Genomic DNA, 56,919 nt, shown 5'->3' with positions numbered 1-56,919 from the left:
GCGTTCGCCGGAACGGGCAGGACGGCCACGGTCTTCCTCGGGGCGGCGGTACAGGTCCGCCGGGTCTTCGGCCGCGGGCACCCGAGCGCGGCCGCTCGCGGCGGGGTCGGCGTACCGCTCGGGGGCCCGGCCGGGCTGCCCGGTGCGCTGGTCGGCGGGGCGGCCGGTGCGGGGGTCGACCGGACGGCCGGTGCGCGGGTCGGTCGTGGGGCGCCCGGTGCGCGGATCGGCCGCCGGGCGGCCGGAACGGGAGTCGGCAGCCGGGCGGCCGGTACGCGGATCGATGGCGGGGCGGCCGTCGCGTGGGTCGGCGGCCGGACGTCCCGTACGTGGGTCGACAGCGGGTCGGCCGCCGCGTGGGTCGCCGGCCCGTCCCGGCTGCTCGGGCCCGGGGCGCTCGCCGACCCGGTCGCGCTTGCCGCCGCGCCGCCAGCCGGCCTTGCGGTTGCTGCGGTCCTGCTCGTCCTCCTCGGACCATCCGACGCGCTTTGTCTTCTGCGGCCCGTGCCCGTACGCGGCCAGGTCGCGGTGGTCGAACGGCTCGTCGATGTCGTCCGCGTAGTCGCCGAACCGGTCGTCCCGGTTGTGCAGGTCGCCCGTACTGCTCAGCGGGAAGTCCGGTGCGTCGAAGTCGGCGCCGAGCTCGGGCCGGTTGTAGTCGACGTTGTCGTTGCCGGCCAGATTGGGCTGGGACGTGTCGACCGGCGCGAAGTTCGGGTCGTCCAGCCAACTGGGCCGTTCCGAGTCGAAGACCTCCTGCGGGCGGCGCGGGCGCGCGCCGGGCGTGTTACTCGCGGCCCGGCGCTGCCGGCGTTCGGCCAGTTCGTCGACCGGCTCGTCGTCGTAGTCGTCGGACCGCCGGGTGGGAATGACCGGATCCGGCGACGTGCGCTTCGTGTATTGCTTTTCCTGAATTACCGCCGCGCTGGGCATGATTGAATACTCAGAGTATTCATCCTCCCAGTATTCGTCGTCCTCGAAGCTCATGCGGCGGCTCCGTAAGCGGACAGGCGGCAGCCGGGGGACCGCTGTCCACCCCAGTGCCGCATCGTGCCCCCCGCTCTCCCCACAGGTGTCTGGCCGCGTGCCCGGATGACCCCTCGCATCCGGCGGATGTGGAAGGTTAACCACGCTTTTGCGCAGTGCGCCACCACCCTCGTGAGCGCGTCACCCGGCCGCGTGGCGGCCCGGTGACCGAGAGTCGGCGCGGGCGCCGTGCGGGCCGCGCGGGTTTCTTCGGCGGAGAGTACGCAGCCCGGCAGCGAACAGTTCAAACGCGACTCGAGGCAGCACGCTCGGTACGCATCGTCGATGCGCTTTGACGCCCCGTCACCAGCGGCCTTTCCGCCGACTTAAGCAATTCTTAATCCCGTATTGAGGAGCCGCACGGATACCGGGGCGACCCGTTCGGGCGACCCACCGCGCTCAACCGAGTGGCGAAGCACACTCTCGCACGACGCGGATCAAGGTGCTAGGGGATGTCACCGTGGAGAGGCGCCCGGGGGACAACGAGGTCCTAGGGCCTCCGGACCGAACGACACCGATGCGGAGGGAAGCGGATTGCCCCGCCTCTCAACCTCGATGCCGTACGCGCCACGTGGCGGGCGGCTTCACGCCGCCTGGACCACTGGACACTGGAAGCCCCGAATCCCCCGGCCGGCGGCCGCCGCCCCCGTCGATAGAGGCCGCCACCGCGTCACTTCCCAGAGACGCTCACGCCGTTATGCCCCCCATGCCGGCGTGAGCTCATGGCGACGCGGCAGTGCCGGGAAAAGGAACGGCGGCGGGGTGCACACCGCCGCCGTTTCGCCCCGCGCTCCCGGGAGCCGCAGCCCGTCCGGTAAGGATAAAAGCGGCATATGTGTCTATAAGGTCGCCCCGCTGGTGGACCTTGTCGCGTTGCTGTTCGACCGGCTCGGAGTTATGAGCCGTAAAGCTGCTTTTGTCCGAGGGTGGAGCTAGCCCGATCGTCCATTTTGCGGCAACGACCACGGTGCGGGACTGGATCCCGCTGCGTGGCTCGGCGGCAAAAGTCGAGTGCACCGCAAATCGCCAAGATCGAGACGAGGACGCCGACGCCGTGCTGGGTCGCGGTGCGCAGCCGCGGGCGTGCCGCCGAGCAACGCATGCCGCTCAGCGGGGATCAGAGACGGCCGTCCGTGGTGAACGGACCCACCTTGGCGGGCAGCGCCAACCCCGCCGCCGCCAGTTCCGTCAGCAGCGACCGCAATTCGGCGCGCGTCAGCACGTCCGGGATCACCGGCTCTCGATGCGGGATGTCCAAGGCCCGGGCCGCCTCCACCGCCCGCATCCCGATTGCCGCCTCCACCGCCCACAACCGGTGTGCCCGCATCGCCATGTGGGCCGACGCCATCAGCGAGCCGTGCAGGCGCAGCAAGCGGCGCAGGTCGGCGGCCAACTGTTCGATCGGTGGGCCCAGCGGCTCCGGCGGCGCAGGATGGCGGGCCTCCCAGTACCGGGTCAGCGCCGACCACCAGCGCGGGGCGTAGAGGAATGCCGCGCCCAGCAACGTGGGCGTGGCGACGATCAGGATCAGCTTTCCGGCATCGAGGACTGTCACGTCAGGGTCTCCCTGTTAACCCCTGACGATCCGCCCGCTCCGGAACAGCGTCAAGCGGATTGCGTCAGCGGACACGCCCCCGGGGGACCAGCCGGGTGATCGGCATCGGCGGGGCAGGCAGCGGGGGACCGTCGTAGCCGTGGACCGAGCCGAAGCGCGGCGTTGCGTCGGCCCAGTCGGCGCGCATCGCCACGATCTCGTCGTGGTCGCGGGCCACGAAGTTCCACCACATCACCAGGCGTTCCTCGAACGGCTCGCCGCCGAGCAGCAGCAGCCGGGCCGGTGCGTCGGTGCCGAGCCGCAGGGTGTCGCGGCCGGCGCCCAGGTAGAGCAGCGGACCGGGTTTCAGCGTGGCGCCGTCCACCGTGGCCGCTCCGTCCAGCGCCAGCGCGGCGTACTCGAAATCGGGGTTGATCGGCAGTGTCGCCTCGGCCGTCAAGCGGATCTCGGCACCCACCAGCGGAGTGTGGGTCGTCGCGGGGGACGTCGCGCCGGCCAGGGTGCCCATCAGGACGGTCGCCGACAGGCCGGCTTCCGCCACGACCGGAAGATCTGCGTGGTGGGCGAAGGCCGGGGGCATGTCACGCTGGGCGTGTGGCAGGGCAACCCACAGTTGTACGCCGTGCAGCACGCGGGAGTGGCTGCGCGGTGTCTCCTCGGAGTGCGAGATGCCCCGGCCCGCGGTCATCAGGTTGAGCTGCCCGGGCCGGATCTCCTGCCGGTTGCCCAGGCTGTCGCGGTGCAGCACCTCGCCGCCCACCAGCCAGGTGACCGTCTGCAGGCCGGTGTGCGGGTGCGGGCCGACCCGCATGCCGTCCGCATCGGCCAGGTCGTGCGGCCCGTACGCGTCCAGGAAACACCACGCGCCCACCATGCGCCGTTGCCGGTTGGGCAGCGTACGCGTCACGGCGAAGCCGCGCGGACCACCCAGCGCGACCGGCGCACCCTCCAGGAACTCGGCGGTCGAGCCCACCTCGGGATCCGCCTCGAAACTGCTCACGAGGGTGACGCTACCTCCCGGAACCGGTTGGAGCCGAGCACCTTCGTGATGCTGATCTCGATGACCACACGCTGCGGGTTCGGCCGCGGAGTCCGGTAGCGGGCGGCGTACCGGCGTTCCCCCTCGGCCACCGACTCGGGATCGTCGCGGACCACCGCGCGTCCCTCCACGGTGGCCCACCGGGCACCGTCCACCTGGCACACCGCCACCCGGTCCTGACCGTTGCGGATGTGCCGGACGTGCGCCGACGTGGCCGACGAGATCACCCGGGCCACCCCGGTCCCCGGGTCGAGCGTGGCGCCCACCGCCACCACGTGCGGCGAGCCGTCCCGGCGCAGCGTGGTGAGCGTGCACAGGTGCCGCTCGGTCCAGAACTCGCGCAGCCCGGCGTCGCCGAGTGCGACCGGCCCGCTCATGCGGGCCTTCCTTTGGCATGCGCTCCTGGCCCTGCGCCTGCTTCGCGCGCTCCGGTGCAGTCGCTCATGCGCCGGCCGCCGGCAGCACGCCCCGGCGGACCGCGGCCACCAGCGCCGCGTGGTCGCGCTCGACCTGGTCGGCGTAGGCCCGTGCGAATCGGCTCAGCGAGTCGGCCAGCTTGTCGCTGTTGCCGATGTAGCCGGAGATCATCGACGCGCCGCTGGTGCGGGCGTGCGACTTGGCCAGCAGGAAGCCGCAGATGCCGGCGTAGTCGGCGAGCGCGCCGGCGCTGATGTCCTCGATGACGATGGCACCCTTCATGTCGCGGAACTGGCGCACGTAGAACTGCACGTCGCCGACCGTGGTCCAGCCCAGCAGCGGATCGCTCACGGTCTGCAGCGCCTGCTGGTATTCCACCACCCGCTGCCCCTGGTGCCGGTGCCAGGCCGACTCGCCGTGCTGGTGTTTCGCGATCACGGACCGGCGGGCCTGCTTGAGCTGGAGGAACACCACGTCGTCCGGGCTGCTGCCCTCGCAGAGAGCCACGTACGCGAGCAGCCCGACCGACCCGACGCCGACCACCTTGTGCGCGATGTCGACGATCCGGTAGCCGGCCAGGATGCGTGCCCAGTGCGGCGGCAGCGTGTTGAGGTAGCCGTCCAGCGCCTCGGCCAGTTGCTCGCGTTCCACGTCGCTCGGCCGGGTGATCAGCGGCGGCTCCTCGACCAGCTTGAACTCGCCGTTCTGCCGGTCGGTGAAGCGCGGCAGCGCGCGGTCGCTGGTGCGCCGCCGGGCCCGCCGCGCGGCGCGTTCGATCTGGTCCCGGAAGCTGGCCCGGGTGGCCGCCGAACGCAGCCGCTCCACGTCCAGCTGGTCGAACGAGCGGGCCAGCAGCGGCCGCTCGGCCAGCTGCCCGATCTGCTCCTTGTACTCGGTGACGCAGTGCTGCACCGCGTCGGCGCAGGCGCTCTCCCGGAACCGGTTCTGCCGGCCGGCCACGTACACGCTGGTCACCAGGCGGCGCAGGTCCCACTCCCAGGCGCCGGGGTGGGCCTCGTCGAAGTCGTTGAGGTCGAAGACCAGTTCCCGCTCCGGCGAGGCGTAGAAGCCGAAGTTGCCCAGGTGGGCGTCGCCGCAGATGACCGGCGTGATGCCGGTGGCCGGCAGGGCCGCGAAGTCGTCGGCCATCACGTTCGCCGAGCCGCGCAGGAACGCGTACGGCGACGTGATCATCCGAGCCACGCGGATCGGGATGAGCCACGGCTGCCGGCCCGCGTGCTGGTCGATGACCTGGTGCACCGGGTCGCGCCGGCCGTCCGGCGGCTGCCAGTGCGCCATGTCCGAGCGGTGTGCGCGCTCGCGGAGGGACCGGCCCAGCTCGTAGCGCTCGGCGCGCGGCCGGGCCGGTTTGCGCAGCGACGCGAAGCCGTCGTCGCCGCGGCTGGCGAGCACGACGTGCCCGGTGGCCGGTTCCATTACCGGTCAGCCTAAACACGGCGCCGGTTAACCGCGGGCGACGGCCAGACCAAACGTTGATGGCGAAACGCCCGGGAACACCTCCGACAGGGTGCCGACGCCGCACCGCTTCTGCAGGATCTCGCCGATCACCGCGCGGTAGTCGGTGGTGGCCGCCAGGTCGCCTGCCACCAGCGCGCCGGGGGCGAGACCAGGCCATTTCGCGTACACCTTGCCGCCCCGGACCCCGCCGCCGAGCAGTAGCATCGCGTTGCCGTGGCCGTGGTCGGCGCCGCGCGAGCCGTTCTCCTGCACCCGCCGGCCGAACTCGCTGATGGTCAGCAGGGTGACCGATTTCATCGCCTCGGGGCCGAGGTCGGCGGCGAACGCGGCCATCGCGTTCGCCAGATCGGTCAGGTTGTCGAACATCCGCTGGCCCTTGACCGCGGTGCCGAGGCCCTCGTGCATGTCCCAGTCGCCGCAGTCGACGGCGGCGGTGACCAGGCCGGCCTTCGCCTTGATCAGGCGGGCCACGTCGCGCAGCGCCGCGCCCAGGTCGGTGGCCGGGTAGACGGCGCCGTTGGCCGGGGCGTAGGTGGCGGAGCGCTGCGTGGTGGTGGCGATCAGCGCCCGGTCGGCGGCCCGGGCCGCGGCGGCCTGCATCGGCGGCGCGTCCGCGTACATGGTCCGCAGGGCGTCCGCGATCGGGCGCTTCGCCGAGTCGCCGGCCAGCGTGAACGAGTCGATCGAGGCCATCGAGACGTCGGGGGCCGGGCCGGCGAACAGCCGGGCCGGCATGGCGTGGCCGAGCGACACCCCGGCCATCGGGCCGGACGCGCCGGTCACCCCGAGCATCCGGTCCAGCCAGCCGGTGCGGATCGAGTCGCCGGGCGCCGCGTTCTCCATCGCGTCCATGGCGGCGAAGTGCGAGCGGGTCGGCTTGTGCTGGCCGACCGCGTGCACCGCGGCCAGGGTGCCGCCCTGCCACAGCGGCAGCAGCGGGGCCAGCGCCGGGTGCAGGCCGAAGGTGCCGTCCCCGGCGATCACCTGGGACTTGGGCAGCGCGATGGCCGGCCGCGCCTGGTAGTAGTCGGTGTCACCGATCGGCGCGACCGCGGACAGCCCGTCGAAACCGCCGCGCAGCGACAGCACCACGAGCGTGTCCCCGGTGTAGCCCGGGTCGGCGAACGCCATCTGGGTGGACAGGCCGCTGCCGGCCAGGCCGGTCAGCGCGGCGGCGCCCAGCAGGCCACGCCGCGACACGGTGAGCTTCTCGTTCTCTGCGCATCCACGGGTCTTCATGATCACCTCAGCTGGAAGGTCGGCGAGTCGAGCACGAGCGCGATCAGGTACGGCACGCTGCCGGCGAGTGACTTGTCGGAGCTGCTCAGAGAACTGGTCGGCAGCTTGCCCGCGACGCTGAGCACGGCCGCGGTGTGCCCGGCCGGCAGCTTCGCGCCGGTGAGCCGTACGGCGAGCGCGTCGACCAGCGCGCCGTAGCTGCCCGGCAGCACCGGCACCAGCGACTTCAGCAGGTCGGCGGGACGGGTGAGCTGGCTGGGGTACCAGCCGGTGGCCAGGTTGAGGTGGCTGTTGCAGCGCAGCAGGAACGCCGACGGCGACGCCCAGGCCGCGGCCACGTCCGGGAAGCCGTTCGGCGGGTTCCACCGGAACGGCGCGTTGCCGGCGTTGACCAGCCCGTTGTAGAGCGCGTCGAGGGCCTTGATGCCGGACTTCTCCGGCGCCAGCCCGAGTGCCCGGATCGTGGCGATCAGGTCCTCGAACGGGGTCCGCGCCTTCTTCCCGGCCGCCGCGGCGAACTCGGGCGAGGTGAACAGCGCGCGCAGCACCGGCTTGATCGCGGTGTCGTTGTCCAGGTAGACCTTGGCCAACTTGGTCACCAGGGACGCCGGCGCCTCGTCGGCGACGAACCGGACGCAGAGCTTGGTGGCGATCCGCCGCGCCGTGTCCGGGTGCCGGGCCAGGTGGTCGGCGAACGCCAGGGAGGCCGCCTCGCCGCCGGCCGGGGTGGCGTTGGTGTGCCGGAAGCCGAGGATGTTCACGGCGCCGGTGGCGTGCTTGGCGGCGTCGTACGTGTAGAGGCCGTTCTTGTCCACGGTCAGGCCGGTGAGCAGGCGCGCGGCGGCCAGCACGTCGGCCTCGCCGTAGACCAGTCCGACGGTGTGCAGCTCCATCAGCTCGCGGGCGTAGTTCTCGTTCGGGTGCGCCTTGGTGGAGGAGCGGTTGTCCAGGTAGGTGAGCATGGCCGGGTGCTTCATCGAGGCCTTGAGCATGTCGGCGAACTTGCCGAACGCGTGCTTGCGCAGCACCTGGGCGTCGTAGTCGGCGCGGCTGTCCCAGACCCCGCTGGACGGCGCGGTGACGTGCAGGTGGTTGGCCCAGAACTGCACGGTGGCCTCGAACAGCTGCCGGTTGCTCCACGCGGCGCGGGCGATCGCGGCCCGGCCGAGCTGGCCGAACGCGTCGTACGAGTGCTTCTTGAGCTTGGCCCGGACGGCCGGGACGCTCGCGCCGGCCAGCGGCAGCCGGGTCAGCACCTCGTCGCACACCCGGTCGTCGATCTGCGCCGGGTTCAGCTGCCGGTCCAGCCAGCCGGCCACGCCGAACTTGGCGGCCTCGGCCAGGGTGGCCGGGGTCGGGCCGAAGGTGGCGCGGCGCAGCAGGTGCGCGATCGGGTCGGCGGCCACCAGCGCGGCCGGGTCGAGGGCGGCGGCGGGCGCGGCCACGGCGGGCGCGGCCACGGCAAGACCGCCTGCGGTGGCGATGGCAGTGGCGGCACCGGCGGCGAGGAGCGTGCGTCGGGTCGTCATGCCGGACCCTTCGGCCCGCGGGCCGGGTCCCGTCGCGGCTGCAACCGTGACTAACGGACCCGCAATCCGCCCGCACCCGTACCACCGGGGGCCGAACCGGACGTACGCTCAGCCCTGTGGATCAGCTCGAACCAGTACGTACCCCCGCCTCCTGGGTCGTGGTCGGCCTCGACAACGGCGGTACCTGCAACAACGCCACCGTCCTGGACGCCACCGGGCAATACCTCGTCGATCACCTGGTGGAAAACCCCAGCCTCGTGCAGGAGGGACCGGAGTCGGCGGTGGAGGCTCTTGCCGAGGCGTTCCGGAACATCCTGGACCTGACCCGGACCCCGCTCACCCTGGTGCGCGCGGTCGGGCTGGACACACCGGGACCGGCCAGCGCCACCGGGGTGATCTCGTCGAAGGGCGCGACGAACTTCAACCAGGTGTCCTGGCACGGTTTCGACATCCGCAGCGCGCTCGAGACCCGGCTCGGCCTGCCGGTGATCTACAACAACGACGCGAACGCCGCGGCCCTGTACGCCCACCACCGCTATTTCGGCGCCGACGCGGCCAACCGGTCGTCGGTGGCCGCGATCGTCGGCACCGGGATGGGCGGCGGCGTGGTGGAGCGCGGCCGGGTGGTGTGCGGCGCCGCCGGGATGGCCGGCGAGCTGGGCCACGTGCAGATCCCGCTGCACGGCGTGCTGGAGCCGGACCAGCCGGTGCCGGTCTGCAACTGCGGGTTCGAGGGCGACGTGGAGAGCATCGCCTCGCTCACCGGTATCAAGAACAACCTGCTGCCCTACTGGTTCACCCGGTTCCCGGACCACCCGCTCGCCGCCGAGCCGATCAAGAAGGCGGCCAAACTGCTGCGCGGGTACGGCGAGAAGGAGGACCCGCTGGCGCTGGCGGTGTTCGGGCAACAAGCCAAGGCGATCGGGAAACTCTTCACCATCGCGGCCAACTTCACCGACCCGCACGCGTACCTTCTCGGCGGTGGCGTCGTCGAGGCAGCGCCGCGTTTCCGACAGTGGTTCCTCAACACCGTGCGGGAGAACACCCAACTCCGGCAGGAGCAGCAGGCCGCCGCCGGCTTCGCCCTCGTGGCCGACCTGGACATGGCCGGTGCGCGCGGTGCTGCCGTCGCCGCCCTGGAGAAGGTCCAAGCTGGATAATCGGATTGTTACACTGTATCGACTGCACTAGATATTGATGGTTGCTTTCAGTAGCGTCCCCTTTGCCGACCGGACCGGGGGGTCCGGACGGGCTGAAGGGGGACCTGATGCGACGGAGCATCGCAGTAATATCCGCGGCCGTGCTGGGCCTGGCGTTGATCACGCCGGGCGGCGCGACGGCCGCTCCGACCGCGGGTGCACCCACCGGGGGAGATCAGCTCACGCCCGCTGAAAAGCTGTCGCTCGCCGCCGGGATCGGCGTGGCGCCCAAGGCGGCGCTCGGTGCGAAACCCAAGGGTGTGAACCCGTTCCTGGCCCAGGTGGCCGACCCGGCCAAGGTCGACTACTCGGGCTGGGCGAACTACATGAAGGCGCAGGGCGCGGCCAAGGACAAGGCCCGCGAAAAGACCCTGGCCGGCACCAACCCGTCGCTGTCCGCGCTGGCCGCGACCCCGGCCGTGGTGGTCGACGAGGACGAGATCGACGGCACCTACGGCGGCAACGACACGCCGGCCAACGCGCAGCGGGTGGCCGGGTACGGCACCGGGGCCGGCCAGTTCCCCAAGATCCGGGTGCTGGGCAGCCTGGACAACGAGGTGATCACCACGCCGACGGTCACGCCGACGCCCGAGGACGACGGCTCGATCCCGCTGGCCGGCGACACGTTCATCGGCTTCGCCCGCAACGGCGCCGTGGTGAACGCCCAGATCGGTGACGGGCCGCACGGCCGGCAGACCGGTGACGGCAGCAACGACTTCGACTTCTACAAGCTCGAGGCCGAGCCGGGCAAGGTGATCACGGTCAAGACGGCGACGCCGACCGGGCCGCTCGACACCGTGCTGCTGCTGTTCGCCGCGGACGGCACGCTGCTGGCCTCCAACGACGACTTCACCGGCCTGGACAGCCAGATCGTCTACCGGGTGACCACCGCGGGCGAGTACTACGTGGCCGTGGTGGCGTACAGCGGGCTGCCGGGCGACCCGTTCGACTCGGGCAGCGGTGACGGGATCGGCGACACCAGCCCGCCCACCGAGGGCCCGTACACGCTGACCCTCACCTCGGGCGGCGTGGACCAGGACTTCTTCGCGCTGCGGCTGCGGGCCGGCGACGTGCTGGGTGCCTCGGTCAAGGGCAGCCCGACCTACCTGACCGTGTACGACACGGTGCCGCAGGAGGCGCACGGCTCGGAGCAGGACGCGTCGTTCATCTACCCGCTGACCTCGCCGCTGCCGGGTGGCGGCAACGCGGTCACCGACTATGTGGCGACCAAGACCGGCTGGCACTACGTCGGTGTGTCGGCGGGCTCCGGCGCGTACGACATCTCGGTGGAGGACTACCGTCCGCCGTTGCAGGGCACCACCCCGGTGCAGACCCTGTACCTGGACTTCGACGGTGCCCGGGTGAACACCGGCATCTGGGGCGGACCGGGCAACCGGGACCTCAGCCCGCTGGCCGCGTTCCTGGCCAACTGGGGCCTGACCCGCGCCGACGAGGACGCCCTGATCGACGCGATCGTCGCCGGCGTCACCGAGAACCTGAAGCAGGACCTGGTCGCCAGCGGCCTGAACGGCAAGTTCCGGTTGAAGATCCAGAACAGCCGGGACCACGCCGAGGCGTGGGGCAAGGCGAACGCCAGCCGGCTCGTGGTCGGCGGCACCATCGACGAGTCCGGAGTGGAGACGATCGGCATCGCCGAGAGCATCGACCCGGGCAACTTCGAGACCGAGGAAACCGCGATCGTGCTGCTGGACGTGCTCAGCGGCCCGGCCAGTGACTCGGCCGCCTCGCTCAACCGCTACCTCACGCCGGCCAGCGACCGGATCGCGTTCGTCGGCCAGGCGCTGGCCAACGTGATCTCGCACGAGGCCGGGCACTTCTTCGGCAACTTCCACACCGACAACGAGGACGACGCCGCCAACCTGATGGACGCCGGCGGCACCGGCTTCGCGACCCTGTTCGGTGTCGGGCCGGACGGCGTGGGCGGCACCGCCGACGACGCCGACGTCGACTTCGGCTACGGCCCGTTCATCCCGTCCGAGGGCTTCACCGGCACCGAGGACACGCTGGGCCGGATCGTCTTCGGCGTGACCAGCTAGCCGTACCGGCAGCACAGCACCGACCCGCGGCGGCCGTCCTCAGTCCTTGAGGGCGGCCGTCACGTCGGGGAACAGGGCCAGATAATCGGTCAGGCCCAGCGTGTCGAACAGCCGGCGCAGGAAGCCCGACGGCGACGCCAGCCGCACCCAGCCACCCCGGTCGGTGGCCCGGCCGTGCGCCGTGACCAGCACGCCGACCCCCATCGAGTCGCAGAAGTCGAGACCGGACACGTCCACCACGATCCGGGGTGTGGGGCGTTCGACGAGGCGGCTCAGGTTGGCCCGCAGCGCCGGCGCGGTGTCGATGTCGAGCGATCCGCGCAGCACCAGCACGGCCGTGTTCGGCGGGTGGTGTGCGACCGAAACCTGCATGAGTTGTCGCTTTCCGGTGGGGGCGGTTGCCACCAGCCTAGGCGAGCAAGCCAACGTGGCCGAATCGCGTACCGGCCAGTAGCTTTACCTCCATGGCTATCGACAAGGGTGACGTCGCCGCGGATTTCGAACTACCCGACCAGGACGGCGTGCCCCGCCGGCTGACCGATCTGCTGGCCGGCGGCCCGGTGGTGCTGTTCTTCTATCCGGCCGCGATGACCAGCGGCTGCACCGCCGAGGCATGCAGCTTCCGCGACCTGGCCGCCGAGTTCCGCGAGGCCGGCGCGCAGCGGGTCGGCATCAGCCGCGACCAGCCGCACCGGCAGAAGCAGTTCGCCGAACTCAACAGCTTCGACTACCCGCTGCTGAGCGACCCCGACTCGGCCGTGGCCGCCGCCTTCGGGGTGAAGCGCAAACTGCCGCTCGGCCCGCTGAGCACCAAGCGGATGACCTTCGTGATCGACACCGACCGCACCGTCCTCGAGGTGATCCACTCCGAGACCAACATGCAGGAGCACGCGCTGACCGCACTCGAGGTCGTGCGCGCCCGGGTCCGATAAAAAGTTCGCACGGCAACTGCACAGCCGGCGTGCGGGGAGCGTCCTAGTGATTGTGACCTTCGAGCAATTCGCGATGGCCCGGCTCCCCAGCCTGCTGCGGTACGCGGTCGTCCTCACCGGTGACCGGGAACTCGCTCAGGATGTCGTGCAGGAGGTGCTGGCCAGGGCTCAGGTCCGGTGGCGGCGGATCAGCGAGTCGGATTCGCCAGAGGCGTACGTGCGGCGCATGGTGCTCAACGAGTACCTGTCGTGGCGGCGCAGCTGGGCGTTCCGGAACGTGCACGCCGTCGGCGAGCGGCTGACCGATCTCGACGACGCCCGCGGCGGGGCGCACGACCACGCCGACGGCGTGGTCGAGGCGGACGCGCTGTGGAACCGTCTCGCCTCGCTGGGCCGCAAGCAACGGGCCGTGCTCGTGCTGCGCTACTACGAGCAGCTCGAGGACGAGCAGATCGCGGACCTGCTCGGCTGCGCGCCGGCCACGGTGCGCAGCCATGCGTCGAGGGCGCTCAGGACGCTCCGCCTCTCGGAGCGGCAGGAACGGATCCACGCCGAGGAGAAGTCGTGACCGAGCACGCAGACCAGCTGCGCGAGGCCTTCGAGACCCAGGAGAACCAGACTCCCGACCCGGTCGCGGTGTTCGCGCGGGTGCAGGAGCTGTCCCGCAAATACCAGCGCCGCCGCCGCACCGTCGCGGTGGCCGGCTCCGCCTTCCTGGGGGTCGGCCTGATCGCCGGCGCCACCCAGCTGCCGAACATCCTGGCCGGCAACGCCCCGGCCGACTCCACCATCTATGCCGGCGCGCCGGCCGTCGCGCCGTCCTCGGTGGCCCCGTCGGTCTCGTCCGCCGAGGCCGACCTGGAACGGTACTGGGCCGCCTACTTCGGCGCCGGCTACGACTGGGACGACGCCCAGCGGCTGGCCGTCCTGTGGCAGATGAAGGACGAGGAGACCGGCCGGGTCAAGGCGGAGGCGGGCCGGCGTCTGCTGGCCGGCGAGACGCTGCCGTTCCCGGCCACCCCGGACGCGCCGGAGCCGACCGACCAGGGCAGTCCGATCACCGAGGAGCAGTACGCCTGGGCCCGGATCTTCTTCGAGGCCGGATACACGTACGAGGACGCGGTGCGGCTGGCCGAGCTGTGGAAGCTCGACGAGCCGTACGACGCCAAGGTCGCCGCCGGCAGGAAGCTGGACGCCGGCGAGACGCTGCCGATCAAGCCCAAGCCGGAGAACGTCGAGTCGGCCAAGGACGAGCGCGCGGTCGGGAAGTTCTTCGACGAGGGTTACGACTACGACGACGCGGTCGAACTGGCCACGCTGTGGAAGCTCAAGACCCCGTACGACGCCAAGATCGCGGGCGGCAAGAAGCTGCTGGCCGGCGAGACGCTGCCGATCAAGCCGTGACCCCGGAGCTGCACCGGCGCATCGGGTTCGAGATCGAGCTGCTGGCCCCCGCGGGGGCCAGCCGGCTCACCCTGGCCACGCACCTGGCCGCCGGTTGCGGCGGCCGGGTGCGGCCGGTGTGGCACCACGACAGCGAACCGTCCCTGGTCCCCGGCCTGGGACGGTTCCTGCATCTGACCCAGGGCTTCGAGGTGCTGCGCGCCGACGGCACCCCGCTGGTCACCCTGGTCGACGACATCACCCTGGTGGCCGGCCTGGACCCGCGGGCACCGGCCCGGCCGGGCTGGTTCCGGGTGCTCAGCGACGACGCCCGGCTGCTGCACCTGCTGGCCGCCCACGGCGACCCGGGCGGCGGCCTGGACACGGTGCTGGACGCGGCGGCGAAGCTGTGGGGCACCCCGGTGCAGCGCTTCGGCGAGATCCTGCGGCTGGACGACCCGGCCGGCACCACCATCGCGCTGGCCGCACCGCAGGGGGGCGAGCGCGAACGCCCGTGCGAGCTGATCACCCCGCCGCTGGCCACCGGTCACCGCGACGCGCTCGACGAGCTGCTCGGCCCGGCCCGCGAGCTGGGCTTCACGGTGCCCCACGAGGCGGCCGTGCACCTGCACCTGGACGGCGGCCCGTTCCGCGCGCCGCGGGCGCTGGCCAACGTGGTGCGGCTGTTCGCGCACTGGCGGGAGCCGCTGCGCGCGGTGCTGCGCACCAACCCGGCCTGTCGCCGGCTGGCCCCGCTGCCGGCGCAACTGGTGGCCGCGGCCGACGCGGCCGAACCGGACACCGCAACGCTGCGCGCGGCGGCCACCGCGGGCGAGCTGACCAAGTTCTTCGACGTCAACCTCACCCAACTGCTGACCGACGCCCCGCACCGGGACACCGTCGAGGTGCGCATCCTGCCCGGCAGCGCCGACCCGGACGCGATCGTCAGCCAAGCCGCGCTGGTCGAGCTGCTGCTCGACCGCTGCCTGGACCCGGAGCCGTTCCCGGCCGCCCCCGCCAGGGACGGCTCCGCCGTACCCGCGCTGCTGGAGATCGCCGCGGAGAGCCTGGCCGGACGGGACTGAGCCCGCCCGGCCGGACCGCCGGGGTCAGCGGCTGTCGCGCCAGTGCCGGCCGGAGCGGTCGATCAGGCGCTCGGCGTCGGTCGGGCCCCAGGAGGCGGCCTCGTAGGTCGGGATCGGCGACGGGTCGTTCGCCCAGTGTTCGATGATCGGGTCGACGATCCGCCAGCACTGCTCCACCTCGTCGGAGCGGATGAACAGCGTGGGGTCGCCGAGCAGCGCGTCCAGGAGCAGGCGCTCGTACGCCTCCGGTGATTCCTCGGCGAACGTCTGCTCGTACGAGAAATCCATGCTGGCCGTGCGCACCCGGAAGGAGTGGCCGGGGACCTTGGCGCCGAAGCGCAGCGAGATGCCCTCGTTGGGCTGGATCCGCAGGATCAGCGCGTCCGCCTCGAGCCCGGTGAGCTGGTCCTGCGGGATGGGCAGGTGCGGCGGGCGCTGGAACTGCAGGGCCACCTCGGTGACCCGGGCAGGCAAACGCTTACCTGTACGCACGTAAAAAGGAACCCCGGCCCAGCGCCAGTTGTCGACGTTGAGCCGCATGGCCGCGTACGTCTCGGTGCGCGACAGCGGGTCGACGCCCACCTCCTCGCGGTAGCCGGCCATCAGGTCCTGCCGGGTGCCGCCGCGGGTGTACTGGCCGCGGACCGCGAGGTCGGCGATGTCCCGGTTGGTGGGCAGCCGGATGGCCTGGAGCAGTTTCACCTTCTCGTTGCGCAGGCCCTCGGCGTCGAACGAGGCGGGCGGCTCCATGAGGGCCAGCGCGAGCACCTGGAGCACGTGGTTCTGCACGATGTCGCGCATCGCGCCGGCGTGCTCGTAGAAGCCGCCGCGGGTGCCGACGCCCAGCGTCTCGGCCACGGTGATCTGCACGTGGTCGACCCAGGAGCGGTCCCAGATGGGCTGGAAGATCGAGTTGGCGAAGCGCAGGGCCAGGACGTTCTGCACGGTGTCCTTGCCCAGGTAGTGGTCGATCCGGAAGACCTGCGGCTCGTCGAACGCGCTGTGCACCACGGCGTCCAGCTCGCGGGCCGTCTCCAGGTCGCGGCCGTACGGCTTCTCGATCACCAGGCGGGCGAACGAGTCCTCCCGGGCGTGGTTGAGCCCGGCGCCGGCCAGCCCGTTGATCACCGGCTCGAACGCCTCGGCCGGCGTGGACAGATAGAACAGCCGGTTGCCGGAGGTGCCGCGGGTGGCGTCCAGCTCGTCGAGCACCTCGGCGAGCCGCTTGTAGGTGGCCGGGTCGTCGTAGCCGCCGGAAACGTACCTGATTCCGCCCTGGAGCTGAGCTTTGTCCGAGAGGCTGCGGGAGACACCCAGCGCGCTGCTGGCGAACTCCTCGTCGGCCATGGGGGTGCGCGCGACGCCGACGAGCGCGAACTCGGCGGGCAGGCGGTTGTGGCGGGCCAGGCTCTCGACGGCCGGCAGCAGTTTTCGGCGGGTCAGGTCACCCGAGGCACCGAAGATCACCAGTGTGGCTGGTGGGGCGCTGCGCTCCTGAATGAGCTGCGGGGCGTTGTCCATCGTCTGCGAATCCTCCGACCGTTGGAACCATCCGAGGAAACCTTACGCAGTGCGCCAACCCCGTGGTTCAGATCCATCCCTCGATGCGACCAGGCCCTCAGCGACAAAAGTGGCAGACTGGGTCTAATCGGAAAGCACCGAGGGGGGACACGTGAGGTACCGGCTGGTAACCCGGAGCGACTTCGACGGCTTGGTCTGCGCGGTGCTCCTGCGGCACCTGGACATGATCGACGAGATCAAGTTCGTCCACCCCAAGGACGTGCAGGACGGCGAGGTCGAGGTCACCGACAACGACATCCTGACCAATCTGCCGTACGCTCCGGGCGCGCACATGGTGTTCGACCACCACCACTCGGAGACCCTGCGCAACGAGGGCGGCCTGTCGAACCATGTGATCGACGCGGACGCGCCGTCGGCGGCCCGGGTGATCTACGAACACTTCGGCGGCAGGAAGCGCTTCCCCAAGGTGTCCGACGAGCTGATGCGCGCGGTCGACCAGGCCGACTCGGCCGACTACACGCTGGACGACATCCTGCACCCGCAGGGCTGGACGCTGATGAACTTCCTGATGGACAGCCGCACCGGGCTGGGCCGGTTCCGGGAGTTCCGGATCTCCAACTACCAGCTGATGATGCAGCTGATCGACGCCTGCATCGAGCACGACGAGGTGGCGGGGATCCTGGCGCTGCCGGACGTCAAGGAGCGCGCCGACCTGTTCCGCGACCAGTCCGACCTGTTCGTGGACCAGCTCAAGCGGGTGAGCCACGTGGACGGCGACGTGGTGGTGGTCGACCTGCGCGAGGAGGAGGTCATCCACGCCGGCAACCGGTTCATGGTGTACGCGCTGTTCCCCGAGTCCCGGGTGTCGATGCACGTGATCTGGGGCCGGCAGAAGCTGAACACCGTGTTCGCCTGCGGCAAGTCGATCCTCGACCGCACCTCGCCGGTGGACGTCGGCGAGGTCATGCTGCGCTACGGCGGGGGCGGGCACCTCGCGGCCGGCACCTGCCAGGTCCCGCACGCGGACTCGGAACGGGTGGAACGCGAGATCATCGACGCGCTGAAGTCACCGCGGACCGTCTCGGTCTGAGTTTCGGCCGGGAAACGTATTTCGAGCCGGGGCGGGAGAGGCCTTCTCCCACCCCGGCTCGTCCGCGAGTCGCGGGTCATGCCCAATTGACCCCACTCGCAGGTCGTGTTCCGCGCCCCACGCGCATCATCACGACATTCCGCCCGCGTCCACCATCGCGGGAGTCCTCGTCAGCCCTTCAGGCTCCATTTGCCGGCCGCCACCGGCTCCTTGGTTTCCTCGGCGGACTCGGACTGCTTGCGGTCTTCCTCATCCGGCTCGTCGTCCTCCTCGGCGCGGTGCCGGCCGCGCCAGAAGTAGAACAGGGCGCCGATCAGCACCAGACCGCCGAACACCCAGCCGCCCATCGAGGCGATCGACGGGCCCCGGGTGGCGTCGGCGACGACGTCCGCGAACAGTGCGTCCTCGGCTGCGTTGCCGGGATGGTGGCCGGTGCCGTTCGGCCCGGCAACCCCGGGGGCCAGCGCGATCGAGGCAGGCATCGTCGGGCCGGCCTTGCCGTCGGGGTACGTGGTGTAGACCGTGAACTTCATCGAGCTGAGCGTCGGCAGCGGCCCGATCGCGATCGACAGTTTGGCCGACTTGCCCGGCGCCAGTGCCTTGCCGGGCATCGCGAGCCAGGTGATCGACTCGGCAACTTCGGTCACCGGCGTCGCGCCGTGGATCTGCTTGAGCGGGGTCGCCAGCTTCTGTATGTCGATGCGCGGCGCCCAGTTGTCGACCGAGAGCGGATAGACCTCGGCCACCGGGGTGTCCTTGGGCCAGGTCAGTCTGACGGTCTGCAGCGGCTGGGTGCCGTCGTTGGTCACGGTGAAGGTCAGGTTGTCGCCACTGCCCTGCACGGCGGTCTTGGGGGAGACCGTCACGTCGGCAAGGGCCGGGGTGGCGAAGAGCGCGCCGAGGACCGCGGCCATGGTGGGGAGGGCCGCCCGTTGGGCTATCCGGAAGTTCCTCACGACGGGTAGTTCGGATCTCACCGCGGAAAGGTTCAACCGCCAACCACATCTTTTTCCGGCTCGTCGGCGAAGATGGCGGGATGCGTGACGTGCCGATCGACGGCGACATGATCAGACTCGGACAGTTCCTCAAGCTGGCGGATCTCATCGACACCGGCGGCGAGGGAAAGATCCTGATCGCCTCCGGCGACGTGACCGTGAACGGCGAGGTAGATGTGCGTCGCGGGCGCCAGTTGCACCCCGGCGACGTGGTCGAGGTGTTCGGCCGGAAGGCCCGCGTCGTGTCGATTTAGGACGTCCGGTGATGCGTTGACGTCCGTTTATGCAGCGGAGCGTGACGAACGGTTGACATTGTGTCGATCTCAGGCATCTACTGGGGGCCGGTGTGTAACCGGCATCACATTTGCCGGTGACGACGCAAGCCTCGACGGGGAGGCCCCATGTCACGTACGCGTCTTCGGCCGGCACTCGCGGTCGCCGTCATCGCCACCCTCGCCGCGACGCTGACCGGGTGCGCGGGGTGGGGCGGCGGTCCGGGTGGGGGCGGGCCGGACACGATCAACGTCCTCATGGTGAACAACCCGCAGATGATCGACCTCCAGCGGCTCACCGAGGCGAACTTCACCCAGTCGACCGGCATCCGGGTCAACTTCACGGTGCTGCCCGAGAACGACGTCCGCGACAAGATCAGCCAGGAGTTCTCCAGCCAGGCCGGCCAGTACGACGTGGCCTCGCTGAGCAACTTCGAGATCCCGATCTACGCGAAGTCGAAGTGGATCGCCCCGCTGGACGAGTACGTCGCGGCCGACACCCAGTTCGACCAGTCCGACATCCTGCCGCCGATGACCCAGTCGCTGACCGCGGACGACGGCAAGCTGTACGGCCAGCCGTTCTACGGCGAGTCGTCGTTCCTGATGTACCGCAAGGACGTGCTGGCGGCCAACGGCATCCAGATGCCGGCCAACCCGACCTGGCCGCAGGTCGCCGACATCGCCGCCCGGGTGGACAACAAGCAGCCCGGCATGCGCGGCATCTGCCTGCGCGGGCAGCCCGGCTGGGGCCAGATCTTCGCCCCGCTCACCACGGTGGTCAACACGTTCGGCGGCACCTGGTTCGAGCAGGACTGGACCCCCAAGGTCGACGCGCCCGAATTCACCGAGGCGACCAGGTTCTACGTGGACCTGGTGCGCGCGCACGGCGAGAACGGCGCGCCGCAGGCCGGCTTCACCGAGTGCCTCAACAACATGGTCCAGGGCAACACCGCGATGTGGTACGACGCGACCAGCGCGGCCGGTTCGCTCGAGGCCGACGATTCGCCGGTCAAGGGCAAGATGGGGTACGTGGCGGCGCCCGTCCTCAAGACGAAGAGCGCCGGGTGGCTGTACGCCTGGTCGTGGAGCATCCAGCAGGCCAGCGAGAAGAAGGACAACGCCTGGAAGTTCATCTCCTGGGCGTCCAGCCGGCAGTACGAGGAACTGGTCGGCCAGCAGGTCGGCTGGTCCAGCGTCCCGGCCGGCAAGCGCGCGTCGACCTACGAGAACCAGGACTACCTCGGCGTCGCGGCGTCGTTCGCCGAACCGACCCGGGACGCCATCAGCAGCGCCGACCCGCGCAACCCCGGCGTGCAGCCGCGGCCCGCGATCGGCATCCAGTTCGTCGACATCCCCGAGTTCACCGACCTGGGCACCCAGGTGTCGCAGTACGTGAGTTCGGCGATCGCCGGGCAGATGAGCGTCGACGAGGCCCTCGAACGCGGCCAGCGGCTCGCCGAGGACGTGGCCGAGCGTTACCAATCCCGTGAGCAGGGGTGATCCGTCATGACCTCGGTCGCTGAGCAGACCCGCGTCGACACCGAACCGCCGCCGCCGTCGGCGGCCCGCCGCTCGGCCGCCTGGGCCCGCCGGGCACCGCTGCTGCCCGCGCTGATTTTCATGATCGTGGTGACCCAGTTGCCGTTCGTGGCCACCCTGGTCATCTCGTTCATGGACTGGAACGCCTACTACCCCGAGGAGGTCGGCTTCGCCGGCTTCGACAACTTCAAGCGGGTCTTCACCGACGTCAACATGCGGGACGCGGTCTGGACCACGATCCTGCTCACCGCCGGTGTGGTGCTGATCAGCCTGCTGCTGGGGCTGGGGATCGCGCTGCTGCTGGACCGCAAGTTCCGGGGCCGCGGCGCCGTGCGCACCATGATGATCGCGCCGTTCCTGGTGGTGCCGGTGGCGGCCGCGCTGATCTGGAAGCACGCTCTCTACAACCCCGAGTACGGCCTGTTCAACGGCGCGCTCACCTGGATCTGGGGCCTGTTCGGCTCGGACAACCCGCCGCAGCCCGACTGGATCAGCAACATGCCGCTGTGGGCGGTCATCTTCGCCCTGGTCTGGCAGTGGACCCCGTTCATGATGCTGATCCTGCTGGCCGGGCTGCAGGGCCGCCCGCTGGACGTGATCGAGGCGGCCCGGATCGACGGCGCCAGCGGCTGGCAGATCTTCCGCAGCATGACGCTCCCGCACCTGCGGCAGTACCTGGAACTGGGTGCGCTGCTCGGCTCGATCTACATCGTGCAGAACTTCGACGCGGTCTTCACGATCACGTCGGGCGGGCTGGGCACGGCGAACCTGCCGTACACCATCTACCAGATCTTCTACCAGGCCCACGACTACGGCCGGGCGTCCGCGGCCGCCGTGATCGTCGTCCTCGGCACGATCATCATCGCGACGTTCGCCCTGCGTACGGTGTCGTCGCTCTTCAAGCAGGAGGCCGGACGATGAGCGCAGTCGCGGCACCAGCCGTCCCCCGCAAAAAAGATCGCGGCGGGCCCTGGCTCACCCTGCTGGCCTGGATCATCGGCATCCTGTTCGTGCTGCCGGTGCTCTGGATGGTGCTCACCTCGTTCCACTCCGAGGCGGACGCCGCCACCAACCCGCCCGCGGCCTTCGCCCCGCTCACCCTGGAGGGCTACCGCGAGTTCTTCACCGGCGGCGCCTCGCCCTGGCCGCCGCTGCTGAACTCGCTGACCGCCAGCGTGCTCTCCACGGTGCTGGTGCTGCTGCTGTGCTTCCCCGCCGCGTACGCCCTCAGCATTCGCCCGGTGAAGAAGTGGACCGACGTGCTGTTCTTCTTCCTGTCCACGAAGATGCTGCCGATCGTGGCCGGCCTGCTCCCGCTCTACCTGTTCGCGCAGAACACCGGCCTGCTGGACAACATCTGGCTGCTGATCGTCTTCTACACCTCGATGAACCTGCCGATCGCGGTGTGGATGATGCGCTCCTTCCTCTCCGAGGTGCCGGTGGAGATGCTGGAGGCCGCGGCCATGGACGGCGCCAACCTGCCCAAGACGCTGCGCTCGGTGATCGCCCCGGTCGTCATGCCCGGTATCGCCGCCACCGCACTGATCTGCTTCATCTTCAGCTGGAACGAGTTGCTGTTCGCCCGGGTGCTGACCGCCACCGTGGCGGAGACCGCGCCGGTCTTTCTGACCAGCTTCGTGACCAGCCAGGGCCTGTTCCTGGCCCAGTTGTGCGCGGCCGCCTTCGTGGTGTCGCTGCCGGTGCTGGTGGCCGGCTTCGCGGCGCAGGACAAGCTCGTGCAGGGGCTGTCGCTGGGCTCGGTCAAATGATCTTCCGCTCCGCCCCCCGATAGAAAGGGTGGCCGGTCCCGGATCGCCGGGGCCGGCCACCACCTTTCGACCGAAAAGTGATGGCGGCCCGGAACCCGGGGGTCGCCCCGCTCGTCGAAGACGGCATGACTCGTCTCCGCGGCACCCTGATCGCCGCCGCCGTTCCCCTGTTCCTGCTCACCGCATGTGCGCAGTCGGCCGCCAACTCCGCGGCCGGTGCGCCGGGCCCGCTCGAGAAAGCCGCCACCTCCCCCCAGGGTGCCGGCGACCTCGTGCTGAGGGTCGAGCACGTCGGCGGGTTCGTCCCCGTCGAGCACGTCGCCGGGGCCCTGCCGTCGGTCAGCGTCTACGGCGACGGCCGGGTGATCACCAACGGCCCGGTCCCCGCCATCTATCCCGGTGCCGCCCTGCCCAACGTGCAGGTGCAGACGATCAGCCCGGCCCAGCTCCGGCAGCTCGTGGAGCAGGGCGAACAGGCCGGCGTAAAGAGCGGCGCCGACTTCGGCCGCCCCAATGTCGCCGACGCACCCGCCACCCGGGTCACCGTGGTCACCGCGGCCGGCCCGCAGACGGTCAGCGCCGAGGCGCTGAGCGAGGCGCAGGCCAGTGACCCGATGCTCACCGCCGACCAGCGCGCCGCGCGCACCAAGCTGTCCGCGTACGTGGACACTCTGGTCAGTCTTTCCTCGGCCGAGGGCATGCCCGCCGCGGTGGCCTACCAGCCCCAGGAACTGGCCGCGATCACCCGCACGTGGGTGGCGCCCGGCGATTCGATCGAGAACCCGGAGATGGCGTGGCCCGGCCCCGCGCTGCCCGGCGAGACCCTGAACGCCAACACCGGCCTCGGCTGCGTGGTGGTAACTGGAGCCGATCAGGATAAGGTCCTAGCCGTTGCCAAGGACGCGACCGCCATCACCCCGTGGACCCACGGCGGCAAGAAGTGGTCGATCACGTTCCGCCCGTTGCTGCCGGACGAGAAGGGCTGCGCCGCCCTGAAGGGAGACCGGTGACGCCGATCGGAGAGCCACTCGAGCCGGGGCCGCACGACCGCCGCCCCGGCGCCGGCCTGGGTGACGAGCGCAAAGGCCCCGCCCGAGCCGAGCCGGTCCCGGACCGCTCGGTCTGCCGCCCGCTGCCGGGAGCCCGCTTCCCGCGCCGGTGACCGTGCCGACCGGGAGGATGGACGCCATGCTGGTGGCGTTCGACATGGAGACCCGCGACCCGGACGACGTGCTCGCGCTCTGCCTGCTGGCCGGGCACCCACGGGTCCGCGTGACGGCGGTCACCGTGAACCCCGGCACCCCGGCACAGATCGGGGTGGTGCGGCACGTGTTGCGCCGCCTCGGTAATGCCGCACCGGTCGGAGCCCGGGTCCCTGACTCGGACCGCGACGCCGTCTCCGCGTTCCACACCGACTGGCTCGGCGATCTGCCGGCCGGCCGGCCGGACGCGATCGCGCACGAGTTGCTCGCCGACGTACTCACCGGCGACACCACGCTGATCACCGGCGCGCCGCTGCACAACCTGCGGCTGCTGCTCACCCGGCATCCCGTCGCGCGGGTGCGTCGCTGGGTTGCGCAGGGCGGCTTCGCCGGCGACAACATGGTGCCGCCGGCGGACCGCCTGGCCAAGTTCGCCGGGGCCGTCACCCAGGAGTCCTACAACTTCGGGCATGACGCCAAGGCGGCGATGCTCGCGCTGAGCAGCCCCCGGGTGAGCGAACGCCTGCTGGTCGCCAAGAACGTCACGCACGGCGTGGCGTGGGACGGGGCCTTGCAGGCCCGGCTCAGAGACCGCGACGAACTCACCCCGGGTGCGCGGCTCGCGGTCGAGGCGATGGACGCTTACCTGCGGCAACGGCCGGAGGGCAAGCTGCTGCACGACCCGCTGGCCGCGGCCGCCGCGCTCGACCCCGGGGCTTTCACGTGGGTCGAGGCCGAGGTCTTCCGGGAGCAGGGCAGGTGGGGGTCGAGGCCGTCCCACGGCACGGATACGCGGGTGAGCGTCGCCGTCGACGCCGAGCGCGCCCTGCGGGCCCTGATGTGGTGAACTTATCGCGTGAAGCTCCAGGCTTGGATCTACGTGCTCCCGATGGCCGGCCGCGACACCGGCGCCGTGATCGCGCAGGTGGCCGAGATGAAGGCGGCGCTCGACCCGCTGTTGGAGCGCGGCGTGTTCGCCGGCTGGCGGATCTTCTCGCTGCTCACCGACGACGACTTCGACGACAAGGACGTGGACCGCGAGTTCGTCGAGCCGATCACCGGCGGCGAGCTCCCGGCCGTCTTCCTCAACATCACCTACGACCTGGAACGGAACTCGCCCGGTGACCCGCAGGTCGAGGCGTTCCTCGACCGCACCGGCCTGGTGCACTCGTTCACGGACCCGCCGGTTTCTGACTGAGTAGCTCGATGAGCACGTCGCGAGTGGTCTGGCCGGGCTTCGGGTAGATCACCCGGACGATCCGGCCGGTCTTGTCGAAGATGGTGATCGGCTCGGTCGAGGCGGGGTTGAAGGCGACCTCCATGTCGTCGCCGAGCGCCATCCGCACCGCCTGCTCGTCGGACGTGATCCGGTCGGCATTGGGGGCGCCCTTCTTCATCTGGCCGCTGCGCGGCTGCATCGTGATACCGCCCGCCGGGTCGAGCTGCTCGAAGCCCAGCCGTTCGCGGATCCAGTGGGTCTCGAACGTCACGCCCGGGTTTTTCTCCGCGAGCGGTTTGAAGATCTGGTCGCGCAGCGAGCGGCCGGTGGTGCCGCCCATGTAGTAGTCGACCACCGCGATGTTCTTGGCGCCGCCGTCGATCAGCGCCTGGAACTCGGCCTGCATCGCCGTGTCCTCGAACTTGCCGCCCTTCTGCTTCGGATCCGGGTTGCGGTGCACCTGCATGGTGCGGACCCGGCCGGCGAGGTCGGGGCTGGCCGCCTTGAGGACGTCGGTCAGGAAGGCCCCGCCGCGGACCATGCCGACGATCACGTCCGGTTTCTGCGCGGTGAGCTGGGTGACCAGGTCGGCGACCGCCTTCTGGTTCTCGGCCACCACGGTGTCCAGGGCGAACCCCTCGAGTTCGCCCCGCTCCTTGCCGGTCGGCGTGCGCAGTTGGTTGATCACCTCGGCGCGCTCGGCGTTCGTGGAACCCGGCTTGTCGATCAGCCCGGCCAGCTTCACGAGTCGCGGTTGCAGATCGGCGGGGGTGGACCGTTCGGCGAAGAACATCGGGGGCTGCGCCTGCACCTGCGCGGTGACCACCCGGCGGCCGCTGGCGTCGACGGTCTCGGTGACCGAGGCGCCGAGCGCCTTCATCCTGTCCACCAGCACCTGGGTGGTGCCCGCCTCGTACGTGTATTGGCTCAGCCCGCCGCCGCGCTGCAGCCCGACCCGCTCGGGTAGCTCGAACGACCTGGTCAGCAACTCACCGCTGATCGCCGCCTGCTCCTGGGCCAGGTCGCCCATCGCCTTGCGCAGCGCATCGGCGCCGATCGCGGTGTCGCCGCGGACCGACTCGACGATCGTGCGCAGTTTCGCGTCGAGTTCGGCGGCCTGCTTGCGGAGCGGCTCGATCACCGCCGGATCCTCGGCCTTGCCGCTGGCCAGGGCGGTCCGCATCTGCTCGGCCAGCTTGGCCCGGCCGGCCTCGATCTGGGCCAGATCGGTGCCGTACTTGGCGTGGAACCGCTCCAGCGCGGCCAGCTGCCGCCGGCTGCCGATCATGTTGCTGACCGAGCGGGCGGTGACGCTCAGCGCCGCGTACATGACCAGGCTTTCCAGCGCCATGACCCCGAACTCGTCGGCGGTCGGCCAGCGGCCCTCCTCGATCCGGAAGTGCACCGTGCCCCAGGCCTGCAGGATCGGGAACGCGGCGGCGTGCTGGGCCGCGCCGATCGCCATGGTGCCGAAGCCACGGGCGGCCATCGCCGTCCGGACCCCCTCGCCGACACCGCGCAGCAGGCCGAACAGGCCAGCGTTCATGATCAGGTCGAGCAGCAGCGGGGTGGTCTGCGGCGCGATCATGCCGCTCAGCCCACGCTGGACGGTGGTGAAGGTGACCGTCTCGAGGGCGACCGACCCGGCCACCGCGAGCATCGTCGCGCCCTCGCCGGCCGCGACCAGCGCACCGACGCCGGCCGTGGCGACGGTCGCGATCAGCAGGATGGCGAAGCCGGTGATCAGGCTCGAGGTGCGGATCAGGTCCGGTATCGAGGTGTAGAACTTTTCGACGGCGGGGTCGGCGCGGTACTGCGAGAGCCCCGCGCGCAGGCCGTCGAGGTCGTTGCCCAACGCCAGGTCACGCAGCCCGGCGAGGCGCTTCATCAGCGCGACGACGTCCTCGTAGCCGCTCAGGACGACGTTGAAGTTGCCGGCCAGTGCCTCGTACCCGTGCACCGCCCGGTCCCAGTGGTTGACCCCCTCCATGCTGAGCTGGATCATCTCGACCGCGGCGGCGAAGCGCTTCTCGCGGTCGGTGACGTCGGCGGCACCGGCCTCGCGCGCCGCGGCCAGCTCGCGGGCCTGGACGTCCAGCTGGGCCAGCCGGCCGCGGATCCAGGTGGCCCACTCGGTCATCTGTGCCACCCGCGGGTTGAGCAGCTCGTAGCCGCCCTGCCGCTTGGACATGATGCCCAGGTCGACCTCGGTCAGTGCCTTGGGCAGGGCCGCCGCGGACGCCTGGGCGACCGCGAACGCCCCCTCCGCGCCCGGCGTCAGTGCCGCGGTCAGGGCCTCGACGTAGCGCGTCCGCACCCGGGTGGTCGCCGCGGTGTAGGCCGGTGCGCTCGCCTGATCGGCGCTGCCCCCTGCGTAGTGCGCGAGCTGGGCGTCGAGCAGCGCCAGGTCGCGCTGGCAGCGTTCCACGATGCGCTGGCCGACCACGATCGGGGCGCTGGCCGCGGCCGGGTCGGTGGCCGCCTGCGCGCGGACCGCGGCGAGCCGGCCGCGTACCGCCGCGACGGCCTGCCCCACCGCGTCGTCCTTCGGGTGCTCGGCGAGGATCTTGTCGAGCACGGCCTCGAGCAGCCGGGCCCGGTCGGCCAGTTCCGCGGCCGGCAGGGCCGGCACCTGTTCGGCCTTGACCGGCGCGTTCCGGGCCTCGTTCTCGGCGGTGGCGAGCTGCTCGCCGGCCCGGACCCCGCCCTCGGCCGCGCCCTCCGCGCGGCGCACCGCGTTGTTGAGCCGGACCGCCTCGGCGCCCTCGTGCACCGCCGTGAAACCGCCGGCCAGCTCGCGGATCATCCGCTTGAGCATGGCCCGGCCGCCGTCGGACTGGGCGAACTGGTCGAGGTTATCGTCGCGGGCCGAGCGGACGAACATGCTGGTCACGTCGTCGCGGTCGCCGTCGTCCAGGGCGTCGAGCACCTGACCGACAAAGCCGTAGTGGCTGGCGGACATCCAGGCCAGGTCGAACAGCCGGCGGCCGAGCGCGTCCTCGTCCAGGTTGCCCCAGGACGTGAAGCTGTCGATCAGCTCGGCCGGGGTCTTGTGCCCCTCGGGCGTCCGCAGCACGACCGGGGTGCTGCCACCGCCGGTGATCGGCGGCAGCTCGCGACGGTCGGTGAAGCGCGTGGCGACCGCCTCGGCCTCGCGCTCGGCGGGGTCGGCCGGGTCGGACACCCAGGAACTCGCCGCCGGGCCGCCGCCCTGCCGGACGTGAGTGAGCTCGTGGGCCATCAGCTGCCGGTCGCCGGTCGACTGCCCGGCGCCGAGGTAGATGTCCGGCCCGAGGGTGAAGGCGCGGGCTCCGGCCTGGTGCGCGGCGTGCGCCGCCGCGTCGGAGCGGTGCACGCGGACGTCCGAGAAGTCGGCGCCGAACGCAGTCTCCGCCTCGGCCCGCAGGCCGTCCGGCAGTTCCTGGCCGGAGCCGCTCGACTCGACCGCCTGCCGGAAGCCCTCCGGTGCGGCCGGGCGTTCGAAGAACGCGGCCAGGGCCCGGTTGCCGCCGGCCGCCATGGCCCGCATCACCGGCGGCGTCGCGGCCGGCGCGGCCGGCTCGGTCACCGTCGCGGCCAGCTCCCGGTTGCCGCCACTGTGGCGGGCCGCGGGCGGTCCGGTGCATGTGTCAGCGGCGGGGGTCTCCTGGTGGGTGGCTGCCGGAGCCACCTCTCGGCCGGGCACCACGTCAGAGTAGACGGCACGTTCCACACCGGGGTTGCTGTGTTCGATACCTGACCTATGCGGACCACGGCTCGGCGGTGGTGGTGACGGTGTGCCCGGTGTCGGCCGCCTCCTCGATGGCGAGCGCCACCTGCTGGTCGTGCATCGCCTCGGCCAGCGGATACGGGGGCGGGCCTGCCCCGCGTACCCAGTCTGCTGTTGCATTGAGAAGGGCGGCGGTGGCTAGCTCGTCGTCGGTGCGGCGCAGCCCCCGGTACGGGTTGCGGTAGAGCACCGTGTCGCCGAGTGTGATGTGGTCGGTGTCGCGCCGGAAGCGGACCAGCGGGGTCCGCACGACGGTGCGCGGACCGGCCAGCCGCAGCACCTCGTCGTCCTGCAACTCGCCGTGGCTGCCGCGCACCAGCAGGCGCCGGAACCGCAGCTGGTTGCGGGTCTGGTGGTCGGTGAAGTCGTACAGTCCGGACCGGCCGCCGCCGAAGTCGAGCATGGCGATCGTGGTGGTGGCGGGCTTCGGGGCGGGGTCGTCGGTCCAGCCGCCGCGGGCCAGCGGGTCGACCAGCGGGCCGGTGTGCCGGGTGGCCCGCACGGTGACCGGGCTCCGGCCGGCGCCGAGGTAGCCGCGGATCAGCGAGACCGCGTGGTAGAGCTGCGTCGACGACACCTGCACCTGCGACGGCTGCCCGATCGCGCCGGCCCGGACCGCGGCCAGCCGGGCGGCGTGCGAGGGCATCAGCAGGTACTGCTCGGCGACCTGCACCAGGCCGGAGCCGCCCACCTCGGACCAGAGCGTGCGCAGCGACGGCAGGTCGCCGGCCGGCGGCGTCTCGGACAGCACCGGCACGCCGCGGCGCACCGCCTCGGTCAGCACGGCCGGGTTCACCGCGCGGGGGAGCGCGGTCACCAGGAAGTCCGGCCGGGTCGCGGTCAGGCACTCGTCGAGCGAGAGAAAGGTGGGTACCGGCAGTTTGCGCGGCGTCCGGACCACGGCACCCAGGCAGGTCAGGCCGTCCAGCATCGCGGCCAGACGCCAGAACGCCGTGGCCCGCCAACCCGCGCCGGCCACGGCGAACGACGTCACGCCCACCTCTTTACTGCACGCCGAGCAGGTCCACCACGAAGATCAGGGTCTCGTTCGGCTTGATCACGCCGCCGGCCCCGCGGGCACCGTAACCCAGGTGCGGCGGGATGGTCAGCTTGCGCCGGCCGCCGACCTTCATGCCGGCGACGCCCTGGTCCCAGCCCTGGATGACCTGGCCGCCGCCCAGCGGGAAGGAGAACGGCTCGCCGCGGTCCCAGGAGGCGTCGAACTGCGCCCCGTTCGAGAAGGAGACGCCCAGGTAGTGCACGGTCACGTACTGACCGGGGCCGGCCTCCGGACCGTCGCCGGGCGCGATGTCCTCGATCACCAGGTCGGCGGGCGGGTCGCCCTGGATCGGGCCGATCTCGGGCTTTTCCATGTTTTCCTCCGGTTTGGGATGGGTCTTTAGTCCGGTTCGGGCGATGGTGGGGCGGTTGGACGGGGCCCCGCCATGCAATCACATCGACGGTGGGGGTGAACGACGGACCACGGATCTGCGTACTTCACCCTGCGGAGCCCGCCCGAGCACCGCACCCGAGCTTCAGGGGAGTACGTCATGATCCGCCGACTTGCCGTGGGGATGGCCGCCGTAGGGATGATCGCCCTGGTGCCGGCGCTGCCCGCGTACGCGCACGGCGCGCCCACCACACCGATCAGCCGGACCGCCGCCTGCGGGGGCAACGGCGGCACGGTGACCGGCTCGGCCGCCTGCAAGGCCGCCCGGCAGGCCAACGGCGGCCCGATCGGGAGCTTCGACAACCTGCGGCTGCCCGGCGTCGACGGCAACGACCGCAGGGCGGTGCCGGACGGCCGGCTGTGCAGCGGCGGGATCGACGCGTACCGGGGGCTGGACCTGGCCCGCGACGACTTCCCGTCGACCACGGTCACCGGCGGCAAGACCCTGGCGATCAAGTACCGCACCACGATCCCGCACCAGGGCAGCTTCCGGATCTATCTGACCAAGCAGGGGTTCGACCCGGGCGCGAAGCTGGGCTGGGACGACCTGGCGAGCAAGCCGATCGCCGAGGTCAAGGATCCGCCGGTACGCAGCGGCGCGTACGTGATGAGCGCGAAGCTGCCCAGCGACCGCACCGGGCGGCACATCCTCTACATCGTGTGGCAGAACACCAGCACGCCGGACACGTACTACTCCTGCTCGGACCTGGTCTTCAAGGCCGCCGCCACAAAAGCCCCGAAACCGGCACCGTCGAAGACCGCTACCAAGGCTCCGGCCGTCGCGAAGCCGGCCGTCAACGCGACGAGCCCGGCGGCACCGGTGACCGGGGAGCCGGCGGAGGCCCAGGCCCTCACTCCGGTGGGTGATGAGAGCCAGGTCACCCTCGGTCACGGCATCATTGCAGGTGCGCTGGCCGTAGGCATCGGCGCCTGTCTCTGGGCCGCGATTGGTGGATTGCTCCGCAGAAGGCGGGAAAACCGTTGAACCGTAAGGGTTCGGCCTTCGTACTGATGGGCGTCGACGCCGTAAGCCCGTCCGAGAGTTTCTTGGAAAGAACGAAAGGCCGAGCATGAGTCGTGTTCGTTACGGCAGCCGGGCGGTCAACCGTCTGTCACGCCGCAAGGTACTCGCGATAGCCGCGACAGCGGGTGTCGGTGTGGCCGGCGTCAGCGTCGCCGGCCTCAGCCTGGCGGGCGAGACCCCAGGGGCGGACGACGGCCAGCCGCTGGTGATTTCCCTGCGCGACGCCTCGAAGGGCACCTTCGACATTTTCTCCGGCGGGTCGAAAACGACGCTGACCGACAAGAAGCTCGCCGAGCGTCTGCTCAAAGCCGTGAAACGCTGAAAAGGGGAACTACCGAATGTCTTCGCATCGTGAGGCCCCCGAGATCAGCAAGGATCCGGTGGCGGACAGCTCCGACCTGTACGCGTTCGTCAGCCCGGACGACCCGGACACCGTGACGATCATCGCGAACTACGTGCCCTTGCAGCTGCCGGCGAGCGGCCCGAACTTCTTCGAGTTCGGCGACGATGTGCTCTACGAAATCCACATCGACTCGAACGGCGACGCGCGGCCGGACGTCACCTATCAGTTCCGGTTCCGCACCGAACTGCGTAACGACAAGACGTTCCTCTACAACACCGGCCAGATCAAGTCGCTGGACGACGAGAACTGGAACCGCCGGCAGTTCTACTCGGTCACCAAGGTGGATTCGCACGGCAAGAGCAAGGTGCTGGCCGAAAAGCTGCCCTGCCCGCCGTGCAACGTCGGGAAAATCTCCATTCCCGATTACGAGAAGCTCGCCGCGGACGCGGTCAAGAAGCTGAAGACCGGCGAAAAGGTGTTCGCCGGCCAGCGCGCCGACGCGTTCTTCGTCGACCTCGGTTCCATTTTCGATCTGGGCACGCTGCGCCCGTTCCAGGACAAGCACCTGGTCGGCCAGAAACTGTTCAACTACGCCGGCAAGGCGGTCAACGCCACCGACAAGCTGAACGTGCACAGCATCGCCATCCAGGTGCCGCTCAAGGACGTGCGCCGGGACGGCAAGAAGAGCGTGCGCGGCCGCGACCCGGAGGCGGTCATCGGCATCTGGACGTCGGCGAGCCGCCGCCAGGTGCAGGTCCGCCGGGGCGACCGCAAGGACGCGGACGTCGAGGTCGGCCCGCAGGTGCAGGTGTCCCGGCTGGGCAACCCGCTGTTCAACGAGGTCATCGTGCCGATGGCCGAGAAGGACAAGTGGAACAGCCTGCCGCCGTCCGAGGACAAGCGGTTCGCCGAGTTCGTCGAGAAGCCCGAGCTGGCCGGCCTGCTGCCGGTGCTCTACCCGGGCCTGTTCGACAACCTGGCCGAGCTGAACGAGAAGGGCACGGCCCGGGCCGACCTGGTGGCGATCCTGCTCACCGGCATCCCGGACGGCCTGATCGAGAACTTCCAGAACGCCACCGGCGACGTGAAGGCGGACATGCTGCGGCTCAACACCGCGGTGCCGCCGGCCAAGGAGCCGAAGGGGTTCGGCCTGCTCGCCGGCGACCTGGCCGGCTTCCCGAACGGCCGCCGGATCTCCGACGACGTGGTGTCGATCTCCATCCGGGCCATCGCGGGCGTCACGTTCGCGCTTGTCGACGAGGCCTTCGAGCCGGACGAGGCGGCCGGTCTGGTGGAACAGGGCCTGAGCATCAAGAACGTCAGCTCCGGGCTGTTGGAGAAGTTCCCCTTCCTGGGTACGCCGTTCGACGGGTTCAACGAGCCGTGACGACACACACGCACAGTCACACGCACAGTCACACGCACCACACCATGGCGCCGTCCGGTCAGGGCACCGTGATGCTCAACATCGGAGCCGACATCGGCGCCCTGGTGATCCACACTCCGGGCCGGTTGCACGGGCACGAGATCGAGGTCAGCCCGGTGTCCGACCCCGCCACCCGCACGCACGCGGCGGTCCGCGCCCGCTACGTGCGGGGCGGTGCGGTCTGGAGTGTGGTGATCGACAGTCTCCCCGCCGGCCGGTACACCGTGTGGCGTGACCCGGTCACGCCGCTCGCCGAGGTTGACGTGCGTGGCGGCGCCGTCGCCGAATTCACCTGGCCGGCGGGGGTAGCCGCCGCCTGACCAATGTCGGCCACCCGCCTTCGGGTCTAGGGTGGACGGCATGGTCGGCGGCGACCCCCCGCGCCCGGGCCCCACGGGTTCCGACAGCCCCGTCCACGTCGCGTTGCGCACGACCGACGTGGACGAGGCCCGGGCGTTCTGCCGCGAACTGTTCTACGGCCCGCTGCACATGAACCCGGTCGGCGACCGCAGCGGGTTCGCCTTCTCCGGCGACGTGGTGACCCTCGGCCCGATCACGGTGGGTGAGATCAGCTACGGCGCCGACGTGCACCTGAGCATCGCCGACCTCGAGGTGGCCTATCACGTGCTCGCGCCGCTGGCCGGCGCGCTGCGGTCGAGGCACCGCGGTGCCACCGTGATCGCCGACCAGACCCGGGCCGCGGTCTACCGCCCGGTGGGCGACATCGACCTGGAGTGGCCCGGCGACTGCCGGCTGCTCAGCGTCAAGGTCGACCGGGCCGCCCTGGAACGCGAACTGGACGCCGCCCTGGACCAGCAGATCGTCACGCCGCTGCTGCTCGGCGCCAGCTTCGACCTGGTCGAGGGCCCGGGCCGCACCTGGGCCGCGCTGGTCCGGCTGCTGCACTCGGAGCTGTGCTCGACCGGCGGCCTGGCCGGCCAGCCGCGGATGGCGGCCCGCTGGCGGGACATGGTGATCAGCGGGCTCGCGCTCACCGTCGAGCATCCGTACGGCGAGGAGGAGCCCGCCGGCCTGCAGGGGCCGCGCCGCCCGCGCACGGTCAAACGCACGCTGGACGCCATGCACGCCGAGCCGTGGCGGCCGTTCACCGCGGGCGAACTCGCCGGGATCGCCGGGGTCGGCGTCCGGGTGCTGCAGGAGGCCTTCCGCCAGCACGTCGGCATGCCCCCGCTCGCCTACCTGCGGCGGCTGCGGCTGGACGGCGTGCACGCCGAACTGTCCCGGTCGGACCCGTGGCAGGTCAACGTCAGCGACGTGGCGTACCGCTGGGGGTTCACTCACCTGGGCCGGTTCGCCGGCGCGTACCGGCAGCGGTTCGGCGTACCGCCCTCACAGACGCTGCGCGAGCGGCGCTGAGCGCGACCTACAACTCGACCTGCTGGCCCTTGCCGATGACCACGATCCCGTTGTCGGAGACCGTGTAGAGCTTGCGGTCGCGGTCGAGGTCGACGCCGATCTGGGCGCCTTCCGGGATCACCACGTTCTTGTCGATGATGGCGTTGCGGACCACCGCGCGGCGGCCCACCGAGACGCCCTCCATGATCACCGAGCCCTCGACGTGCGCCCACGAGTTGACCCGCACGTTCGGCGAGATGACCGATCCCTCGACCAGCCCGCCGGAGACCACCACGCCGGGTGAGATCATCGAGTCGATGGCTCGGCCCTGCCGGTCGTCGTAGCCGTGCACGAACTTGGCCGGCGGCCACGAGCCGTAGTTCGTGAAGATCGGCCAGTCGTGGTTGTAGAGGTTGAAGATCGGCAGCGTCGCGATGAGGTCCATGTGGGCCTCGTAGAACGAGTCGAGCGTCCCCACGTCGCGCCAGTAGCCGCGGTCGCGGTCGGTGCTGCCCGGCACGTCGTTGTCGCGGAAGTCGTAGACGTTGGCCTCGCCCCGCTCCACCAGCATCGGGATGATGTTGCCGCCCATGTCGTGCTTGCTGTCCGGGTCCTGCGCGTCCTTGGTGACCGCCTCGCAGAGCGCCCGGGTGGTGAAGACGTAGTTGCCCATCGACGCGTAGATCTCGTCGGGGGAGCCGGGCAGGCCGTCGACGTCGCGCGGCTTTTCCCGGAAGGCGCGGATCCGCCTGCCGTCCTCGGCCACGTCGATGACGCCGAACTGGTCGGACAGCGTCTTCGGCTGGCGGATGCCGGCGACCGTGACCGCGGCGCCCGAGGCGATGTGCTGCTCGACCATCTGCTTCGGGTCCATCCGGTAGATGTGGTCGGCGCCGAAGACGATGACGTAGTCGGGTTTCTCGTCGTTGATCAGGTTCAGACTCTGATAGATGGCGTCGGCTGAGCCGGCGAACCAGCGCGGTCCGAGCCGCTGCTGCGCCGGCACCGGGGTGACGTAGTTGCCGAGCAGCGTGGACATCCGCCACGTCTTCGTGATGTGCCGGTCCAGCGAGTGCGACTTGTACTGGGTCAGCACGACGATCTTGAGATAACCGCCGTTCGCCAGGTTGGACAGCACGAAATCGATCATGCGGTAGATGCCACCGAACGGGACGCCGGGCTTTGCCCGGTCGGCGGTCAGGGGCATCAGGCGCTTACCTTCACCACCGGCCAGAACGATCGCAAGCACCTTGACAGCCATGGAAGGACGCTAACTTTCCGCCAGCCCGAACGCCAGCCGAAGAGTGCAGCTCGCCGCAAACGTGCTGTGACGGGCCCCGGCGGCTGTCACACTACCTGATCTTGCGCGGCGCGGCGCCGCGTTCCCGCCGAGCGACTAGGCTCCGGTACGTGGCCGAATCCGCTCCACCATCGTTGCGCGTCGATCTGATCACCCGCGAGTACCCGCCCGAGGTTTACGGCGGTGCGGGAGTCCACCTGGAATACCTGGCCCGCGACCTGCGCGCGCTGGCCGACGTCCGGGTGCACTGCTTCGGCGCACCGCGGACCGAGCCGGGGGTGACGGCCTACCCCGAGCCGGCCGAGCTGTCCGGCGCCAACGCGGCGCTGCGCACCATGGGCATCGACCTGGCGATCGCGTCCGGCTGCGCCGGCACGGACATCGTGCACAGTCACACCTGGTACGCGAACTTCGCCGGGCACACCGCCAAGCTGCTGCACGGCGTGCCGCACGTGGTCACCACGCACAGCCTCGAGCCGCTGCGGCCGTGGAAGGCGGAACAGCTGGGCGGCGGCTACGCGCTGTCCAGCTTCTGCGAGCGGGTCGCGATCGAAAATGCGGACGCCATCATCGCGGTCTCCGGCGGCATGAAGAAGGACGTGCTGACCGCCTACCCGACGGTCGACCCGGACCGGATCCGGGTGGTCTACAACGGCATCGACACCGAACAGTACCGGCCGGACCACGGCACCGACGTGATCGACCGGCTGGGCATCGACCTGGGCCGGCCCAGCGTGGTGTTCGTCGGGCGGATCACCCGGCAGAAGGGCCTGCCCTACCTGATGCGGGCCTGCCAGGACCTGCCGGCCGACGCCCAGATCGTGCTGCTGGCCGGCGCGCCGGACACCCCGGAGATCGCCGCCGAGGTCGAGGCGCTGGCCGTGCAGCTGCGCGCGGCCCGCGACGAGCACGGCGTGATCTGGGTGCAGGAGATGCTGCCCAAGCACGAGGTCATCCAGGTGCTCACGCACGCCACCGTGTTCGTCTGCCCGTCGATCTACGAGCCGATGGGCATCGTCAACCTCGAGGCGATGGCCTGCGAGACGGCCGTGGTGGCGACCGCCACCGGTGGCATCCCCGAGGTGGTGGCCGACGGCGAGACCGGCGTGCTGGTGCCGGTCGACCAGCTGCCGGACGGCACCGGCACCCCGGTCGAGCCGGACAAGTTCGTGGCCGACCTGGCCGCCGCCCTGACCCGGGTGCTGCAGGACCCGCAGCGGGCCGCCGAGCTGGGCAGGGCCGGCCGGCGCCGGGCGGTCGAGCACTTCAGCTGGTCGCGGATCGCCGAGGACACCACGGCGGTCTATCGCTCGGTGCTCTGAATGCCGGGCTTTCCCAAGATGGCCCGGGCGGCGGCCCGGCCGGACAGCCAGGCGGTCTGCACGCGCGGCCGGCCGAACGCGTCCCCGCACAGGTAGGTGGTGCCCGACCTGGCGAAACCGCCGTGCCCGGGACGCGGTTGCGCGTACGGCCAATGTTTGATGGTGACCTGCGGCGCGGCAGTCAGGCCGAGCGCCTCGGCGACCGCGTGGACCAGGGCCTCCCCGGCCGGGGCCGAGGCGCGGGCGAACGCCGCCGTCGAGTGCGCGACCAGCACCGGAGCCCGGTCGCCGCGCCGGTCGCCGTCGTCGCAGATCGTGGCCAGCACCGGGTGGTCGTTGACGAACGCGCCGCCGAAATCGGGCCAGGTGCGTTCCGGATATTCCAGGATCGCGGTGACCACCGGCGTCCAGATCTGCTCCCGGGCGGCCGGCAGGTCGGCGATCCGCAGCGCCTGCGGGCCCGGCATGGCCAGCACCACGGCGTCCGCGTCCGGCAGCGACGTCACCTCGGTGCCCAGCGTGATCTCCAGGCCGCGGGCCAGGTCGGCGGCCAGGCTGCGCAGCCCGCCCGGCGCGGCCCAGCGCAACGCCGGCGGACCGTGCTGACCGCGGAACGTGTCGGTCCACGGGCGGGCCAGCCCGGCGATCCGCCAGCTCTGCAGCCGGCCGAGAAAGGCAGGATCGTCGGCGGTGAGGTAGGCCGCGCCGGTGTCCACCCAGCGCCCGCCGATCCAATCGCTCGCCAGCCGGCCGCCGGCCTGCCCGTCCCGCTCGATCACCCGGGCCGGCACCCCGGCGTCCACCAGTTCGCGGGCGCAGGCCAGGCCCGCGATCCCGGCTCCGACCACCACCACCGTCACCCCGAAGACTCTACGGCGGGCAAAACCGTCGCACCGGCAAGGCAGACTGTTCCCCATGTTGTCGCGCCGACCGCCCATGCGTCTCGTGCTCGCCCTCGCCGCCGTGCTGTTCACCATGGCGGTGCTCGGCCTGGGTCTGCTGCGGGCCGCGGCCTACAACCCGGCCGAGGTCGGGGGCACCTGGTCGCCGCCGCCCGGCGCGCCCGGGGTGTCCGGCGTGCCGGCCCGGTGCGGCGATCTGCCCGCCCGGGCCACCCGGCAGCTGCGCGGCATGTGGCTCACCACGGTCCTCAACATCGACTTCCCGAGCCGCAAGGGTCTGTCCCAGGCCCAGGTCAAGGCGGAGTACGAAGGCTGGCTCGACCTGGCCGCCGCGCACCGGCACAACGCGATCTTCGTGCACGTCCGGCCCAGCGGCGACGCGTTCTGGCCGTCCGCGTACGCACCCTGGTCGGACTGGCTCACCGGCAAGCGCGACGGCAAGTCGCCCGGCTGGGATCCGCTGGCCTGGATGATCGACCGGGCGCACGCCCGCAACCTGGAGTTCCACGCCTGGTTCAACCCGTACCGCGGATCGCAGCCGGCCCCCGGCGGCGCCGGCGCCGATTTCGCCCAGCTCGCGCCGAACCATCCGCTGCGGGCGCACCGGGACTGGGCGATCGCCCACCCCAAGGGCAGCACCGGCCGGCTCTACTTCGATCCGGGCAACCCCGAGGCGCGGCGCTTCGTCGAGGACGCGATGCTCGAGGCGGTGCAGAAGTACGACATCGACGGCGTCCACTTCGACGACTTCTTCTACCCGTACCCGAAAGCGGGGGAGGACTTCCCCGACGACGCCAGCTACGCCAAGTGGGGCAAGGGCAAGGCCCGCTCGCAGTGGCGCCGGGACAACGTGGACACCCTGGTCCGCGAGATGGACCAGCGGATCAAGGAGCTCAAGCCGTGGGTGAAGTTCGGGATCAGCCCGTTCGGCATCTGGCGCAACAAGACCAACGACCCGGACGGCTCGGACAGCAAGGGCCTGGAGGCGTACGACGCGATCTACGCCGACACCCGCAAGTGGGTGCAGGAGGGCTGGCTCGACTACATCGTCCCGCAGCTGTACTGGCACATCGGCTTCGACAAGGCCGACTACGCCAAGCTGCTGCCGTGGTGGACCAGGCTGGTCAAGGACAGCGGGGTGCAGCTCTACATCGGCCAGGCCGACTACCGGGTCGGCGAGGAGGGCGCCTGGAGCGACCCGGCCGAACTCGACCGCCACCTGGCCCTCGACCGGAAGGCCGGCGTGCAGGGCGAGGTGCACTTCAGCGCCAAGCAGATCCGGGCCGACCGGCTGGGCTCGGCCACCCGGTACCGCGACAAGCACTACGCGGCGCCGGCGCTGCTGCCGGTCATGCCGCAACTGCCCGCGGCGCCCCCGCCCGCGCCCAGGCTGACCGGCACGTCCCGCGCCGCCGACGGGTCGCTGCACTTCGCGGCCGAGTCCACGCCCGGTCCGGCGGCGGCCAGCTGGGCGCTGTACCGGGTGTCCGGCACCGCGGCGGCACTGGTGGCGACCGGCCGCTCCGGCACGCAGGTGGCCGACCCGAAACCGCCGGCCGGCGCGGCGGTCTACTGCCTGAGCGGCCTCGACCGCTCGGGCAACGAGGGCCCGCTCAGCGAGCCGTTGTCTATCCGGTGACCTTGCCGTCGGTCACCTCGAGGTGGCGGTCGGTACTGACCGCCTCCAGCATCCGCCGGTCGTGGGTGACCAGCAGCAGCGTGCCGGTGTAGCTGGACAGCGCCGACTCCAGCTGCTCGATCGCGGGCAGGTCGAGGTGGTTGGTGGGCTCGTCGAGCACGAGCAGGTTGACCCCGCGCGCTTGGAGCAGCGCGAGGGCAGCCCGGGTGCGCTCGCCCGGTGACAGCGTCGCGGCGGGCCGCAGCACGTGCTGCGAACGCAGCCCGAACTTCGCCAGCAACGTCCGGACCTCGGCGTCCGGGAACTCCGGCATGGCCAGCCCGAACGCGGTCAGCAGCGGCTGCTCACCGAGAAAAAGCCCGCGCGCCTGGTCGACCTCGCCGACCACGACGCCCGGCCCGAGATGTGTCTCCCCCGAATCGAGCGGGATGCGGCCGAGTACAGCCCCGAGGAGAGTGGTCTTGCCCGACCCGTTGGCGCCGGTGATCGCCACCCGGTCCGCCCAGTCGATCTGCAGGCTGACCGGCCCGAGCGTGAAGTCGCCGCGCCGCACCACCGCGTCCCGCAGCGAGGCCACCACCGCACCGGCCCGCGGCGCCGCGGCGATCTCCATCCGCAGTTCCCACTCCTTGCGCGGCTCCTCGACCACGTCCAGGCGTTCGATCAGCTTCTCGGTCTGCCGCGCCTTGGCCGCCTGTTTCTCGCTGGTCTCGCCGCGGAAGTGCTTGACGTGCTTGTCCGGGTCGGTGGCCTTGCGCCGCGCGTTGCGGACGCCCTTCTCCATCCAGGCCCGCTGCATCCGCGCCCGCTCGAGCAGATCGTCCTTCTTCTCCGCATACTCCTCGTACTGCTCGCGCGCGTGCCGTCGGGCCCGCTCCCGCTCCTCCAGATACGAGGCGTACCCACCGCCATAGAACCGGACCTGCTGCTGAGCAAGATCAAGTTCCAGGACCTTGGTGACCGTACGCGTGAGGAACTCCCGGTCGTGGCTGACCACCACGGTCCCGGCCCGCAACCCTCCCACGAAGCCCTCGAGCCTCGCCAAGCCGTCCAGGTCGAGATCGTTGGTGGGCTCGTCGAGCAGCACGATGTCGAACCGGCTGAGCAGCAGCGAGGCCATTCCCGCCCGGGCCGCCTGCCCACCGGACAGGGCCGTCATCGGGTGGTCGAGCGCCACCGCCAGCCCCAGCTCGGCGGCCACCTGCTCGGCCCGCTCGTCGAGGTCGGCCCCGCCCAGGTCGAGCCACCGCTCCAGCGCCGCCGAGTAGGCGTCGTCCGAGCCCGGGCGCCCCTCGGTCAGCGCCTCGGTGGCGGCGTCGAGCGCGGCCTGCGCCGGCCCCACCCCCGTGCGCCGGGCGAGGAAGTCACGGACCGTCTCGCCGGCCCGGCGTTCCCGCTCCTGCGGCAGATAGCCGACGTTGGCGGTGGGCGGGCTGAGCGAGATGGTCCCGCTCTCCACCGGCACCAGTCCCGCCAGCGTCCGCAGCAGTGTCGTCTTGCCGGCGCCGTTGACCCCCACCAGCCCGATCACGTCGCCCGGTGCGACGACCAGATCGAGGCCGGCGAAGAGAGTGCGGTCGCCGTGCCCAGCGGCAAGTTCCCGGGCGATCATCGTGGCGCTCATCTCGGAGAATTATCCTATGCGGCGGCTCAAGCGCTTTTCCGCCACCCGCTACGCCGGGATCGGGACGGCGTGGCCGGTCACCCGGGCGCCGGGGACGGTGGGGGAGAGGCGCACGGTGATGCGGCTCGGGCGGCCCATGTCGTCGCCCTGGCGCAGGTGGATCGTGGCGGACTCCGGGACCAGCGACAGCGCGCGCAGGTAACCGCCGAGAGCAGCGGCCGCCGCGCCGGTGGCCGGGTCCTCGTAGACGCCGCCGACCGGGAACGGGTTGCGGACGTCGAACGCGTCGGCAGCGGTGCGGTGGATCAGCTGGATGGTGGTCCAGTCGTGGGACCGCATCAGGGTCGTCAAGGCCGGGACGTCGTAGTCCAGGTCGGCCAGCCGGGACCGGGTCGCGGCGGCGATGACCGGGTGGAACGCTCCGGCGTAGGCCACCCGCGGCGGCAGGGAGTCGTCCAGGTCGGAAGCGGCCCAGCGCAGGGCGGCCAGCAGTGCGTCCAGGTCGGGCAGCTCGGTCACGGCGGTGGCCACGCTGGTCAGGGTGGCCTGACCGGCCTCGTCGACGGTCACCGGGACGTCGCCGGCGTTGGTCTGGAAGACATGCGTGCCGGGGCCCAGCGCCACCGCCGTCGCGACCGTGGCGTGACCGCAGAACGGGACCTCGGCCAGCGGGCTGAAGTACCGGACCCGGTAGCGCCCGTTCCCGTCCGCCGAGGTGACGAAGGCGGTTTCCGAATAGCCGACACCGGCGGCGATGGCCAGCATGCCGGCGTCGTCCAGTCCCGCCGCGTCGCGAACCACTCCCGCCGGGTTGCCGCCGGCCGGGTCGGTGCTGAACGCCGTGTACCGCTCGATCGTCGTCATGCCACTGATCCTTGCTCACGTGGCGGACCAGAACTCGGTCAGCAGGTCGTTGAATGCCGCGGGCCGTTCCCGCTGCGGTTCGTGCGCGGCCCCGGGGACGCGCACCAGGCGCGCCCCGATACGGTCGGCCACCCGCGTGCAGATCGTCTGCATCAGGGTCGCCATCCCGGGCAGGTAGCCGTCCGGCGCCGTAGCCCAGTCACCGGTGATCACCAGCTTCGGATACGGCGCATCCCGGACCGGCTCGGTCGCCAGCTCGGCAAGCCAGCAGGGCCGCTCATGCAGCGCCGTATGCGCCGCGCGGAGCAGCCACGCCGCCGGCTCGGGCCGGGGCCGCCCACCGTACGCCAGATCGATGTACTCCCCGGGCGTGCCGAGGCGTGCGCCGGCCATGAACCGGCGCCCGTCCTCGATGGCCCGGGCCACCACCGGCTCGTCCGCGGCGGTAGTATGAGCGCACGGTTCGACGAGGGTCAGGGACACGACCCGGTCGGGGTGGGCAGCGGCCGCGAGCATGGCGACCGTGCCGCCATAGGAGTGGCCGACCAGGTGGGCGCCGTCACCCAGCAGTTCGCTGATGTCGACCGCGTCAATCGCGTAGTCGCTTGTCACATCACGCTCGCCGCCGCCGTTCAGGTCGGGGCTGGCACCGAAACCACGGCGGTCGGGGAGCAGCAGTGTGCGTCCGCGCGCGAGGGGACGCTGGTGCTCGAACGCTAGCGTCGCCCAGCTGAACGTGCCGTGAACCAGGACGGCCGGAATCGATCCACCCGGCCCTTTCCACACGGTGACGTTCAATACCGGACGCTCGTTCATTACCGGACGCTACCGTCCTACGCCATTGTGCGTTGAGGGCACTCGCGCTGAGCTGTGGGTGTATCGCTGGTCTGGCTGCCCGCCGGGGGTGCGCTGGGGGATGGGGGCGGCCGCTGCGGGGCCCGTGACGGTGCCGACGCGTACCCCTTAGAAAGGAGTAGCGTTCTTGCAGTGACAGACGCCGGTAACGCGATCACGCCACCAACCGATCTTCCGCGCACGCTGGGGGAGCTGCGGGCCTCGGGGCACGAGTTCCGCACGGTCAAGGAGGAGTTGCGCGACAACCTGCTCGCGCGGCTGCGCTCCGGTGCTCCGCGATTTCCGGGCATTGTGGGATATGACGACACGGTGCTGCCGGAGGTCGAGCGGGCGCTGCTGGCGGGGCACGACATGGTGCTGCTGGGGGAGCGGGGGCAGGGCAAGACGCGGCTCATTCGTGGGCTGGTCGGTCTGCTCGACGAGTGGACGCCGGTGATCACCGGGTCTGAGCTGCACGAACATCCGTATCAGCCGGTCACGCCGGGGTCGCGGCGGCTGGCTGCGGAGACCGGCGATCTGCTGCCGATCTCGTGGCTGCATCGGTCGGAGCGGTACGGCGAGAAGCTCGCGACCCCGGACACCAGCGTGGGCGACCTGATCGGCGACGTCGACCCGATCAAGGTGGCCGAGGGGCGGGCGCTGGGTGACCCGGAGACCATCCACTTCGGACTGGTCCCGCGGACGAACCGGGGCATTTTCGCGGTCAACGAGCTGCCCGACCTGGCCGAGCGCATTCAGGTTTCGCTGCTCAACGTGCTCGAGGAGCGGGACATCCAGGTGCGCGGCTATCAGCTTCGGCTGCCGCTCGACCTGCTGCTGGTGGCGTCGGCCAACCCGGAGGACTACACGAACCGGGGGCGGATCATCACGCCGCTCAAGGACCGGTTCGGAGCCGAGATCCGCACCCACTACCCGGTCGACCTGACCTTGGAGACCGCGCTGGTCCGGCAGGAGGCGGGGCTGGTCGCGTCGGTGCCGGACCACCTGATCGAGGTGCTGGCCCGGTACACCCGGGCGGTGCGCGACTCGCCGGCCATCGACGCGCGCTCCGGCATCTCGGCGCGGTTCGCGATCGCGGCGGCCGAGACGGTGGCGGCGTCCGCGCTGCGCCGGGCCGGGTTGCGCGGCGAACGGGAGGCCGTGGCCCGGATCTGCGACACCGCCTCGGTCACCTCGACCCTGCGCGGCAAGGTGGAGTTCGAGAGCGGCGAAGAGGGCCGGGAGACCGAAGTCCTCGCGCATCTGCTGCGGGTGGCCACGGCCGAGACGTTCCGCGATCGGCTTGCCGGTCTCGACCTGTCCGGCTTCACCGACCTGGTCGCCGAGGGCGCGATCATCGAGACCGGTGACCTGGTGTCGGCCGAGGAACTGCTGGGGCAGATCGGGCCGGTGCCGGGGCTCGCCAAGGTGCTGGACCGGCTCGGACTGGGAGACGCGCCGAGCCCGGGGCAGGCGGCGTCGGGTGTGGAGTTCGCGCTGGAGGGGCTGCACCTCACCCGGCGGCTGGCCAAGGAGCTGACCGATGACGGCCGCACGCTCTACGGGAGCTGACCGTGACCGGTAACCGGTTCCGGTACGGCGCCTGGCGGGACGGGCCGGATCCGCTGGCGCCGCCCTATGACGTGCGGGCGGCGGTGGACGAGGTCGGCGAGCGGGTGCTCACCGGCGAAAGCCTGCGTGACGTGCTGCGCGACCTCGTGCGGCGTGGCCCTCGGCAGGGTCGCGGGCTCGATGAGCTGCGGGACCGGGCACGGCGGTTGCGGCGGGAGGCACTGCGCCGGGGCAACCTCGACGGTGCGGTGACGCGTGCCCAGCAGCTGCTGGACCAGGCGCTGGCGGCGGAACGGGACGAGTTGCGGCGACGTCCCGACGACGACGCTGCCCGCTTCGCCGAGGCCGTCCTGGACAACCTGCCCCGGTCGACGTCGCGGGCCGTCCAGGAGTTGCGGTCGTACTCGTGGGCCTCGGACGAGGCCCGGCAGCTCTACCAGCAGATCCTCGACGGGCTGCGGCGCGAGGTGGTGGAGCAGCGGTTCGCCGGGATGAAACAGGCGCTGGCCAACGGCGACCTGTCCGGTGTCGCCGAGATGGTGACCGACCTGAACGCGCTGCTGGCGAAGCATGCCCGGGGCGAGGACACCGCGGACGCGTTCCGGGAGTTCATGGGGAAGCACGGCCAGTTCTTCCCGGAGAACCCGCGCAACATCGAGGAACTGATCGACTCGCTGGCCCGGCGGGCGGCGGCGGCCGAGCGGCTGATGCGGTCGCTGAGCCCGCAGCAGCAGGAGGAACTGGCCCGGCTGATGGACGAGGCGCTCGGTGACGGCCCGTTGCGGGGGCAGCTGGCCGAGCTCACCGACAACCTGAGGGCACTGCGGCCGCAGCTGAACTGGGGACGCGGCGAGCGGATGCGGGGACCGGACGATCTCGGGTACTCCGACGCGACCGCGGCCCTCGGCGAGATCGGTGACCTGGACGAACTGCTCGACCAGCTGGGGCAGGAACACCCCGGGGCCACGCTGGACGACGTGGACGTGGAAGCGGTGGAACGCCAGCTGGGCCGGGGTGCGGCCGACGACGTGCGGCGGCTGCGCGAACTCGAACGGGAACTCACCCGGCAGGGCTGGGTCACCCGGGACGCCGAGGGCCTGACCCTGTCGCCCAAGGCGCTGCGCCGGCTCGGCCGGACCGCCCTGGCCCGCGTCTTCGACGAGTTGGCCGGCAAGCGTCGCGGTCAGCACGACCTGCGCGACGCGGGTGCGGCCGGCGACCTGATCGGCAGTTCGCGGCGCTGGGAGTTCGGCGACGAGCAACCCCTGGACGTCGTACGCACCATCGGCAACGCGGTGCGCCGGGGCGGGCTGGCTCTACCCGTACGGCTCAAGCCCGAAGATTTTGAAGTTGCCGAAACCGAACGTCGCGCCTCGGCCGCCGTCGCGCTGTGCGTGGACCTGTCGTATTCGATGTACGCGGACGGCCGGTGGGGCCCGATGAAGCAGACGGCGCTCGCCCTGTCGCACCTGGTCGCGACCCAGTTCCCGCAGGACTCGCTGCAGATCATCGGCTTTGGCAAGTACGCGTCGGAGCTCTCCCAGGGCCAGCTCGCGGCCATCGACCCGACCGCGGAGAAGGGCACGAACCTGCAGCACGCCCTCCACCTGGCCGCCCGCCACCTGCGCAAACACCCCGGTTCGGAGCCGGTCGTGCTGGTCGTGACCGACGGCGAACCCACGGCGCACCTCGAGGACGGCGAGTCCTACTTCTGGTGGCCGCCGCTGCCCGAGACGATCCGCGCCACGGTGCAGGAGGTCGATCACCTGACCAGGTACGGCGCCACCCTGAACTTCTTCATGCTGGGGGAGGACCCCGGCCTGCAGCGGTTCGTGGGAGCGGTGGCGGCCCGCAACGGAGGCCGGGTGTTCAGCCCGGACGCCGAGGAGCTGGGCCGATACGTGGTGGACGACTACGTGCGAGCCCGGCGCGGCCGCTCGTAGACGATCTCCAACCCGTCCTCGTCGTCCCACTGCTCGCCGACCTGCTCGAAGCCGTACTGCGTTGCGAGACGGTACGAGGGCAGGTTGTCGGGCCGGATGCTGACCCGCACGGTGCGAACGCTCGGGTCACGGTCGGCACGGTCGAGCAGCGCTTCGAGAGCGGCCCGCGCATAGCCTTGACGCCGGTATCGGGAGTCCACAGCGTACCCGATTTCGACCATCCCGGCGGCATCGGGAGGCGCGTGAAAACCGGCCCGGCCGACCGCCCGCTGGTGGGTCTCGTCCCAGATGACGCCGGTCACCCAGGCCGCGCTGCCCGGGTCGGCCGCGGCCTGCCGGCTGCGCATCAGCCAGACGGCACGGCACTCGGGGCCGGCGAGATACGCTGACAGCGGCACCGGGCTGACGGCGTTGGCGGCAGTCAGGTCCCCGGCCGCCAGCGCGTCGAAGGCCGCCCCGCTCAGGTGCACGATCCGCACGCTCATCCGGCGATTGTGTCCGCCAGCGCGGTCGCCTGCCCGGCGACCCGCGGCAGCCAGCCCCGGATCAGCACTCCGGTCACAAAGGCGACATCCACGCCGACGTGCCGTGCGAAGGTGCCGAGCTGGTACTGGTGGTCGACGAACTCGCAGGCCACCAGCGCCGACCGGATCGTGTCGGCCGGCCGCCCGAGCGCCGCGGCCACCGCCTCGGGAAACTCCGTGGCATGGCGCAGCAGCTCGCGCTCCGGATCGCTGTCGCCGGGGAGCGCGTGGATCGTCCGGCCGTCGCAGCGGGCGCGCTGGTCGGCGTCCAGGACGGCGAAGCAGCGCAGCCGGTCGGTGCGCCGCAGCACGTCGGCCGCGGCGATCGCCTTGTCCTTGCCGCCGGCCGGAACGATCTCGATGCCGGCGGCGTCCGCGTTGACGCTGCCCAGGATCTCCCGCAGGACGGTGGCCGCGAAGTCGTCCTCGACCAGCACGATCGTGCGCAGGTCGGCGCGTATGCCGACGGCGCTGTGGATCTCGGCGGGCGAGGCGGGCTGCACGATGCGGACCCTGCCGTCCGAAGTGTCCCGGATGCACATCCTCGTGTGGGCGATCGGGAACCGGGACAGGATGTCGGGCGAGTGCGTGGCGATGATCAGCTGCGACTTGCTGCGCATGGCCTGCCGGGCGATCTCGTCGATGAACGGGCGCTGGCCCTTGGTGGCCAGGTAGGACTCCGGCTCGTCGATCGTCACCACGGTGCCCTCCGGAATCCGGTGCAACTCCCAGATCGTCTGATGGACCCAGGACTCGCCGAGGCTCATCACGGTGCTGGTCACGATCCGGTCGTCCTCCTTCGCGATCTCCTTCGCGATCTCCTTCGCGATGACGAACGGGGCATGCCAGCTGCCGCCCAGCAGGAGGGTCAGAACATCCACCGACCGGTAGCTGCGGCCCAGGATGTTGCGTACTGCCGACAGCTCCGCGGCCGTGTAGCGCCGGTGGTCGCCGTAGGAGTTCGGGTCGAACTCCTGAACGTAGAACTCGAGGCCGCTCGCCAGTTCGGCGGCGGTGATCCGGGTGGTCCAGCGGTCGTAGGCGAAGGTGCCGTTCCACGCCGCCTCCCGCTGCTCGGCCGACTCGGAGAGGTCGATGAGACGGGTCAGGCGCTCGTCGCCGCGCCGCACCGTGACCCGCACCTTGCCGTCCGCCCATTCCACGCCCGGATCGCCGTGCCGCTGGCTGCCGACGTAGGGCGGGCTGCCGATCTGCGCGCCGAAGATCGCCTCCAGCAGCGCGAGGAACAGGCTCTTACCGCCGCCGTGGCTGCCGGCCAGCACGGTAGCCGAGTCGAGGTGCACCACCTGATCGGCGAACGCTTCCGACTCGGTGATCTCCAGCCTTTCGACCAGAAACGGTCTCGGCGTGGAGAGCAGGTGATTCCACATCTTGACGCGCGGATCCGTCACGCGCCGAGCCTAGGGGCGGCGGGGCCGGTGCCGGGGCATTCCGCCCCGGCGTCAGCCGGTCGGGTTCCGGGTTCCGGGGTTCTGTGCCGGGTCGGCCGGTCGGGTTCCGGGTTCCGGGGTTCTGTGCCGGGTCAGCCGGTCGGGGTTCCGGGTTCGGCGCCGGAGTACTGGCCGGTCGGGCGGAAGCGGCCCGGGCGATCGCCGTACTCCTCCAAAGCGTGCGCCAGCCACCCGGCCGTGCGGGCCACCGCGAAGATCGCCTCGCCGGCGTCGGCCGGCATCCGGTAGTGCAGCGCCAGCGCCGCCGTCGCGAAGTCGATGTTGGGGCGCGTGCTCATCGCCTGGGCTATTTCGGTCGCCGTGTCGCGGACCGGGCCGGGGGCGAGCATCTCCAGCAGTGTGCCGGCGCGCGGGTCGCCGTCGGGATAGAGCGGGTGGCCGAAGCCGGGGATCGTGCCGCCCACGCGGAGGCGGTCGGCGATTGTCGCCACCGGGTCCTTCCTGGTCATCGCCTCGGTGAGCAGCGCGTGGGCCAGTCCGCTCTGTGCGCCGTGGTAGGGCCCGTCAAGAGCGGCAAGACCAGCACTGACGACCGCGTACGGGTGGGCACGGGTCGACGCGGCGACGCGGGCGGCCAGGGTCGAGGCGGCGATGTCGTGGTCAGCCAGCAGGACCAGCGCGGAGTTGAGCACCTCGTAGTCGGCGGGACGCGGCGGCTCAGTGGTGAGGCGGTGCCAGAGTACCTCGGCGAGCGGGCGGGTGCCGGCACTCTCCCGCTCGTACACGGCCATCGGTGTGACGCCGCTGGCGAATGGGAGCGACGCGACCATGGTGGCCAGCATCGCGCGCCCGGTGGCGATCACGGCGGCGGCGCTGGTGTCGAAGCGGAGCGGGTCGGCTGCGGCGGCCGCAGCGACGATCACGCGCAGCCGGTCGGTGGTGCGGGCGGACAGCGGGAGCGGGGCGATGACCTGGCCGGCGAGATCTTGGACCGACCTGTTCGGTGCGAGATCAACGTGCTCCAGGTCGCCGGCCCAGAGTAGGGTCGCGACCGCTTCGAACGAGGCGGTGCGGGCCAGGACGCAGGCGTCGCGGCCCCGGTAGTACAGGTTGCCGTCCTTGATCAGGGTGATGCCGGTCTGGATGCCGGGCGTCGTGGGTCGCTTGCGGGCGGCCACGAACGCGTCGACGTCGTGCTTGGCGAAGAGGCTGCCCTTGCCGTCGGCGTTGCGCCTGCTGGGGAGCAGGCCGCGACTGACGTAGGCATACACGGTCGTGGGTTTGACGCCGAGGCGGTGGGCGACGTCGTCGGTGGTCAGCAATGGGGAGTCGGGGTGCATGTGGAGATGCTCTCATATTGACTGGATCAATGTTGACATCAATATTGCGACGTTACATGTTGATGTCATGTTGACAGTCAACCCAGGATTGGCCGGTGTCGTCGCGTTCGACACCGAGATCGCCGAGCCCGACCGGGACGGCGGGGCGTTGCGCTATCGCGGCGTCGACATTCGTGAGCTGGCCGGACGCGTGTCCTTCGCCGACGTGTGGGGCCTGCTCGCCGACGGTGATTTCGGGCGCGGCCTGCCCGCTGCTGAACCGTTCCCGATTCCGGTGCACTCGGGCGACATCCGGGTCGACGTGCAGGCCGCGGTGTCGATGCTGGCGCCGTACTGGGGTCTGCGACCGCTGATCGACATTGACGAGGACCAGGCGCGGGAGGACCTGGCCCGGGCGTCGGTGATGACGTTGTCGTACGTGGCCCAGTCCGCCCGTGGAGCGCGCCTGCCCGCGGTGCCCCAACGGCGCGTGGACGAGGGACGGAACGCCACCGAACGCTTCATGATCCGCTGGCAGGGCGAGCCGGACCCGCGGCACGTGGCCGCGATCGACCGCTACTGGATCTGCACGGCGGAACACGGCATGAACGCGTCAACCTTCGCGGCTCGCGTCGTGGCCAGCACCGGCGCCGACGTGCCGGCGTGCCTGTCGGCGGCCGCCGCGGCCCTGTCCGGCCCGTTGCACGGCGGCGCGCCCGCCCGCGCGCTGGGCATGATCGAGGCGGTCGAGGGCGGCAAGGACCCGAGGGCGCACGTGAAAGGACTCCTCGACAGCGGCCGCCGCCTGATGGGTTTCGGTCACGCGATCTACCGGGCCGAGGACCCGCGCGCCACGATCCTGCGCGAGGCGGCGCTGGAGCTGGGCGCCCCGCGTTACGAGGCCGCCCGCGAACTGGAGAAGGCCGCCCTCGCCGAGCTGCGCGAACGCAAACCCGACCGGATCCTGGAGACGAATGTCGAGTACTGGGCCGCGGTGGTGCTCGACTTCGCCCAGGTCCCGGCCGAGATGTTCACCCCCATGTTCACGTGCGCGCGGACGGCGGGCTGGAGCGCCCACATCCTCGAACAGAAGCGCCTCGCCAAAATCATCCGCCCGTCGGCCGACTACGTGGGCCCGCGCGAGCGCACGGCCGGCGAGGTGACCGGCTGGGACGCCGCCGTCAAACGCAACGAGTAGCGGCCGGCGGTGGCCGCAGATGCGGCCGGCCTGGCCGCTCGTCGCCCGGACGATCTCGGTGGACGTCTCGTCTGGTGCCGCGGTGCCGCGGTGCCCTGTTGCCCCGTTGCCCCGGTGCCCCGTTGCCCCGATGTCGCCTGCCCCGCCGCGGTGAAGTGCCTCGAATCCGCCGGCAAACCCTCGGTCGTCCGACATTCTCACCGCTATCACCAACCAGGTGGCGGTGGCGCTGGAGACGGCCCGGGCAGCTCAGCTCGAGGTCACGGTCGCCACCGTTGCGCGCGAGCGCGACCTCGCCGACACGCTCCGGGTAGCGATGAACGAGGTCGGCGGAAAGCTGGACCCGGACGTCGTGCTGGAAACGCTGACCGCAGCCGCCCAGCGACTTGTCGGCGCGAGCCGCGCCTGGCTCGTGCCGCCGGACGAGAGCGTCGGGGCGGACGTCTCCGGCGGCGGCGTCACCGCGAGTGCGGACGACCAGTGGACGGCCGCGTTCATCGACGCGGACGTACCTCTGGCCAGCTGGTTGTGCATGCCGCTGTCCGTGCGCGCCGAGCCGGTGAGCTTCCTGGTGCTGGCGAGCGATCAGACGGACGCCTTCGGGCCGGCGCAGGTGGAGATCCTCGCCGCCGTCATCGCGCAGAGCATGGTCGCCTACGAGAACGCCCGGCTGTTCAGCCAGGTCAGTCAACTGGCGACCATCGACGGCCTGACCCAGGTGGCCAACCGGCGGCACTTCATGGAGATCGCCGGGCACGAGCTGGCCGAGGCCCGCGGCGGGAGGCAGCCGTTGGCGGTGATCATGGCCGATATCGACCACTTCAAGCGGATCAACGACACGTGGGGCCATCAGGCCGGTGATGATGTCATCCGGACGGTGGCCGCCCGCTTGCGCGACGGCATTCGCGACGGCGATGTCGTGTGCCGCTACGGCGGTGAGGAGTTCGCCGTCGTCCTGCCCGATGCCGGCGACGCCGCTCCGATCGTCGCCGAGCGGCTGCGGGCGGCGATTGCCGAGACGCCGGTGGACACCGTCGCCGGTCCGCTCCCGGTAACGATCAGTGTGGGCGTCGCCTATCTGGCGGCCACCGACTCGGACGTCGGCACCCTGCTAGGCCGCGCCGACGAGTGTCTCTACCGGGCGAAACACGCCGGCCGGAACCGGGTGGCGATCTATCCGGATGACATTCCGGGCGTCACGGTCGGAGTCGATTCCGCGGCCTGAGCCCGCCCGTCCGGCGATCCGGACGCCGGCTCGACGGGCCGGCAGCGGTCGTCTTTGCCCGCTAACCGCCTCGGCCGGCCGTCTCTCTGCGCGCGACCGGCGGCGACGACCTGCGCGGCCGTCTTGCACGCTAACCCGGCTCGCCGGCCGTCTTCCTGCGCGCGACCGGCGGCGACGACCTGCGCGGCAGCCGGGCCGGTAACCCGGCGCTGTGGCCGGTCGCCGGCAGTGTCGTCATCAGGTTGTTTGCGATACCAGCGTCCGGCGGCGGGCCAGCGTCCAGGCGGCGACGGCGCTCAAGGTGACCGCGGTCAGGAGCAAGGTCGTGCGGGTGTCGCCGGCCAGGCGGCCGGCGGTGGCATTGCCGGCGGCGACGCCGATCAGGCCGGCGGCGACCAGCATGGTGTAAGCGCGGCCCAGCGAACCCGGCGGCACCACGTCGTCCAGCAGCGCCGAGCCGGCTATCGCGGCCGGGGCGGTGAGCGCACCGATCAGGAGCATCGACGCCGGCATCGGCCAGCCGGTGCCCGAGGACAGCGCGAGCAGGGCTACCGCCGCTGACATCCCGCACTGGCCCACGATGAGTCGGACAGGGTTCGGCAAGGTCCAGCGAACGCCGCCGTAGACCAGGCCGCCCAGCAGCTCGCCGGCCGCGAAGGCCGCGAACAGCAAACCGGCGAGCGCGGGCCGGGCCGCGGCGACCGCGACGGTGAGCATGCCGGTCGCGGCGCCGACGCCGAAGGTGCCCAGCACGAGAGTGACCACCGGCGTGCGGATCGCTGACCGGATTCGGCCGGCCGGGCGCGTGGTCGACGGCGGACTCCAGGCCCGGACGGCGGGTGCGGTGGCGAAAAGTAGACCGCCGGCTGCGGTCAGGGCGGCCGCGGTGGGCAGGACCGGGGTTGCGGTGCCGGTCAGCGCCAGGGCGGCGACCAGCAGGGGTCCGGTGACCATGGCTACCTGGAACAGGGTGGCCAGCAACGCATAGGCGGCTGTCCGGTCGCCGGGGTCGGGAAGCAGGCGTGGGCACAGCACGCGCATCCCGGTGACGGTGGCGGGGAGGGTGGCGCCGGACGCCGCGGCCAGGGTTATCAGCAGCGGGGCGGCGGCGTGCTGCGTGATCGTCACGGTGAGCGTCACCAGCAGGGTGGGGCACAACGTCGCGGCGGTCAGCAGAACCCGGGCCGGGCCGTGGCGGTCGATCAGGCGGCCCTGGATCAGCAGGCCCAGGGCATTACCGAAGCTGAACGCCCCGGCGGCGGTGCCGGCTACGGCGTACGACTCGGTTGTCTGGCGGACCAGCAGCAGAATGCCGAGGGTCAGCATGCCGATCGGCAGAGAGCCCACGAAGGTTGCCAGCAGGGGGACCGGGGCGCCTTGAGTGCGTAAAACCCATGAAAACGGGCGGAACACGACCTGCCTCCAGGTGTGATCCCGCCCTTCGTCCCTGTGCATGGTGTGCAGTTGTGGATAAGTGACGCGACGGTAGCAGGCGTTAGCGGGCCGGTACGACAATTTCGGCGATCGCGATGCCGGTGCTGCCATCGGGGACCTGCGTCACGACCTGCCCGTCCGGGTTGATGACGCAGGTCGGGCCCAGTCCGATGCGGTCTTCGCCGCGTTCTCCGGTGACGTCGGCCAGGGCCAGCCACAGGCCTGTCTCGCGTACGCGCTCTGCTCCGATCTTGATGTTTCGCCCTTGCCAACGAGCGGCGTTGACGCGTCGCATCATGTTCTGCGCCGGCACCACGAGCAGATCTGCGCCCTGGGCGGCCACGGCTGCGGCGGCGCGGGGAAATCGGGCGTCGAAGCAGATGTTGATGCCGAAACGGACGCCACCGCTTTCGAAAATCGGATAGGCGTCCCCCGGGGTGAAAATCAATTCACCGGGGACCAGATGCACTTTGCGGTACGCGCCCAGGAAGCGGCCGCCGGATATCACCGCGGCGGTGTTGAAGAAGTGGGGGCCGCGCCGTTCGATCAAGCCGAGAACCAGGGTCTGGCGGATCGGGGCCAGCCTGTCGAGGATCGCCGCGAAAGCGTCCGAGGACAGGTCGATCGCCCACCTCTCGACGTGCTCGGCGGTGACCAGATAACCCTGCAGGAAACACTCGGGAAAGAGGAGCAGATCCACGTCGTGCCGGGCGAAACCGGCGATCAGATCGAGGGCCGCGTCCGGGTCGCCCAGCAGCTCAGGGGTCTGGCAGGCGCCAATTCTCAGCGTCGTCACCGGAGGCCGCGCAGCCATGCGGTGACCGCACCCGGCGATCGGAAGAGGAGGATCCGCGGCTCGGACAGCTCTGCCTGCCATTGCCGCATGCGTCGCCGGCGGCGTTTGAACGACTTGAAATGCCACACGACTATGGAGTCGGGCGAGAAAGTCTGCCGCCAGGTCTCGACGTTGCCGTTGCAGACCGGCGTCCGGCGGACGAGATTGTGGGCGCAGCGACGCAGCAGGCGGCCCAGCGACAACCACCGCGGATAGTCGAGCCCGATTACCAGATCGGCCCGGCGCAGCGGGATGTCGGTCCAGGAGCCGTACGCATTGTCGAGAATCCAGCGCTCGCCGGCGCAGATGGCCGCCACCCGCCGGCGCTGGACCTCATTCGGCACGAGCACCCAGCCCGGTTCCCAGGCGAGATCGTCGGCCGGGTGCCAGGGCACTCCCAGCCGCTCGCCGAGCTGCCGGGCCAGCGTCGTCTTCCCGGACCCGGTGACCCCGTAGACCAGGACTCGCGACGGCGCCGACTTCACCATCCCACGGTAGCGGAGGGGTCCGACGGGGTCGCTAACAGTGGTGCGGATGGATACTATGCGTTGCGTGGAGACGCCGGTGGTGCGCGGGCATCCGGTACTGGGCAACGCGTTGCGGATGGCGAAGGACCCTGCTCAGTTCTTTGTGGACTGTTATCGGGAGCATGGTCCGGTCTTCCGCATCCGGGTGCTCGGGCGGGAGCAGGCGGTGCTCGCCGGGCCGGAGGCGGCGGAGTTCCTGGGCACGCAGGAAGGCCGGGAGAGCCTGCGTTCCAGGGAATTCTGGAGCGGGCTGGTCGACGAGTACGGTGCCACCCGCACGCTGCCGGGAGAGGACGGCGCGTCGCACAAGGAGCTGCGCGACATCATGCGGCGCGGCTACTCACGGGAGGCGATCGCGGACCGGCTCGACGAGCTGGTGGCGATCACGGACCGGAACATCGACCGCTCCTGGCGGCCGGGGACGACTGTTCCGGTGTTGCGGTCGATGCAGACGCTGGTGACCGATCAGCTGGGTGAGCTGATGACCGGCGCCGCCCGGCCGGAATATGTGGCGGACATCCGGCTGGCCACCACGTACATCATCAACGTGCTGGTCACCAGGCAGCGGCCGCGGCTGCTGCTGCGCGATCCGCGGTACCGGCGTGCGCGTCGGCGGGTGCTCGAGTTGAGCGAGCGGATGATCGCCGACCGTGCCCGGGTGGCCGCGGGTGCCGATCCGGGCGCGGCCCCGGGAAGCGCCCCGGGCATCAAGCCGGCCATCCTCCTGGACGACCTCATGCGCGCCAACCGGGAACGCCCCACCGCGATGCCCGACAGCGACCTGCTGATCTGCGCGACCGGCCCCTACGTCGCCGGGATGGACACCGTCGCCAACACGACCGCGGCCATGGTCTATGCGGTGCTCAAGCACCCCGGCGTGCTCCAGCGGGTGCAGCAGGAGGCGGCCGAATTGTTCGCGCGGCCCAGCATCACCGAGCGCGATCTCCGTGGCATCCCGTCAATTCGGGGAGCGCTCATGGAGACCATGCGGCTCTATCCCGTCGCGGTGGTGCAAATGCGTACGGCCACCCGGAATTTCACCTTCCAGGGCCACCGGATAAGCGCGGGCGAGACGATTTACATCGGGACCACGGTGCCGCATTTTCTGGAAGAGTTCTTTCCGGATCCGATGCGGTTCGACATTGACCGGTATGAGAAGCCGCGCGCCGAGCATCTGCAGACCGGCGCCTATTCGCCGTACGGACGCGGGCAACATGTCTGTCTCGGCAAGACGCTCGCCGACGTGCAGATGCTGGTCACCATGGCGCGGATGTTCCACCGGCTCGATCTGCGCCTGGAATCGCCCGGCTACGTGTTGGCTCGCAAGACCTCACCGAATCCGGGGCCGGCGCTTTCCTTCCGGGTCGACGTCGCCGGTCATCGCCACTGAGCGCGGACCGGCGGCGGGGCGACCACGGCGGCGTCCAGTTTGGCGGCGGTGATGGCGCTGTATCCCGTTCCGACCGGGATGAGCCACGCCTGGAACATCGGCTGCACCAGAGCGTGGTCCTCGGCCCGTACCCGTAGCGGAAAGCCGTTCGCCGAGCTGAACTCGAAACCCTCCAGCGCCGCGATCATCCGGTCCACGTCGTCGGGGCCGTATTGGAGGGCGCGCACGACCAGCTGCGCGCCGACGAAACCGGCCGGCTGGCTCAGGTCGCTGCGGCGGCCGGGCGCGAAAGCGCGCATCTGCCGGGACGCGAAATTGTTCTCGGCGCCGTCGAAGTAGTAGCCGGCCAGGCGGAGCGCACTCCCGGCGGTGCCGTAGTCGCGCCACGTGCTGCGCGCGCCGAGAACGGTGAAAACCGAGGGATGATCCCGGACCAGCGTCTCCCAGAACGCCGCCGGCCACGGCCCGGGCAGCACGATCACCTGGTCGGGCCGCTGATCGATTCCCTTCGCGTCCGGCGGGGCGACCACGCCGGGAATGCCGAAGACCGGAGCCGCCGCCGCGAGTGCGTCCGGCGAAGGGGCGACCAGCAGAGCATTCTTCAAGGTGCCGGCCACGGCCCGGAGAGCGAGCAGATCCTGATATGCCTGCCGGCCGGACCGGAACGTATATCTATTGACGCCGGTAATTGTGTCATCTTCCGCCGGCCCGGAAATGAACAGGACGCGATGCGCGGCGGCCAATGTGGCGAGCCGCAACGCCACCTCCGAAGTGCTACCGCCCGCCAGCACCCGGACACCCCGCGCGATCAACCGTTCGGCGGCTGCCGTGGCGACCTCCGGATCGCCCTGGTCGTCGACCCACTGCACGGCGACACTCCGGCCACCGATCCGGTTGGTGCGGTGTGTCGCATATTGCACCCCGGCCCCGAATCCCGCCGGATAGGTGAGCCCGGCATAGAGCACGCCCACCTCGAGCGGTGCCGTGCCGGCGCCCGCGGGGTCCGGGCCACGTCCGCAACTAGCGGTGAGTGCGGCAAAAGCGACACCGAGGAGGGTACGGCGGGAAGCTCTCATCCCCGCATTTGTAGCGCACAGCGATACATCAGCGGCCGTCGGGCGCGGCTGTGGAGGGGGATGT

51 protein-coding genes and 1 pseudogene (1 of these 52 only partly in view) are annotated in these 56,919 nt (G+C 71.0%); 27 read left to right on the top strand and 25 right to left on the bottom strand.

From position 1 onward, the window contains the following. The 7 genes and pseudogenes from Ari01nite_RS10940 to Ari01nite_RS10910 all read right to left on the bottom strand — a co-directional run. Positions 1 to 987: pseudogene (locus Ari01nite_RS10940) on the bottom strand (hypothetical protein); its annotated part reaches 2,192 nt to the left of the window's first position; the annotation flags it as partial. Between the two features lie 1,156 nt (positions 988 to 2,143). Next, on the bottom strand, positions 2,144 to 2,581 hold the full coding sequence (locus tag Ari01nite_RS10935; protein WP_203781051.1) for a hypothetical protein: 438 nt from the start codon (positions 2,579 to 2,581) through the stop codon (positions 2,144 to 2,146). Positions 2,582 to 2,645: 64 nt separating this feature from the next. Next, complete coding sequence (locus Ari01nite_RS10930) at positions 2,646 to 3,581, bottom strand: pirin family protein (protein ID WP_203781050.1); 936 nt, start codon at positions 3,579 to 3,581, stop codon at positions 2,646 to 2,648. Beyond that, complete coding sequence (locus tag Ari01nite_RS10925) at positions 3,578 to 3,997, bottom strand: pyridoxamine 5'-phosphate oxidase family protein (RefSeq protein ID WP_203781049.1); 420 nt, start codon at positions 3,995 to 3,997, stop codon at positions 3,578 to 3,580. Before Ari01nite_RS10925 ends, Ari01nite_RS10930 begins: the two co-directional genes overlap by 4 nt. Positions 3,998 to 4,061: 64 nt before the next feature. Next, positions 4,062 to 5,474 carry a DUF2252 domain-containing protein gene (locus Ari01nite_RS10920; protein WP_203781048.1) on the bottom strand — a complete coding sequence of 471 codons (1,413 nt, stop codon included), beginning with the start codon at positions 5,472 to 5,474 and terminating at the stop codon, positions 4,062 to 4,064. 27 nt (positions 5,475 to 5,501) lie between these two features. Continuing rightward, positions 5,502 to 6,755, bottom strand: coding sequence for a DUF1501 domain-containing protein (locus Ari01nite_RS10915; RefSeq protein WP_203781047.1), 1,254 nt, complete (start codon positions 6,753 to 6,755; stop codon positions 5,502 to 5,504). Positions 6,756 to 6,757: 2 nt separating this feature from the next. After that, the gene (locus Ari01nite_RS10910) at positions 6,758 to 8,284 is read right to left on the bottom strand and encodes a DUF1800 domain-containing protein (protein ID WP_203781046.1); all 1,527 of its coding nucleotides are present in this window, start codon (positions 8,282 to 8,284) and stop codon (positions 6,758 to 6,760) included. Between the two features lie 116 nt (positions 8,285 to 8,400). On the opposite strand from Ari01nite_RS10910, the gene Ari01nite_RS10905 reads away from it, so the two are divergent. Both Ari01nite_RS10905 and Ari01nite_RS10900 read left to right on the top strand, forming a co-directional pair. Further along, positions 8,401 to 9,444, top strand: a complete 1,044-nt coding sequence (locus tag Ari01nite_RS10905) for an ROK family protein (protein WP_203781045.1) — start codon at positions 8,401 to 8,403, stop codon at positions 9,442 to 9,444. Between the two features lie 107 nt (positions 9,445 to 9,551). Next, on the top strand, positions 9,552 to 11,540 hold the full coding sequence (locus Ari01nite_RS10900) for a PPC domain-containing protein (protein ID WP_203781044.1): 1,989 nt from the start codon (positions 9,552 to 9,554) through the stop codon (positions 11,538 to 11,540). A gap of 39 nt (positions 11,541 to 11,579) precedes the next feature. On the opposite strand, the gene Ari01nite_RS10895 is transcribed toward Ari01nite_RS10900, so the two are convergent. Beyond that, on the bottom strand, positions 11,580 to 11,912 hold the full coding sequence (locus tag Ari01nite_RS10895) for an STAS domain-containing protein (protein ID WP_203781043.1): 333 nt from the start codon (positions 11,910 to 11,912) through the stop codon (positions 11,580 to 11,582). Between the two features lie 92 nt (positions 11,913 to 12,004). On the opposite strand from Ari01nite_RS10895, the gene Ari01nite_RS10890 reads away from it, so the two are divergent. The 4 genes from Ari01nite_RS10890 to Ari01nite_RS10875 are packed head-to-tail and all read left to right on the top strand — an operon-like array spanning position 12,005 to position 14,940. Continuing rightward, a complete protein-coding gene (locus Ari01nite_RS10890) occupies positions 12,005 to 12,472 on the top strand; it encodes a peroxiredoxin (RefSeq protein ID WP_275410841.1) in 468 nt (155 codons plus the stop codon). A 52-nt stretch (positions 12,473 to 12,524) separates the two neighbouring features. After that, a complete protein-coding gene (locus Ari01nite_RS10885) occupies positions 12,525 to 13,040 on the top strand; it encodes a SigE family RNA polymerase sigma factor (RefSeq protein ID WP_239162647.1) in 516 nt (171 codons plus the stop codon). Continuing rightward, positions 13,037 to 13,876 (top strand): hypothetical protein, encoded by an 840-nt coding sequence (locus Ari01nite_RS10880; protein ID WP_203781042.1) that lies wholly within the window; start codon positions 13,037 to 13,039, stop codon positions 13,874 to 13,876. The genes Ari01nite_RS10885 and Ari01nite_RS10880 overlap by 4 nt, the downstream gene beginning before the upstream one ends. Then, a complete protein-coding gene (locus Ari01nite_RS10875; protein WP_203781041.1) occupies positions 13,873 to 14,940 on the top strand; it encodes an amidoligase family protein in 1,068 nt (355 codons plus the stop codon). The genes Ari01nite_RS10880 and Ari01nite_RS10875 overlap by 4 nt, the downstream gene beginning before the upstream one ends. A gap of 24 nt (positions 14,941 to 14,964) precedes the next feature. Here the strand turns inward: Ari01nite_RS10875 and zwf are convergent, their stop codons facing one another. Then, positions 14,965 to 16,461, bottom strand: coding sequence for a glucose-6-phosphate dehydrogenase (gene zwf, locus Ari01nite_RS10870; protein WP_203781040.1), 1,497 nt, complete (start codon positions 16,459 to 16,461; stop codon positions 14,965 to 14,967). A gap of 151 nt (positions 16,462 to 16,612) precedes the next feature. Here zwf and Ari01nite_RS10865 point away from each other — a divergent pair, with 151 nt between their 5' ends. Further along, complete coding sequence (locus tag Ari01nite_RS10865) at positions 16,613 to 17,551, top strand: exopolyphosphatase (protein WP_203781039.1); 939 nt, start codon at positions 16,613 to 16,615, stop codon at positions 17,549 to 17,551. 170 nt (positions 17,552 to 17,721) lie between these two features. Here Ari01nite_RS10865 and Ari01nite_RS10860 read toward each other — a convergent pair whose 3' ends face one another. Then, positions 17,722 to 18,507: a DUF1775 domain-containing protein gene (locus tag Ari01nite_RS10860; RefSeq protein WP_203781038.1), complete on the bottom strand. Its 786-nt coding sequence runs from the start codon at positions 18,505 to 18,507 to the stop codon at positions 17,722 to 17,724. Between the two features lie 80 nt (positions 18,508 to 18,587). Here Ari01nite_RS10860 and Ari01nite_RS10855 point away from each other — a divergent pair, with 80 nt between their 5' ends. The 8 genes from Ari01nite_RS10855 (at position 18,588) to Ari01nite_RS10820 (ending at position 24,526) form a co-directional block, all read left to right on the top strand. After that, a complete protein-coding gene (locus tag Ari01nite_RS10855; protein ID WP_203781037.1) occupies positions 18,588 to 18,800 on the top strand; it encodes an RNA-binding S4 domain-containing protein in 213 nt (70 codons plus the stop codon). Positions 18,801 to 18,947: 147 nt separating this feature from the next. Further along, positions 18,948 to 20,318 carry an ABC transporter substrate-binding protein gene (locus Ari01nite_RS10850; RefSeq protein ID WP_203781036.1) on the top strand — a complete coding sequence of 457 codons (1,371 nt, stop codon included), beginning with the start codon at positions 18,948 to 18,950 and terminating at the stop codon, positions 20,316 to 20,318. A 6-nt stretch (positions 20,319 to 20,324) separates the two neighbouring features. After that, positions 20,325 to 21,278: a carbohydrate ABC transporter permease gene (locus tag Ari01nite_RS10845; protein WP_203781035.1), complete on the top strand. Its 954-nt coding sequence runs from the start codon at positions 20,325 to 20,327 to the stop codon at positions 21,276 to 21,278. After that, positions 21,275 to 22,126, top strand: coding sequence for a carbohydrate ABC transporter permease (locus Ari01nite_RS10840; RefSeq protein WP_203781034.1), 852 nt, complete (start codon positions 21,275 to 21,277; stop codon positions 22,124 to 22,126). Before Ari01nite_RS10845 ends, Ari01nite_RS10840 begins: the two co-directional genes overlap by 4 nt. A gap of 125 nt (positions 22,127 to 22,251) precedes the next feature. Continuing rightward, positions 22,252 to 23,136 (top strand): hypothetical protein, encoded by an 885-nt coding sequence (locus Ari01nite_RS10835; protein ID WP_203781033.1) that lies wholly within the window; start codon positions 22,252 to 22,254, stop codon positions 23,134 to 23,136. Next, the gene (locus tag Ari01nite_RS10830; RefSeq protein WP_203781032.1) at positions 23,133 to 23,288 is read left to right on the top strand and encodes a hypothetical protein; all 156 of its coding nucleotides are present in this window, start codon (positions 23,133 to 23,135) and stop codon (positions 23,286 to 23,288) included. Before Ari01nite_RS10835 ends, Ari01nite_RS10830 begins: the two co-directional genes overlap by 4 nt. A gap of 26 nt (positions 23,289 to 23,314) precedes the next feature. Then, positions 23,315 to 24,175 carry a nucleoside hydrolase gene (locus Ari01nite_RS10825; RefSeq protein WP_203781031.1) on the top strand — a complete coding sequence of 287 codons (861 nt, stop codon included), beginning with the start codon at positions 23,315 to 23,317 and terminating at the stop codon, positions 24,173 to 24,175. 9 nt (positions 24,176 to 24,184) lie between these two features. After that, positions 24,185 to 24,526 (top strand): hypothetical protein, encoded by a 342-nt coding sequence (locus Ari01nite_RS10820; protein ID WP_203781030.1) that lies wholly within the window; start codon positions 24,185 to 24,187, stop codon positions 24,524 to 24,526. On the opposite strand, the gene Ari01nite_RS10815 is transcribed toward Ari01nite_RS10820, so the two are convergent. From Ari01nite_RS10815 to Ari01nite_RS10805, 3 genes are read right to left on the bottom strand one after another with little or no spacing between them, the layout of a single operon-like run. Further along, complete coding sequence (locus Ari01nite_RS10815) at positions 24,501 to 28,232, bottom strand: eCIS core domain-containing protein (protein WP_203781029.1); 3,732 nt, start codon at positions 28,230 to 28,232, stop codon at positions 24,501 to 24,503. The genes Ari01nite_RS10820 and Ari01nite_RS10815 overlap by 26 nt on opposite strands. A gap of 55 nt (positions 28,233 to 28,287) precedes the next feature. Continuing rightward, positions 28,288 to 29,310: a Gfo/Idh/MocA family oxidoreductase gene (locus Ari01nite_RS10810; RefSeq protein ID WP_203781028.1), complete on the bottom strand. Its 1,023-nt coding sequence runs from the start codon at positions 29,308 to 29,310 to the stop codon at positions 28,288 to 28,290. 10 nt (positions 29,311 to 29,320) lie between these two features. Further along, complete coding sequence (locus Ari01nite_RS10805) at positions 29,321 to 29,689, bottom strand: FKBP-type peptidyl-prolyl cis-trans isomerase (RefSeq protein ID WP_203781027.1); 369 nt, start codon at positions 29,687 to 29,689, stop codon at positions 29,321 to 29,323. 177 nt (positions 29,690 to 29,866) lie between these two features. On the opposite strand from Ari01nite_RS10805, the gene Ari01nite_RS10800 reads away from it, so the two are divergent. The 5 genes from Ari01nite_RS10800 to Ari01nite_RS10780 all read left to right on the top strand — a co-directional run bounded on the left by Ari01nite_RS10800 (position 29,867) and on the right by Ari01nite_RS10780 (position 33,936). Next, positions 29,867 to 30,751, top strand: a complete 885-nt coding sequence (locus Ari01nite_RS10800; protein ID WP_203781026.1) for a lytic polysaccharide monooxygenase auxiliary activity family 9 protein — start codon at positions 29,867 to 29,869, stop codon at positions 30,749 to 30,751. A gap of 85 nt (positions 30,752 to 30,836) precedes the next feature. Continuing rightward, positions 30,837 to 31,112: a hypothetical protein gene (locus Ari01nite_RS10795; protein ID WP_203781025.1), complete on the top strand. Its 276-nt coding sequence runs from the start codon at positions 30,837 to 30,839 to the stop codon at positions 31,110 to 31,112. Positions 31,113 to 31,128: 16 nt separating this feature from the next. Continuing rightward, on the top strand, positions 31,129 to 32,520 hold the full coding sequence (locus Ari01nite_RS10790; protein WP_203781024.1) for a DUF4331 domain-containing protein: 1,392 nt from the start codon (positions 31,129 to 31,131) through the stop codon (positions 32,518 to 32,520). Positions 32,521 to 32,564: 44 nt separating this feature from the next. Continuing rightward, complete coding sequence (locus tag Ari01nite_RS10785) at positions 32,565 to 32,879, top strand: phospholipase (protein WP_203781023.1); 315 nt, start codon at positions 32,565 to 32,567, stop codon at positions 32,877 to 32,879. Between the two features lie 40 nt (positions 32,880 to 32,919). Further along, complete coding sequence (locus tag Ari01nite_RS10780) at positions 32,920 to 33,936, top strand: AraC family transcriptional regulator (protein WP_203781022.1); 1,017 nt, start codon at positions 32,920 to 32,922, stop codon at positions 33,934 to 33,936. Between the two features lie 7 nt (positions 33,937 to 33,943). On the opposite strand, the gene glgC is transcribed toward Ari01nite_RS10780, so the two are convergent. Next, entirely contained in the window at positions 33,944 to 35,176 is a 1,233-nt protein-coding gene (gene glgC, locus Ari01nite_RS10775) for a glucose-1-phosphate adenylyltransferase (protein ID WP_203781021.1), read from the bottom strand. A 149-nt stretch (positions 35,177 to 35,325) separates the two neighbouring features. Between glgC and glgA the strand changes: the two genes are divergently transcribed. Beyond that, positions 35,326 to 36,537 (top strand): glycogen synthase, encoded by a 1,212-nt coding sequence (gene glgA, locus Ari01nite_RS10770; protein WP_239162646.1) that lies wholly within the window; start codon positions 35,326 to 35,328, stop codon positions 36,535 to 36,537. Here the strand turns inward: glgA and Ari01nite_RS10765 are convergent. After that, the gene (locus Ari01nite_RS10765; RefSeq protein WP_203781053.1) at positions 36,519 to 37,391 is read right to left on the bottom strand and encodes an NAD(P)/FAD-dependent oxidoreductase; all 873 of its coding nucleotides are present in this window, start codon (positions 37,389 to 37,391) and stop codon (positions 36,519 to 36,521) included. The genes glgA and Ari01nite_RS10765 overlap by 19 nt on opposite strands. 61 nt (positions 37,392 to 37,452) lie before the next feature. Here Ari01nite_RS10765 and Ari01nite_RS10760 point away from each other — a divergent pair, with 61 nt between their 5' ends. Beyond that, positions 37,453 to 39,078, top strand: coding sequence for a glycoside hydrolase family 10-like protein (locus Ari01nite_RS10760; RefSeq protein WP_203781020.1), 1,626 nt, complete (start codon positions 37,453 to 37,455; stop codon positions 39,076 to 39,078). On the opposite strand, the gene Ari01nite_RS10755 is transcribed toward Ari01nite_RS10760, so the two are convergent. The 3 genes from Ari01nite_RS10755 to Ari01nite_RS10745 are packed head-to-tail and all read right to left on the bottom strand — an operon-like array spanning position 39,068 to position 42,382. Beyond that, a complete protein-coding gene (locus Ari01nite_RS10755) occupies positions 39,068 to 40,702 on the bottom strand; it encodes an ABC-F family ATP-binding cassette domain-containing protein (protein WP_203781019.1) in 1,635 nt (544 codons plus the stop codon). The genes Ari01nite_RS10760 and Ari01nite_RS10755 overlap by 11 nt on opposite strands. Positions 40,703 to 40,750: 48 nt before the next feature. Further along, positions 40,751 to 41,566: a PhzF family phenazine biosynthesis protein gene (locus tag Ari01nite_RS10750; protein WP_203781018.1), complete on the bottom strand. Its 816-nt coding sequence runs from the start codon at positions 41,564 to 41,566 to the stop codon at positions 40,751 to 40,753. Positions 41,567 to 41,581: 15 nt separating this feature from the next. Then, the gene (locus tag Ari01nite_RS10745; RefSeq protein WP_203781017.1) at positions 41,582 to 42,382 is read right to left on the bottom strand and encodes an alpha/beta fold hydrolase; all 801 of its coding nucleotides are present in this window, start codon (positions 42,380 to 42,382) and stop codon (positions 41,582 to 41,584) included. Between the two features lie 171 nt (positions 42,383 to 42,553). Between Ari01nite_RS10745 and Ari01nite_RS10740 the strand changes: the two genes are divergently transcribed. Beyond that, a complete protein-coding gene (locus Ari01nite_RS10740) occupies positions 42,554 to 43,972 on the top strand; it encodes a sigma 54-interacting transcriptional regulator (RefSeq protein ID WP_203781016.1) in 1,419 nt (472 codons plus the stop codon). A gap of 2 nt (positions 43,973 to 43,974) precedes the next feature. Next, complete coding sequence (locus Ari01nite_RS10735) at positions 43,975 to 45,915, top strand: vWA domain-containing protein (RefSeq protein WP_203781015.1); 1,941 nt, start codon at positions 43,975 to 43,977, stop codon at positions 45,913 to 45,915. Here the strand turns inward: Ari01nite_RS10735 and Ari01nite_RS10730 are convergent. From Ari01nite_RS10730 to Ari01nite_RS10720, 3 genes are all read right to left on the bottom strand, one after another. Next, positions 45,885 to 46,400: a GNAT family N-acetyltransferase gene (locus Ari01nite_RS10730; RefSeq protein WP_203781014.1), complete on the bottom strand. Its 516-nt coding sequence runs from the start codon at positions 46,398 to 46,400 to the stop codon at positions 45,885 to 45,887. The genes Ari01nite_RS10735 and Ari01nite_RS10730 overlap by 31 nt on opposite strands. Continuing rightward, a complete protein-coding gene (locus tag Ari01nite_RS10725; RefSeq protein WP_203781013.1) occupies positions 46,397 to 47,851 on the bottom strand; it encodes an ATP-dependent nuclease in 1,455 nt (484 codons plus the stop codon). Before Ari01nite_RS10725 ends, Ari01nite_RS10730 begins: the two co-directional genes overlap by 4 nt. 131 nt (positions 47,852 to 47,982) lie before the next feature. Then, positions 47,983 to 49,191, bottom strand: coding sequence for a citrate synthase family protein (locus Ari01nite_RS10720; RefSeq protein ID WP_203781012.1), 1,209 nt, complete (start codon positions 49,189 to 49,191; stop codon positions 47,983 to 47,985). Between the two features lie 67 nt (positions 49,192 to 49,258). Between Ari01nite_RS10720 and Ari01nite_RS10715 the strand changes: the two genes are divergently transcribed. Further along, positions 49,259 to 50,368 carry a citrate synthase 2 gene (locus tag Ari01nite_RS10715; RefSeq protein ID WP_203781011.1) on the top strand — a complete coding sequence of 370 codons (1,110 nt, stop codon included), beginning with the start codon at positions 49,259 to 49,261 and terminating at the stop codon, positions 50,366 to 50,368. 217 nt (positions 50,369 to 50,585) lie between these two features. Continuing rightward, positions 50,586 to 51,593 carry a GGDEF domain-containing protein gene (locus tag Ari01nite_RS10710; protein ID WP_203781010.1) on the top strand — a complete coding sequence of 336 codons (1,008 nt, stop codon included), beginning with the start codon at positions 50,586 to 50,588 and terminating at the stop codon, positions 51,591 to 51,593. A gap of 237 nt (positions 51,594 to 51,830) precedes the next feature. Here the strand turns inward: Ari01nite_RS10710 and Ari01nite_RS10705 are convergent, their stop codons facing one another. From Ari01nite_RS10705 to Ari01nite_RS10695, 3 genes are all read right to left on the bottom strand, one after another. Continuing rightward, positions 51,831 to 52,940, bottom strand: a complete 1,110-nt coding sequence (locus Ari01nite_RS10705) for an MFS transporter (protein ID WP_203781009.1) — start codon at positions 52,938 to 52,940, stop codon at positions 51,831 to 51,833. 148 nt (positions 52,941 to 53,088) lie between these two features. After that, positions 53,089 to 53,841: a carbon-nitrogen hydrolase family protein gene (locus Ari01nite_RS10700; RefSeq protein WP_203781008.1), complete on the bottom strand. Its 753-nt coding sequence runs from the start codon at positions 53,839 to 53,841 to the stop codon at positions 53,089 to 53,091. Beyond that, positions 53,820 to 54,347, bottom strand: a complete 528-nt coding sequence (locus tag Ari01nite_RS10695; protein ID WP_239162645.1) for an AAA family ATPase — start codon at positions 54,345 to 54,347, stop codon at positions 53,820 to 53,822. Before Ari01nite_RS10695 ends, Ari01nite_RS10700 begins: the two co-directional genes overlap by 22 nt. Before the next feature lie 67 nt (positions 54,348 to 54,414). On the opposite strand from Ari01nite_RS10695, the gene Ari01nite_RS10690 reads away from it, so the two are divergent. Beyond that, complete coding sequence (locus tag Ari01nite_RS10690; protein ID WP_203781006.1) at positions 54,415 to 55,779, top strand: cytochrome P450; 1,365 nt, start codon at positions 54,415 to 54,417, stop codon at positions 55,777 to 55,779. Here Ari01nite_RS10690 and Ari01nite_RS10685 read toward each other — a convergent pair. Then, positions 55,767 to 56,855, bottom strand: a complete 1,089-nt coding sequence (locus tag Ari01nite_RS10685; protein ID WP_203781005.1) for an ABC transporter substrate-binding protein — start codon at positions 56,853 to 56,855, stop codon at positions 55,767 to 55,769. The genes Ari01nite_RS10690 and Ari01nite_RS10685 overlap by 13 nt on opposite strands. Positions 56,856 to 56,919 lie beyond the last annotated feature (64 nt).

Origin of the sequence: Paractinoplanes rishiriensis (assembly GCF_016862375.1) — a bacterium.
Lineage (GTDB): Bacteria > Actinomycetota > Actinomycetes > Mycobacteriales > Micromonosporaceae > Actinoplanes > Actinoplanes rishiriensis.
This window is presented reverse-complemented; position numbering and strand designations above follow the sequence as displayed.

Coding starts and splice junctions, on each gene's coding strand:
- Ari01nite_RS10925 (WP_203781049.1), bottom strand. CDS start 3,997: ATGAGCGGGCCGGTCGCACTCGGCGACGCCGGGCTGCGCGAGTTCTGG.
- Ari01nite_RS10920 (WP_203781048.1), bottom strand. CDS start 5,474: ATGGAACCGGCCACCGGGCACGTCGTGCTCGCCAGCCGCGGCGACGAC.
- Ari01nite_RS10915 (WP_203781047.1), bottom strand. CDS start 6,755: ATGAAGACCCGTGGATGCGCAGAGAACGAGAAGCTCACCGTGTCGCGG.
- Ari01nite_RS10910 (WP_203781046.1), bottom strand. CDS start 8,284: ATGACGACCCGACGCACGCTCCTCGCCGCCGGTGCCGCCACTGCCATC.
- Ari01nite_RS10900 (WP_203781044.1), top strand. CDS start 9,552: ATGCGACGGAGCATCGCAGTAATATCCGCGGCCGTGCTGGGCCTGGCG.
- Ari01nite_RS10895 (WP_203781043.1), bottom strand. CDS start 11,912: ATGCAGGTTTCGGTCGCACACCACCCGCCGAACACGGCCGTGCTGGTG.
- Ari01nite_RS10890 (WP_275410841.1), top strand. CDS start 12,005: ATGGCTATCGACAAGGGTGACGTCGCCGCGGATTTCGAACTACCCGAC.
- zwf (WP_203781040.1), bottom strand. CDS start 16,461: ATGGACAACGCCCCGCAGCTCATTCAGGAGCGCAGCGCCCCACCAGCC.
- Ari01nite_RS10855 (WP_203781037.1), top strand. CDS start 18,588: ATGCGTGACGTGCCGATCGACGGCGACATGATCAGACTCGGACAGTTC.
- Ari01nite_RS10850 (WP_203781036.1), top strand. CDS start 18,948: ATGTCACGTACGCGTCTTCGGCCGGCACTCGCGGTCGCCGTCATCGCC.
- Ari01nite_RS10845 (WP_203781035.1), top strand. CDS start 20,325: ATGACCTCGGTCGCTGAGCAGACCCGCGTCGACACCGAACCGCCGCCG.
- Ari01nite_RS10840 (WP_203781034.1), top strand. CDS start 21,275: ATGAGCGCAGTCGCGGCACCAGCCGTCCCCCGCAAAAAAGATCGCGGC.
- Ari01nite_RS10835 (WP_203781033.1), top strand. CDS start 22,252: ATGACTCGTCTCCGCGGCACCCTGATCGCCGCCGCCGTTCCCCTGTTC.
- Ari01nite_RS10825 (WP_203781031.1), top strand. CDS start 23,315: ATGCTGGTGGCGTTCGACATGGAGACCCGCGACCCGGACGACGTGCTC.
- Ari01nite_RS10805 (WP_203781027.1), bottom strand. CDS start 29,689: ATGGAAAAGCCCGAGATCGGCCCGATCCAGGGCGACCCGCCCGCCGAC.
- Ari01nite_RS10800 (WP_203781026.1), top strand. CDS start 29,867: ATGATCCGCCGACTTGCCGTGGGGATGGCCGCCGTAGGGATGATCGCC.
- Ari01nite_RS10795 (WP_203781025.1), top strand. CDS start 30,837: ATGAGTCGTGTTCGTTACGGCAGCCGGGCGGTCAACCGTCTGTCACGC.
- Ari01nite_RS10790 (WP_203781024.1), top strand. CDS start 31,129: ATGTCTTCGCATCGTGAGGCCCCCGAGATCAGCAAGGATCCGGTGGCG.
- Ari01nite_RS10785 (WP_203781023.1), top strand. CDS start 32,565: ATGGCGCCGTCCGGTCAGGGCACCGTGATGCTCAACATCGGAGCCGAC.
- Ari01nite_RS10780 (WP_203781022.1), top strand. CDS start 32,920: ATGGTCGGCGGCGACCCCCCGCGCCCGGGCCCCACGGGTTCCGACAGC.
- glgC (WP_203781021.1), bottom strand. CDS start 35,176: ATGGCTGTCAAGGTGCTTGCGATCGTTCTGGCCGGTGGTGAAGGTAAG.
- Ari01nite_RS10760 (WP_203781020.1), top strand. CDS start 37,453: ATGTTGTCGCGCCGACCGCCCATGCGTCTCGTGCTCGCCCTCGCCGCC.
- Ari01nite_RS10755 (WP_203781019.1), bottom strand. CDS start 40,702: ATGAGCGCCACGATGATCGCCCGGGAACTTGCCGCTGGGCACGGCGAC.
- Ari01nite_RS10750 (WP_203781018.1), bottom strand. CDS start 41,566: ATGACGACGATCGAGCGGTACACGGCGTTCAGCACCGACCCGGCCGGC.
- Ari01nite_RS10745 (WP_203781017.1), bottom strand. CDS start 42,382: ATGAACGAGCGTCCGGTATTGAACGTCACCGTGTGGAAAGGGCCGGGT.
- Ari01nite_RS10730 (WP_203781014.1), bottom strand. CDS start 46,400: ATGAGCGTGCGGATCGTGCACCTGAGCGGGGCGGCCTTCGACGCGCTG.
- Ari01nite_RS10720 (WP_203781012.1), bottom strand. CDS start 49,191: ATGCACCCCGACTCCCCATTGCTGACCACCGACGACGTCGCCCACCGC.
- Ari01nite_RS10715 (WP_203781011.1), top strand. CDS start 49,259: ATGTTGACAGTCAACCCAGGATTGGCCGGTGTCGTCGCGTTCGACACC.
- Ari01nite_RS10700 (WP_203781008.1), bottom strand. CDS start 53,841: ATGGCTGCGCGGCCTCCGGTGACGACGCTGAGAATTGGCGCCTGCCAG.
- Ari01nite_RS10685 (WP_203781005.1), bottom strand. CDS start 56,855: ATGAGAGCTTCCCGCCGTACCCTCCTCGGTGTCGCTTTTGCCGCACTC.